The following is a 55,929-nucleotide window of genomic DNA, read 5'->3' as shown; positions in this document are numbered from 1 at the left end:
GCGCGGCGACGTCGTGCAGGTCGCCGTCTGCGAGGGTCTGGCCGACGATGTGGTTGGCGCGGAACGGCTCTTGAGGCGGAAGGTGCCGGCGGTGGCATCGCGAGGAGCGGTTGTAGGGCGGGACGCTGTCCCAGTCCGGTTCGGTGTCGCCGGGTGGGCAGTGGTTGATGTCTCCGCCGATCAGGCCCATTCCGCCGTACCGGTAGACGCGGCCAAGCATGACCTGCGCTTCCTGCGCGGCCGCGTGCGCCGAGTACGGGGTGAGGTGGGCGGTGATGACGGTGAGCGGCGTCTTGACCTTCGGGTCGGCGAGGAGGTCCAGGACGGCGACGCCGAACCCGTGGAGGGTCTGGTCGGCGTACTTGGTCTCCCAATGGCGCCACCTGATGGTGTCGGTGCGGTGCATCAGCACGGTGTGCGCGCCCGACCGGGACGGGGCGACGTGGGCGCGCATGTCCAGGTCCCGTTCGGCGGCGGCCTGCAGGCGTGGGTCGGCCATCCAGCCGTGCGCCTCCTGGGCGAGAAGGATGTCGGGTCGGACCTTGCGGACGATCTCCGCTTCCTGAGGCCACCGGTCGTCCGGGCGCCCGTCGGCGTCCGATCTCCCTGCGTACTGGAGGTTCATGCTCATGAGGGTGAGTTGCACGTATGGGTCTCCTCATCGGGGCCGCCGGCGGCTGGCGGCCGGTGGGCTGACTGGTTGCGGCTCGCCCGGCCGGGCCGGGGATCGGGGCCGTGCGGTGGGGCCGTGTGAACACGGTGATCACGGCACCCGTTGGTTCCCGAGTAGCGCCCGGCCGGGCGAGGTCTTAGGCGCGGTCGGTGAGCCTTTCGAGCGCGGCAGGGGTTCCCGCGGCATCGACACCGCGGCGTCGGCACACCGCTGCATGGGTCATTTGCTGGGATCGGTTTCGTCGGCTCGGCCGTTCGGGGGGCGCAGCCCGGCCAGGATGGGCTGGGGGCGGGTCCGGTAGTGGTCCCAGCCGACCAGGTCCCAGCCCGGCGGGATCAGCGCAGCAGGGCCGGTGACGGCGCACTGGCGGGCGATGCGCGCGAGCTGGTCTGCGGTCAGCTCTCCCAGATCATCCTTGGGCTCGATGCCGTGCTCCCGGCCGTATTCGTCGTGGAAAATGTCGCCTGCGGCGTGGCGGAAGAGCAGGTTGAGGGCGTATGCGGCCGTCCACCGTAAGTACGCCGCCTGGGCGCGAGCGGCCGAGTCCAGATCAGGATCGGCTGGGGCGGGGGCGGCCTGGAAGGGGCAGGGCTGGGGGCGGTGTTCGACCTGGTCGGCCAGTTCGAACACCATGTCCGCCCAGCACAGCAGCAGGCTCGGGCCGTAGTCTCCGGCGCCGCCGTTCACGTGCCGGGTGGTGCCGGTGAACGAGCCCGGGTGCCGGACCCACACCACACTAAATTCGTCATGGCCGCCGGTCTCGGCGACCAGAATCTCATCGACCGGTGCCGCGCCGGGCGCGGGCACCGCGCACGCGTAGGCGAAAACGGTCGACGGCTCGGTCATGGGCCGGGAGAGCAAGGTTCGGGCCTGCTCGCCTGAGAGCTCGCCAGCGGTTCCTTTTGCGATGTCGGTGCCGCACTGGGCGGTGTCGTCGCCCGGTGGCAGGGTGGGCCTGCTGCAGTCGCGTCCGCACTGCGTGTACCCGGACCCCCGGTGCGTCGGTTCGAAGGTCACGGCGTCACCGCCACCACGGAGCCCGCGTAGTTGGCCGGGGCCACGGTCCTCGCTGTGGCCTGGTTGTCGATGTTCAAGTTCTCGGGCCCTTGTCAGATGTCGATCGTCACGCTGACGCGCTTGTGGTCGGACTCGGGGTGGCCGGGGTCGCGGAAGTCGTGGACGCGGTAGCTGCCGGGCACGTAGGCGGCGGCGAGCGGGTCGTTGAGGAGGATGCCGTCGATCGCGAGGGGCTGGCGGCCGGTGGGCCGCTCGATCTGCGTTGGGGTGTAGTCCTCGGCGAGTTCAGCGGCGTGGTGGAAGCCGACGCCGCCCTCCCGCTTGCCCGTGTCGGGGTTCAACCATCCGACCAGGGCATCCAGGGCGCGGGTGTCGTAGTTGTGCGGGCCGGCCTGCCGGGTGCCGCCTTGGAATTGGACCTTGCGGTTGATCTGGCGCGAGTTGTAGGTGCCGGGTTTGTTCAGGTCCGTGGGCTCGAAGTGGGGGCCGCTGGGGACGGTGTTCCAGTCGCCCAGCAGCGCGCACGGGATAGCCGGGTCGGCGAACCGGTCGAACCGCCGGTTGTCGGCGAGCCGGGTGTCGCCGGAGTAGATGTCGCCATGCCACGGCACAAGCCGGATCGGGTCGTCGCGGCCGGGGAGGGTGAAGACAAGCAGGTTGCGGTTGCGGGCCGCGAAGCCGGGCAGCCGGTGGTAGTAGAAGCGTCGGACGACGACCTTGGTCGGGTCAACGAAGATCATCGGGGCGAACGGGCCCCACTCGCGGGGCAGCGAGCACGGGAGCGGCATGTAGCCGGGTCCGCCCGCAGCGCGGATGGCGGCGGCCGCTTCCCACGCGCCTTCCATCCCGTGCAGTTCGTAGTCGTCGGCCTCGCCCATCACGAAAATGTCGGGGAAGTCTCCGTCGTGCAGCATCCCCGTGACCCGGCTGTAGTCGTAGGGGCCGCCGTCGCCGGAGTAGGCCGAGTACCCGGCCTCGGTCTTGCCACCGTGCTCGATGTTGGCGTAGCTGAGGCGCAGTTCGGTCATCGCGTAAGTTGCTCCTGTCTGGGTTGCGCCCATACGGGCTGTTGCGGGCCGGTGGGCGAGTCGGGCGGCGTGAAAGTGACGGAGTCGATCCGGTGTCTGGTCACGGGTGAGTCCCTAGGAACGAAGTGCCTGGAGGATGAGGCGGGTGAGTTCGGCTGGTGATGGCGTCGAGCGGGACGGTTTGGCTGCGGGCGGCCCAGTGGTGGACGAGGTTGTTCACCGCGCCGTTGACGGCGATCATCGTGAGCCGGTAGTCGCGGTCGATCGCATCGCCGCGCCGGACGGCGTCGCGGGCCATCGCCAGCAATGCGTTCTCCCACTGGCCGGGTCGGCTCGGCTGGTGCTGCCCCCCTGCGCTCGCTGCTCTGGTCTCGACGAACAAGATGCGGGCCCAGCGCAGGTCGCTGGCGGTGACGGTGACGAAAGCGCGGACAGCACGCTGCACCCGGACCGCCAGGTCGGCGTCCGCGGGTTCGGCGTAGGCGGCGGCGAGGGCCTGCACGGCGCGCTCGGTGATGCCGGTGTGCAGTACGGTCAGCAGTTCCTCGCGTCCGGAGAACTCCTCGTAGAAGGTGCGGGTCGATACCCTCGCCGTCGCGCATAGCCGGTCGATGGGCGTCGCCGCGTAGCCGCGCGTCCCGAACAGCTCCAGCCCGGCGGCCAGCAGACGCTCCCGCCGCTCGGCGCGGCGTTCCTCAGCCGACCGGCCCGCGTAGCTGCGACCGCGGGGCGCGGGAGTTCGGCCGTTCATCGAAGTCCTTGAGTCAGGGGCAATCCGGGTGTGCCCGGTTGGCCTGGGGTGCCGGTGGGCGATGTCCGGGGCGGGGTCGACCGGCCGCTGCCCGGTTTAGCCGGGGGCAGGCAGTTCTTGGCCGTCGCCTCCAGTTGCCCGCGCAGCGTGTTACGGGGCACCCCCAACGCCATGGCCAGACACGCCAACGATTCGCCGGCCTCAAAACGGTGGCGCAACTCCTCCAGCGAGATCGGCAACGCCACCTCGTTCGACCTCGGCGGCCCTCCGACCCGCCGCAGCCTGGTTCCCGCCTCCAGCAGCCGGAGCTTCACCGTTCCGACCGACACCCCCAGCTCGTCCGCCAGGTCGTACAGCGACTCGCCCACCTCATACCGCCGCCGCAGCACCTCTGAGGGCACCGGCAGAACCATCCGCTGCCCGCACGGGTCCTCACGCGACCGCAGCCGGTACTTCACCGCGTTATGCGACACATCCAGCGCCCGCGCCAGCCCCAAGATCGACTCGCCCGCCTCGTACCACTCCCGCAGTTCCTCCAGCGAGATCGGGAACTGCTCCCAGTGCGGGGCGCCCGGAGGCCGCCGGTTGATCCGCTCGTGCCGCATCCACCGGTACACCTGGCGCGGCGTCAGCCCCATCCTCTGCGCGATCGAGGGAACCGATTCACCGGAGTTGTAGCGCTCCCGCAGTACCTGGACCGACATCTCGAGCTCAGGCGCCAGGGTGCCTGAGCGGCGCTGCGGCAGCTGCGCGGCGAAACCCAACTGACTCGGGGAGCTGTGTGCCAGCGGGACGGTTGATGTCGTGTCGGCCATTCCTGAGTTTCCCTGTCGAGTGAGTTAGGTGGAGCGTTTGGGGGGCTGGAGGTGGGGCCTCCCCGCCCTGTACCGGGCGGGGAGGACCGGTCGGGGGCCGGGTTATGCGGCGTTCTCGTTGGCGGTTGCGGGTGGGGGCAGCGCGGTCAGGTGCGCGAGGCGTTCAGACCACTGGCCTCGGTTGATGTCCAGGGCGGTTTCGGCGAGGCGGTGGAGTTGGATTTCGGCGGTGCCGGCGGGCGCGTCGACGTGGATGGCGTCCCGGTAATAGCGCCCGACCGGGCGGTCGGTGCGCAGTCCGGCTCCGCCGTGGATCCGTACCGCGTCGCGGGTGGCGTCCAAGGCCGCCTCGACGGTGTAGTACTTGGCGTTGATGAGTTCGTTGTCGCAGGCCAGCCCGTGGTCGAGCATGTGGACGGCCTGGTAGGCGAGCGTGCGGGCGGTCCGCAGCCGGTGTTCGAGCCGCCCGATCCGCTGGCCGATCACCGGATGGTGGGCCAGCGGCTCGCCGTAGCGGTGGCGTTCCTTGGTGAAGGGGACGGTCGCATCAGCGGTGGCCTGCAGGATCCCGAGGGCGACCGCGGTGAGGTTGGGACGGCCGTACAAGATGCTGGAGCTGTAGGCGACGTCCAGGCCCTCGCCCTCGTCGCCGAGACGGTTGCCAGCAGGGACTCGGACGTTGTCGAAGACCAGGTCGCCGAAGCTGAACCCGTGCAGGCCCCACGTGGACTGGTAGGGGACACATCGGACACCCGGCCTGTCGGCCTCCACCAGGAACGCCGACAGTCTCTCGGACGGCCGGGTGCCGGCGTCGCCGGTGCGGGCTACGACACCGTGCACGTGCCCGATGTGAGAGTTGCCGACATACACTTTGTGGCCGTTGAGGATGTAGTGGTCGCCATCGCGGCGGGCGGTGGCCTGCATCCCGGCCACGTGACCGCCCGACTCGGCCTCGGTGACCGCGATGGTCGGCAGGCACTCGCCGGTGGCGATCTGCGGCAGCCACTCCTGCTTCTGCTCCTCGGTGCCGTAGTGGATGATCATCGAGGCGCCGAGCTGGGAGGCTTGAAGCATCGCGCCCATCGCGGCGCTCACCCGGCTGATTTCCTCGATCGCGATGGTCTTGGTGAGGTGACCGGCGCCGATCCCGCCGTACTTGCGGGGGATGGTCAGGCCGAGCCAGCCCTGGGCGACGATCCAGCTCGATACCTCGGTGTCGATGTGGGCGGAGGTTTCCATCTGGCTCACGTAGGGAGTGACCTCGCTGGCGGCGAAGTCGCGGACGTCCTCGCGGAAGCTGCGGTGGTCGTCGGTCTCGAACACAGACATCCCCTCTTCCTCCTGGTGCTGCCTGGCGCTGCTGCCGGTGGTCGGTCCGGCAGACATCCATCACCCCGATGCGGCCGCTATCCGGCGGCCGGGTTGATCTGCTTGCCGCTGGGCCGTTCGGTGCTGGTCTGCTCGTCGCCGGACGGGCCGGGTTGAGTGAGGGCGGTGCGCTGCTTGATGAGCCCCATCAGATGTGCGCCGCGTTCCTTGATCAGGGTGAGGGAGGTGTTCTCGGTCGCTTCGGGCATCCGCTCGTTGCCGATGACGCAGAGCGTGCCGAACACGACACCGCTGTCCTGGTCGATCAGCGGGGTTCCGGCGTAGGTGCGGATGCCGATCGCGTCCACGACGTGGTTGCCGGCGAACCGGGGCGCGGAGAGCACGTCCGACAGGACCAGGGCGCGGCCCCGGTCAGCGACGCCCGGGCAGAAGCCGTGGTCGCGCCGCATGGTGCGGCCCACCGGCCGTTTGCCGGGCGGGTTGTGCAGCCCGGCGAACACCTGCTCCTCGCTGATCAGGTTGACCATCGCGTAGAGGCCCTCGGCGACCTCGCCGAGCTCGGCGGCGAACCTGGCCGCCAGGTCGGCGGCGAACGCGTCGAACTCGGCGTCCTGGACCAGCCCGGCGAGCCCGAGACCGGTCAGCAGACCGGCCCGCCGCCGGACCGTGGCGTCCTGCGCCGCGCGGCCGGGCACGTGCAACCCGAGGTAGGTGTCATAGCTCACGGGATGCTCCCTGGATCGACGTTCACGGGTGGGCCGCCCGGCGGTCGACCGGCAGGCCCGGCGGCGCTGGCGGGGTGGATGTGAGAGCGGTCAGGGCGTAGCGGACCAGGGTTTTCAGCACGGTGAGAGTCGAGCTGAAGTCACGGGCGTCGCAGTCCACCACGGGAACCCGCAGCGGCAGCTCCAGCGCCTGGCGGACCTGACCGGCGGAGTAGCGGTCGGCGCCGTCGAACTGGTTCACCGCCACCACGAACGGCACGCTGCGTTCCTCGAAGTAGTCGATCGAGGGGAAGCTGTCGGCCAGGCGGCGGGTGTCGGCCAGCACCACCGCCCCGACCGCGCCCCGGGTCAGGTCGTCCCACAGGAACCGGAACCGCTCCTGCCCCGGCGTACCGAACAGGTAGAGCATCAGGGGGGCCGGGACGGTGAGGGTGCGGCGGCCGTGGTCCAGCGACACCGTGGTGGTCGCCTTGCCGTGCACGCCGTCCAGGGAGTCGATCGGCTCCCCGGCCGCCGTCAACAGCTCCTCGGTGGTCAGCGGCTCGATCTCGCTGATCGAGCCGATCAGCGTGGTCTTCCCGGCACCGAAGCCTCCGGCAACAACGATTTTGATGGACGGGAAGGCGGGCGCGGCCGGTCCGGGGCTCGTGGTTGGCGGCGCGGTCATTTGACGTCCAGGGCGTTGAGGCCGGCGAGCACGTCCTCGAGCAGGTGGCGGCTGCGGGTGTTGATTTCGGCGTGGGGCTGGGCGGCCAGCGCACCGTGGTCGATCAGGTCCGAAATGATGATCTTGGTGATCAGGGCGGGCTGCTGGAGCGTGGCCGCGATCTCGGCGAGTGTGCGTTGCTGTCCGTGGCACAGCCGCAAGGCTTGGGCGGCCTCTGGCTGCAGCGTGTCGGCGGGCACGGTCTGGTGGGTGGCGGTCAGCACGGTGTCGAGGTCCATGCCGTGGTTGGGGCGGGTGCGGTTTCCGGTGACCATGTAGGGCCGCAGGACCTCTGGAGCCTCTTGAGTGATCCATGCCCCGCTCTGCGGCTCACCCCTCATCGCCGGCCTTGGCGTCGTTGGTGCCGTCGGCCGTGCTGGTGCGGGTTGTGGCGCCCAGGTGCCTGGCCACGCTGGTGATCAGCTTGGTCATCTCGCTGCCGACCATGCGGGTGTCGGCGTCGGGGGCGGCCAGCACGGTCAGCAGGGTTCCCGCGACGCTCGTGTCGGTCGCCTCGCTCTGCCGGGTGTTCATCACGAACAGGTTCTTGCGCGCCAGTTGGACCATCAGGAGCTGGACGTTGCCGCCCGGCGGGTCGGTGATCTTTCCCGCGGTCTTGCCTGAGGAGTGCAGGGTCGTCGCGACCGCGGCGAGATGGGCGGACTGGGCTTCGGACAGTCCGGCGGAGGCCAGCGGCATCCCGTCCAGCGTGCCCAGCACTGAGGCAGTGGTGCCGGGCACCTCCTGCAGGTAGTTGACCAGCAGCCACCCCAGATCGCCGGTTCCGCCGTGCGGCTCGGTGGGGGTGATGGAGGGGACAGGGCTCGTCATCGTCGTCTCTTCTCTTCTGGGCTGGCATCAGCGGCACGGCACGGCACGGCACGGCACGCGCCTCGGCCGAGTCGGGAGCAGGTCAGTTCGTCGATGCTTGGGGACGTGGTTCCGGGGACGGGGCGGGAAGCGCATCGCTCCCGTTCTGGTCGGCGGCATGGTCGGTCGCGCGGTCTGCTGGCGGGGTGGCGTCCGGGGCGTGGGCGCCTTGCAGGAACGCGGCCACCGGCCCGACATCGGCGCCGGTGGCGGTGCTATTGCTGCTGGTAGCGGGGCTGTTGGTGACGTCCGGCCCGCTCACCGTGCGGTGTGCTCCGGGCCGGCGGGGGAGCGGAGGTAGGCTCCCGTCCCCGGGTTCGGGCCCCGGTTCCGTCTCCGGCGCTGACGTGGTCCTGGCCTCGGAGTGCGGGTCGCCACGCCGCCGGGGAAGGGGCGCCTCAGCAGGCTCTATCGTGTCGCTGGGCTTGGCAGGCTCGGTGTGGGGTGAGGGCGTCCGGGAAGGGCGCACCAGCTCGGCAACCGGTTCGAGGGCGCCCGTGATCACCTGTGTGGGGGGCTGCGGGGCGGACATGAACGGCAGCCGCGGTTTCAGCAACAGCGTTTCCGGCAACTCCACCACGGCCCGCGTCCCTCCTCCGGGGTTCGGGTGCAACCTCACCTGGACCCCGTGCCGCTCGGCGAGCCGAGCCACCACCAGCAGCCCGATCGGCCCGGTGATGATCTGCTCCCGCAGCTCGACCGAGTCTGGATCGGCCAGCACCCGGTTCAACGTCGCCCGCTGGTCCGGCGGCATCGGCAGTCCCCGGTCGGCGATCTCGATGCGCAGCCCCGCCGACGGCGGATCGCCCGGGGTCACGGTCACCACCACATCGGCGGGTGAGAGCTGGGTCGCGTTCTCGATCAGCTCGGCCAGCAGCAGGGTGATCTCCGGCGCGGCATCCCTGGGCAGATCCACCTCGATCCCCGGCGGCGGAATCCGCACCCGGGGGAAGAGCTCGACCTGCGAGGCCGCCTGCCGCAGCACCGTCGACAACTGCAGCGGCTCCGGTAGCTGCCGTGCCCTGGCCCCACCGAGCACCGCGATCCGCTCCAGGCCCCGCAGCGCCCGCATCGCCAGATGATCGATCCCGTACAAGCGGCGCAACAACGCTGGGTCCTCCACGCCTCGCTGCAACTCATCCAGCACCATCAACTGCCGGTACACCAGCTTGTGCAACGGCTGCCCGATGCGGTCGAGCACCTGCCGCACGCCCGCCTCACCGTCCGCGTGGCGGCGGCGCACGTCCGCCTCGATCGCCGCGGCGACCATGGTCGCTGTGTCGTCGTAGGCTGCGGCCGGGCTGAACGGCTGAAACCAGCAGGCCCCGGTGTGCTCGTGCCCCGAGTAGAGCCGCGGCCAATGCCAGAGCAACTCGCCGGGATCGTGGGGGCCCGGCAGCAGCACCACCAGCCGGCCCGCGTACGGGTGGAGGTCCACGCGCTGCGCGGAGACCGCCATCGCCCCCGCCGGGCTCCCCGTGTGCGGTTTGCCTGAGGCACTCAGGCCCCGGGCAGTGAGGCGATCGACCAGCTCGCGTGCGTGGTCGCGGGCCTGCCCGGACGGTTCATCGACGCCGGGCCGAACCAGCGCCTGAGACGGATGAGTCGTCATGGCAGCACCCCAACGCCGCACCACAGGTCCACCTGGGTGGGGACCAGCCACGGGCCGGGAACCGGACGCCACGCCGGCGCCCAGACCAGCCCCGGCGGGATCATCGCCATCCCGGTGAAGAGCGCCTCCAGGCCGGCGGGGCTGCGGACGCACGGCGGGCCAGGACTGGCGTCGGCGCACATGCTGCCGAGCACGGCCAGGCCGTGGTCGTGCTCGGCGGTCAGGTGACAGAACGCGATGAAACTGCCCGCCGGAAGGGCAGCCCGGAAGGCGGACACGGCCGCGGCGGCCTGGGGATCGCCAAGGGTGTCCAGGCTGTTGATCAACAGCACCGCGACCGGACGGTACAGGTCCAGGGTTTCGGCGGCGCCGTTCAGCACCGCGCGTGGATCATTCAGGCCCGCCTGCACGTATCCGCAGACGCCGGTGAGCTCGCTGGCGAACATGGCCTCGGCGTGGGTCATTACCAGCTCGTCGGCGTCGGCGTAGACCACGCGGGTGTGCGGGGTGATCGACTGGGCGATGGCGTGCGGTTCGTCGTGCAGCGGCATGTCGACGCCGGCGACCAGGAACTGGTCGATGCCGTACTCACCGGCCAGGGCACGCACCACCCGGTCGCGGAACGCAAGCCGGTGCCGGGCGATCGAGGTGATCTGCGGGAAATGCTCCTCGACCTCGTCGCCGAGAGCACGGTCGGCGAGGTAGTAGTCCTTCCCGCCGACCCACATCGTCCACAGCCGCGGCATTGCAGGGCGGTCGGGGTCGTAGGTGATCAGGTCACGCTCGGCGGCACGCCAGTCGAACGCCGTCTCGCCGCCGGTCACCGGCCACCCCCCGGCGTGTCGGCCTGTTCCTGAAGGTGGCCAGGGAGCATGACGGTCATCCCGAGGACGCGAACCGTGTCGTACAGCGGCCCCGCATACGTGCCGTCCGGCGACCAGCGCTGGACGTCGACCAGGCCGGGTGGGGTAACGATGTCCCAGCCGTCGGCCAGCGCCCGGATCTCCTCTTCGGTCCGGAAGTAGATCGGGCTGATGGCCTTCTCGTCATACGCCTTGGTCATTCCGGCGACGCGCCGCCCGCTGGTCTGGGTTGAGGTCACGTGCGAGACCACCACGACGCTGCCGAGAGCCAACCGTTCCCGAAGGCCCGCCATCACCGCGGCCGCATCGGGCACGAAGTGCAACACGGCCGCCAGGATCACGACCAGCGGCTTGGCCGTGTCGATGAGGCCAACCGCATCGGGGTGCTTGAAGACGCTGTCGAGGTCGGTGACGTCGCCGCGCAGCACCCTGCCGTAGCCGCGCCGGAGCGCTCGCGCGTGCGCCAATACGACCTCGTCGTTGTCGAAGGCCAGCACTGTGGCGCCTGGGTCGACCGAAAGGACGCAGTTTTCCACCGACGGGAGCGGGAGATCGTTGACGATGCCGACTCCGATATCGACAACCTGGCGGATCTGGTGCTCGGCGACGGCCCATACCGCGGCGCGGCCGGCGAACCGGAAGTTCTCCCGCGCGGCCTCCGGCACATCGGGGGCCAACCGGATGACCGCCTGCGCGGTCTCCTCGTCGACGCTCGACCAGTCCTTGCCGCGCAGGTAGTAGTTGTAGACGCGGGCCAGGCTTGCCTTGTCGTAGTCGAGTCCGGGACCGGTCATGACACCGCCGCCATCAGCTTGGCGCGCAGCCCAGCAGCCGTGTTGGCGTCCAAGTCGACGTCCTTGACGTCGGGCCGCGACTTACGCCGGTCCGGGGCGAAGAAGGCCCACCAGCGATCCTCGCTGGAGTGGACGATGTTCCAGTCCGGGAAATCCCGCTTCTGCTCGGCTTTGGCAGCGTCCACGGGCGGGCTAGTAGATGCGGGCATGACGAGGTCCCTACATGGAGGACGAGGGTTGACAGGGATGGCAGCGAGAGCCAGCTGCAGGGGGCTGCTGCGAACGTGTCGAAGCGTGTGACGCTGGAGCGGACGTGCACGCAGAACGGCGACCCTCACGTCTGCGTGCACGTCCACCAGACGCCGACCAATCGCCAGGAAGGCCGACGTTCCAATGCCGTTCCGCGAGTGAGGCGGGGGCGACACCGGTATGGGGCGGGCGCCGTTCATGACGGTCCAGCCGGGTTGGACAAGATCGAGTGGAGAGCCGCGGGGGACTCCGCGCGATCGCCATGGCTCGGTGAAGGGCTTTGCTAGGTCGCGTATTTGATTGCCCGCCTGTGGCGACAGGCAGCGGCAGCGTAATGCGATGTGGTTGTGGCCTCATGAGGCTTCACCCGTGCAGGCGCACCGCTCCAGCACACTTGCCAGTGCCTTCTCAAGCCGCGCCCGTGTCTGGCATGGCCAGGTCTGGTGGTCATGGGCGCAGCGAGGAGGTGCACCGAGAAAAGGAGTCGGACGAGGCGTGTGTATCCGCAGTGTCTCGATGTTGCCGTCCAGCAGGACCAGCGTGACGTCAACGAGCACCCCGTTAAGCGGGCAATAGGGGCGAAGGCTGGCGATGTTCCGGTGCTCGGCGGAAGGGGAGCGGAGAGCGCAGGCGGGAGCGTCCTCGGACCCTGAGGTAAGGCTCACCAACTGGATTCGTAGCGAGCGCAGGGCTTCCGCCAGCATGTCTTGCTGCGGGATAGCGTAGCCAGGCTCGGACACCATGGGGCCGGATCTCCTGTGGCTGGAGGACGGGGTGCTGTGCGACCAGCCTGATCAACTCCGGCGCGGTTGTGGAGAGCATTGGGACCGCATCGGATAGGCATTTGCGGCCAAGTCGGGCAGAGGTCGGCGACCTCACCGCATTCACACCGCATTCGCAGACCCTTAGTGAGTAAAGGCGTGCCAACCGCAGGCGGATGACGGATAATGGGGGACGCCCTGTCGGGCGCCCACAAACCCGTTCGTTCACTTCCTTCACGACGAGGCGGCAATGGCCGAGCCGACGTATCTCAGGCACGCACTCATCGCCGCGCGGAACGATCAGGGCTGGACCCAGGCTGTAGCTGCTGACCGGGTCGGTGTGGCTGAGTCAACGTGGCAGCGCTGGGAACATGGCGAAGTCTCGCCCCGCCTACCGCAGATGGTTCGTGTCGCTGAAGCGTTCAAGGTCAGCCTTGAACGGGCCAGATCCTGGTTTGCGCGTGGCGCGCAGGCCGAGGAGACGCCGGGAACCACCGACATCACCCGGCCGATGCCAGAATCGGTTGACGCGCTTCAGGGAGACCTTCTCGTTCCATGGTTGGGGGCGCGGCTCGCCTGCTCCTCGCTTGCGGATACCGTGGAGGTAGCCAGCGAACTGTGGAGGTGGGACGTGGATCCCTCTCGCCGCGCCCTTCTCTCCAGCCTTCCATTTGTACCCACGGCACTGCGCGAATGGGTGGCCTCGATCACTCTGGACCCCGGCGCAGACAGCCGCGGGCATGCCGGAACCTCCCGGACGGTCGGTATCGAAGACGTTCATCGCATGCACGATGCGATCGATGCGTTTGTCGACATGGACCACCGATACGGAGGCAAGCTGACCCGCCCGGCGATCGTGCACTTCCTCGACACCGAAGCGGCACCGTTGCTCAACGGCCGTTACACCGACGAAGTGGGTAGTCAGCTGATGTCGGCCGCCGCTGCCATGACCACCCTGGCCGGCTGGTCCGCCTACGATCTGGCTGAGCATGGTCTTGCCCAGTCCCACTATGGCCAGGCTCTGGCGCTGGCCAAGGCCGCAGATGACCCGTTGACCTTGGCGTGGGTGCTGGCCACCGCGAGCCAACAAGCCATCGATCTCCAGCAACCGGAACTCGCCGTTCGGCTGGCGCGTGCCGCTCAACTGGCCAGTCAGGAGGTCGCCTGTCCACCCCGTGTCCGCGCGGTTCTTCTGTTGCGCGAGGCTCGTGCATCTGCTGTGGAGATCGAACTAGCGGAGACTCCCGACCGCCACACGATCTCGCGCGTGGAACGACTGCTGGGGGCTGCCGAAGACGCCTTCATGGACATCACCCCTGATGACGACGATCCGCGATGGGCGCACGACCTCGACCATGCCGAGCTGCTGGCCGAAGCCGGATGCGTGTGGCGAATGATTGGCTACTACCAGCGCGCGGCCGACAACGCGCAGGTGGCGTTGAACGAGTTCGACAGCACCTTCGTGCGGTCTCGGCAGTTCAATGTGATCCACCGTGGCCAGGCTCTTCTGGAGCTAGGCGAGCTGGACGCGGCGCTGACCATCACCCAGCAGGCGCTTCCGCTATCCATCAACCAGCGCTCGACCAGATCGGTAGATTTGGTGCGGTCGTTCAACAATCAACTCAACGCCTACGCCAGCGAACCGGCCGTCATGGAATGGCGCGATCAACTACGCGCTGCCCTGCCGAGCGCGGCCTGAACCTCCACCCTAGCCTGACACCCGCTCCCGTCGGCGCCCTACGTGGCACCATCGCTATCATGATTCAGCCGCCACTGGCTGCCGCCTGCCAGGCCGTCGGCCTTGATCAGACCGAGGCCCGTCTGCTGCATGCACGCGCCAACCACACTTACCATCTACCGCGCGAATTGGTCGTGGTGCGTCTACGTCGCACCCGTAATTCGGAAGAATGGATCCGGCGGCTCACCACTGCGGTTCAGGTAACCGCCTGGCTGGCGGCCCGAGGCTTCCCCACGGTCGAGCCCTGGCCAGCAGCCAGCCCTGCAGTCACCATCGACGGGTGGACAGCCACCTTCTGGCGCTATGTGCCAACCGAAACCGCCCTCGCTCCTGCGAACTCAACGGATCTGGCCGAACTACTCCGCGATCTTCACAGCCAGCCGGAACCGCCCGTACAGCTTGCGTCCACCAATCCGCTCGGCGCCCTGCTCGCCGACCTTGACCACGCCGGCGAAGCCCTGACCCAGGCCCAACACTCATGGCTAAAAGCCCGCGCCACCACTCTCAACGAACAGTACCCCCACACTCCCATGCCGCTTGGGCATGGAATGATCCATGGCGACGCCCACACCGGCAATCTGTTTCCGACCAGCCGTCGATACCTGCTCGGAGACTGGGATTCGGTCAGCTACGGTCCCCGAGCTCAGGACCTAGTTCCAACCCTCGACGGAGTGCACCACTTCGGACAGCCGCAGTCCGACTGGGACCGCCTGTGCACCGTCTACGGTGTCGAAACCGGGATCGAAAACCACCCAGGCATGCGACTGCTGTGCGCCGCCCGTGAACTGCGCTCACTCGCGGCCTACATCCGCTCAGCCCCAGGTCGGCCCGACATCCATTCCGAACTGACCAAACGTCTTCAGACTCTCATGGACGGCACTCCAGCCCGATGGCAGCCCATATGATCAATGCGGGTCGGCATCTCCTGTTCGCTCAGCCCGTCGGAGACCGAGACGTACTTCCGCGTGTTCGCATCAGGCGACACGAGAGGCAGCTATTTCGTCGCCGTAAAGACGACCGAAGCAGGCAGGCTATTGGCTCAGCGGGGCCTGCCGTTGTCCGCGCCACCTTCGCATAGAACGGCTTGACCGCGATCTGGTCCAGGCCAGGCTCACGACGTGGGATCCGGGGTGTTCGATGCCGCCGGTGCCCGCGACCTCTCCGCATGCCCCTGAGCGGGAGGAGGCCCCATGAGCCAGCGCGGTCGTTCAGCGGTTCGGAGATCATCCCGGCGTTACGGAAGGTCGTCGAGGATGGTGTGCAGGGGCCCGGTACAGGTCCGACATAACCGGCGGAAACTCAGGCGGGAGGGGCGCCGGCTACAGGCCATTGGCTCCTGCGCCCGTAGGGTTCAGAGCCATCTGCCGAGTAGCAAAACGTCAGTTCTGCCCTCTCTGTCAGACTGCTGAATCTGCTCCCGAAAGTCAGATCGGGATCCGCTGGGCCGCCTGAGCCCTCGCACGGTGGCTCTGTGCGCGCCGAGTTCCTTGACCAGGGCGGCGGGACCGACGGCCATCAGCGGGCTGATCGCTGAGGCGTGGCGGGCCGCCATCCAGATCCGAGGATCGCGGTGCTCGGGGGTGGAGAACATCTGGGTGCTGAGACCGCGGATAGTGAACGGCGCGTCGTTGAGGTATCGGGCTCCGCCGGTTCCGCACAGGTAGGTGGTCGCGCCGGCCGCGCAGGTCAGGTCGGCCAAGCGTTCGGACCGGCCGGTGCGGGTGGGCAGGTCGCTGCTGCGCCGGATCGCCCCGGTCCAGCCGAGCATGCTGAGCAGCCTCGTGGTCGAGGTCTGGCTAATTTCGGCGAGCCGGTCGGTGATGTCGAAGGCGTCCAGGACCTCCTGCAACGGGTCGATGAAATCGGCCCAGTGTGCGCTGCGCCGGTAGTACTGCTGCAGGAGCAGTGCGACCTTCCGCCGGGCCCGGGACGGGTCGTTGATCAGTACGTCACCGATGAGAGTGCTGCGTCCGCCGGGCAGGTGGATGGGCACTGTCAGCCATTGGTGGGCGTCGTTGTCGCCGGGGGCTGCGAGGCGGCAACGGTGCTGGTAGTCGCGGCGGGCGAATTGCACGTCGTCCAGGACCACCCAGACGTCGGCGGTGAACAGCTTGGCCAGGGTGGACAGCCGGGGGAAGAAGTTTGGCTGGTGGATCGCGCAGAGCAGTTCGCCGGCCACCGTGATCAGCTCGTCAGCAGGCGGCTATCGAATCCTGCATCGAGCAGACGCCGGTAGGCGGCCTCCACGTTGGCAGGGACGTCCTGGGCGATGGCGAAGCCGGCGGCCGGATATTCGATGACGCGTTGCAGGTCACCGACGAGCATGTCGATGACCAGCTTCTCGTCACCGATCGACTTTAGGTAGTCGTCGAAGGTCAACGGCTCGGACGCGCACACCGCCTCCGCTTCCGGCCAGAACTTACCGGCGGTCGCGAACGCCCGCCGTTCCATATACGGCTTGGAGATCAACATCACCGACTCCACTTGCACTCCGGCGTCGGTGAGGGCTTGGCGGGAGAAGCTGATGTTCTGGCCGGTGTTACCGGCCCGGGGTTCGATGATGATCGCGGGTAGGGGAACACCGAGCTGCATGGCGTGCTCGGCGAAGTGAACGGCCTCACCGCGGGGGAACCGTGCCTTGGTGGTGGGGCTGTTGCCGCCGGAGAACACCAGGACCGGGAACAGGCCGGCGTGAAAGAGTTGCGCGGCGAACGCCGCCACCCCAAGGTCGTGGCTGCCCAGGCCGATGGCTGCCGAGCAAGGGCGGGCTTGGTGGTGCATCTGGTGGTAGTCCCAGATGGTCATGGCGTCGGCCCGCTGATCGTCAGTGGCGGCGCGCTGGTGCTGGTCGGTCACGAAGTCCCCTCGAAGTTTGGTGCGTGCTGGTCGGCTGGGCGTGGTGTTTTAGATGGTTGGTCCGTCGGTGCTCTCGAAGCCCTGGCGGATGCTCCGGATGGCGCGCAGTTGATGGCTCAGCCCGCTGGCCAGGGCCAACTGGGCAGTCTGGCTGAGCAGAGCCAGCCCATGCTCGCAGGTGCCCTCGTCGGTCAGCAGGATGTGGGCATGGGCGGTGGAGAGCCGTACGCGCTGCATGGGGGTGTCGTCGGCGCCGCTGGTCTGCGCGATGTCGATGAAGTGCAGGGCCTGGTCGAGGTTTCCGGCGCCCCGGGGGGAACCTCAGTGCGACTGCGGCAGCAGTTCGAGGGCGTGATCTGGCGGTTTCGCTCGGGAGCGCAGTGGCGGGAGATGCCGTCCGAGTTCGGCGCGTGGTCGACGGTGCACAACCGTTTCCGGCGGTGGCGGGACGCCGGTGTGTTCGAGGCTCTGCTGGAGGGGCTGATAGCCGAGGCCGCGAAGCGGGGCGTGGTGGATCTGTCGCTGGTCAGCGTCGACTCCACCACCGCCCGGGCCCACCACGACGCCGCTGGGATGCACCTTGGTCCCGGCGTGCTCGATGCCCTGGAGAAGGCCGACGAGGAAGAGAAGACCAGGTCAAAGGGGGCGGCAGTGAGGAACGAAACGGGCAGGACGGCGAAGCCGATCCCGGACGGGAGGAGCGACGGCGCGTGAGGCGCCGACGCAAGCTCCGGCTGAAGGCCGCTCTTTTGGGGCATTCGAGGGGCGGGCAGACCAGCAAGGTTCATTTGGCCGCCGACCGGAAGTGCCGTCCGCTGGCGTTCGTCCTGAGCGCGGGCCAGGCCGCCGACAGTCCGCAGTTCATCCCCGTCCTGGCCAAGGTGCGGGTCCGCGGTCCGGTCGGCCGTCCCCGCACCCGACCCGACGCGGTCGCCGGGGACAAGGCCTACTCCTCCCGCGGCAACCGCGTCCACCTGCGCAGACGCGGCATCAAGGCGGTCATCCCGGAGAAGAAGGACCAGGCCGCCAACCGGAAGAAGAAGGGCCCCCGCGGTGGGCGGCCCGTCAGTCACGACGCCGAGCTCTACAAGGAGAGGAATACCGTCGAGCGCCTGATCAACAAGCTCAAGTCCTGGCGCGGCATCGCCACCCGCTACGACAAGACCCCAGGCAGCTACCTCGCCGGTCTCCATCTCCGTGCCTCGATGATCTGGATCAAGGATCTCACCCGGGCCGCTCAATGATCACGACTCGGCTGTTACTCCGCCGGTGACCAGGGAGCGGAGCGCAAGTGCGCGACGCTGTGCCGGGCGCGGCCCTCCGGCGGTCCGCCGGCCGCCTTGCCCACCGCGACCATGGAGACGATCACCCAGCCCGGGTTCGGGTCCAGCTCCTTGGTGAGCCCTTCCAGGTCGAAGGCCCGGAATTGGTGCGCGGCCAGCCCCATGGCCTGGGCCTGAACAGTCATGTGGGCGATGGCCTGGCCGAGGTCGTAGTCCGCAAACTCGGAGTAGAGCAGCTGCGTGTCATCGACATGCCGGCGCGTCAGCGTGACGACGAGCAGGCCCGCGTCCGTCGCCCAGCGGGCCGAGCTCGGCGCAAGGTGAGGGAGCACCCGGTCGTGCTCCGGCTCACCGGGCCTGCCGTTGAAGAAGCCCCACGGCTGGGAGTTCCCCGCCGACGGCGCCCACCGCGCGGCTTCCAGCAGCAGCCCGAGGGCGTGGTCGTCGACAACCGCAGACGGATCGAACCGGTAAGGGCTGAAACGCCCGGCAAGCAGCGGGTGTATGCCGCTGGGCGGCTCCTGAGGATGGTGCATGTTCCGCTGCAACCGGCGACCGCGAGTGCGCATTCCGGCCGGTGCGAGCGCGGGCACCGCCCACGCCAGACGACTTACCGGAACGAAGATCCACGCGCGGGGAAACCCGCAGATTGATCACGACCCGATACGCGCCCTAGGCGGGGCTATATTCGCTCGCCCCGTCACCGAGACAGGCTTACCGTTTTGTTGCATGAGCGAGGAGAGCGACGATCAGGAGTTCCTGGGCAAGCTGGTGAGACTTGCCCAGCGGCAGTCCGAGCGACACCGGGCCCTGGAAGCACGGCCGCAGGCGTCGGATGTCCAGCCGGGCAGCCCGCTGGCTGGCGATGAGGCCAAGTCGCATCCCTACCAGGTGGGGCATGGCGCCTGGCACGCGTTGACGGTGGCTCAGGACCACCTGCTGTGTCTGCACTCCTCTCTGCACGGTGAACCTGGACGAGTCCTTATCCACACCCATGCACAGTTCACGCTGATCCGCGCTGGGCTGGAGAACGCCGCGCGTGCGGTGTGGCTGCTCCACTCCAAGGACAGGGCCACCCGTGTCACCCGGCGGCTGGCGATGCAGCGCAACGAGATCCGCGCCTCCTACAAGATGCGCGAGCTGGTCGGTGATCCGGGTCGGCGCACCAAGCAGCAGGCGTTGGAAGAGCTCAACACCTTGCTGGCCGCGGTGCTGGGGGTCACTGACGCCGAGGCCGAGCAGGTGCTGAAGCACACCCCGGTCTCCTACAAGGACATGGTCCGTGATGCCGCGCCTGTGGCCGGGGTCCCAGCCGATGCCGCCGAACTGATTTGGAGCGCCGGCAGCGCCATCGCACACGGAGACACCCACGGCACCTTGAGCGTGCTGGACAAAGAGGTGTCGGCCGGCCGGTCGGCCAAGGGACATGGCGTTGCGATGGCCCGCGTCACTGGATCGGTGAGCGGCCTGTACTGGTCCATGCTGGTCGCCACGTTGCTCCTGGACACCGGCTACGACCTCTACACCCAGCGTGCCAGGTCGCCCTTCGGCCGATAGCCGGTGCAGACCCCGCTCCGCAGGTAGGCGGTGCGGCGCGGTCGAGGTCAGCGGCCACGGCGGCGGGGTCGGCGTCGAGAGTGACTTGGGCGGAGTTGTGTTCGCCGAGGCGGACGAAGCGGCAGAAAGATGGGCCGCGCTCTCCCGGCGTGCGCCAGGTCCTTGCTGTGGATGTCGGTGCAGAAACCGCAGCCGTTGATCTGGCTTGCGCGCAGCAGCACCAGGTCGATCGTGGTCTTGGATAGCAGACCGCTGTTGATCACGGCCATGCCCGCGTGTTAAGCCCTTCATGGCCTTGCTGGCATCGGCACGGCCGAGAAGCCTGCGGCCTGCCACATCCCCGAACGCGAATCATCTACTTGCCTTACATGGCGGACCGGCCTCCAGGCCACTGACCTGACTATTTCAATCAACTACCCCAGATAACGATGGTGATGCGGGGCACGCTGAGGATTGTGTGCTGGCTCAGTCGCCCGGTCGGTCGAGCCTCAGGATCGATGCTCAAGTGGTCCGGGTGTCGGCGCCGATATCCGGCATGCCGTCAAGTGCATCGACGCCATACACCGCCAGCCGCAGGTCATCATCGATGTCCAGCAGGACGCCGCTCGGGTCGGGGCGAATGCAGAGGGCGCGGTAGATCAGTGCGTGGCGACACGACGTCTACAGGTCGCCGCTGCGCCACGCCTCGGCCTCGGCGTCGATCTGCTCGATATCGGCCGGTGGGATGTGGATTGAGGCGACCCAGGTGTGGATGAGGTCGGCGCATTGGGCGACGGTGTCGTCGTTGACCTGGCCGTGGACGTGGAAGTAGGTGATGAGCGGACCGGCGGCAGGCTGGTCGGCGTCGCAGCCGGGGCACAGCACGACCTGGGTGGTTCCGCGGACGAGATGTCCGTCGGGGCGTTCGATGTTGTGGGGGACGCGTGCGGCCAGCAGGCCGTCCCCGCCGCAGCGCGGGCATGCTGGGGCATGCGCGGCGGACATCACGTGGATCGGTCTGTGGTCTCGTTCGGTTTCGCGGTCGTCTGGTGCGGTCATTGGATCGCGCTGGCGCCGAAGAGGCTCTTGACGTCTCCGAAGAACGCCGATCCGGGCTTCACCTGGAAGAACTCCAGGTTGTACAGCTTGCCGCGGCCGCCGGGCATCATGCAGGCCAGGTGCACCGGAGCATCACCTGGGTGTGCCTTGAGGATGCGTTTGAGCTCCAGCACAGTCTCAGTGTTGAGTCTTTCGGTTGGGACGCTGATGACGATGGGCGGTTCTTTGCCGGTCGCGGCCGACACGTCCAGGACCTGCATTTCCTGGGCGTTGATGGACACGCTGCCGTCACGTTCGTTGATCTTCCCCAGGACGCTGATCACCACGTCCGGGGCCAGCGCCGCGGAGTACAGCTGGTAGGAGGAGGGGAAGAACAGCACTTCGATGGTGCCGTCGAGGTCTTCGAGTTTGACGATCGCCCAGGTGTTGCCCTGCTTGGTGACTTTTCGGTCCAGCCCCGAGACCAGTCCGGCCAGGCGGATCATCCCTTGGCGGCCGCCGGCGCTGATCTCGGCGGTGGTGGCGTCGCGGTTGCGTTCCAGGATGCGTTCGGCGCCGTCCAGGGGGTGGCTGGAGACGTACAGGCCGAGCATCTCCCGCTCGAACGTCAACAGGGTGGACTTGTCCCATTCATCGCCTTCGGGGACGGTGACCGCCAGCGGAGACGCGCCGCCGGCATCGTCGTCCAGTCCGCCGAACAACGAGTCCTGGCCGTGCGCGGCGTTCTTCTTCTCGCTGATCACCGAGTCGACGGCTGGCTCGTGGACCATCATCAGCGCCTTGCGGTCATGGCCGAGGGAGTCGAACGCTCCGGCTTTGATCAGCGATTCGATGGCGCGCTTGTTGCAGACCGGCATGGGGACCTTGGTCAGGAAATCGGTGAAGTCGGTGTAGGCGCCTTGCTCCTTGCGGGAGGTGACGATGCCGTCAACAACGTTGTCGCCGACATTGCGGATGGCGCCCAGCCCGAAGCGGATGTCGTCGCCGACGGCGGCGAACATCGCCACCGACTCGTTGACGTCCGGAGGCAGCACCTTCACCTTCATGCGGCGGCATTCACCCAGGTAGACGGCCATCTTGTCTTTGTTGTCGCCGACGGAGGTGAGCAGTGCCGCCATGTATTCGGCGGGGTAGTTGGCTTTGAGGTAGGCGGTCCAGTACGACACCATCCCGTACCCGGCGGTGTGGGACTTGTTGAATCCGTACTGGGAGAAGGGGACCAGGACGTCCCAGACGGCCGTGGCGGCCGGGGCCGAGTAGCCCTTGTCTGCCATGCCTTGGGAGAAGATGGCCCACTGCTTGTCCATCTCCTCTTTCTTCTTCTTGCCCATCGCGCGGCGCAGGATGTCGGCGCCGCCCAGGGTGTAACCGGCGAGCTGCTGGGCGATCGCCATGACCTGCTCCTGGTACACCACCAGGTGGTAGGTGTTGCCCAGGATCGGCTCCAGGGCGTCTTTGAGTTCGGGGTGGATCGGGGTGATGTCCTGCTGCCCGGCTTTGCGGAGCGCGTAGTTGGTGTGGGCGTTGGCGCCCATCGGTCCGGGACGGCCGAGTGCGAGGACGGCGGAGACGTCCTCGAATCGGGTGGGGGCCATCAGCTTGGTCAGGTCCCGCATCATGCTGGAGTCGAGCTGGAAGACCCCGAGCGTCCAGCCGGCTTGCAGCAGTTTGTAGGTCTTGGTGTCGTCCATCGGGATCTCGGTGAGGTTCACCTCGATACCGCGGTTGGCTTTGACGTTGTCGATGGCGTCGCCGAGGATCGTCAGGTTCCGCAGGCCGAGGAAGTCCATCTTCAACGCGCCCAGCTCTTCGCAGGAGGGGCCGTCGAACCCGGTGATGCGAGCGCCGTCGTCAGGCCGCTTTTGGATCGGCATCACGTCGATCAGCGGTTCGGACGACAGGATGACCCCGGCGGCGTGCACGCCGGTGCCGCGGGTGAGGCCCTCGATGCCGACGCCGGTGTCGATGACGCGTTTGACGTCGACGTCGTCGCTGTAGAGCTGCCGTAGTTCGGTCGCCTCGGCGTGCCGGGGGTGGTTGTCGTCGAAGATCGCCGCGAGGGGGATTTCTTTGCCGGCGGCGGCGGGCGGGAACGCTTTGGTGATGCGGTCGCCGAGCGCGAACGGCAGGCCGTGGATGCGGCAGGCGTCCTTGACCGCGGCCTTGGACTTGATGGACATGTAGGTGATGATCAGGGAGACGTTGTCCTCGCCGTAACGGTCGGTGACGTAGCGGATCATCTGGTCGCGTTGCCGGTCGTCGAAGTCCAGGTCGACGTCGGGCATGGAGACGCGTTCGGGGTTGAGGAACCGTTCGAAGATCAGGCCGTGCTCGATTGGGTCCAGGTCGGTGATGCCGGTGACGTAGGAGACCATCGACCCGGTCGCCGATCCTCGGCCCGGGCCGAGCCAGATCCCGTTCTCGCGGGCGTAGTTGCAGATGTCGGCAACGACCAGGAAGTAGCCGGGGAATCCCATCTCATCGATCACCGAAAGCTCGTACTCGATGCGTTCGGTGACTTCGGCGGGGACCGGTTCGCCGTAGCGTTTCACGGCGCCGCGGGCGGCTTCCTTGCGCAGCCAGGACGATTCGGTCTCCCCGTCGGGGATGGGGAACTTGGCGGACAGGTCCCGGCGGGCGAACACCTCGTCGTAGTCGGTGACCATCTCGGCGACCAGCAGGGTGTTGCGGCACCCTTCCAGCCAGGCGTCGGAGGAGTCGACGGCCCGCATCTCATCGGCGGTCTTGAGGTAGTAGCCCGACCCGCCGAACCGGAACCGGTTCGGGTCGGTGATCAGAGCCTGGGTTCCCACGCACAGCAGCGCGTCGTGCGCCTCGGACTGGTCCTGGGTGACGTAGTGGGAGTCGTTGGTGACCAGCGGCGGCAGCGCCAGCCGCTTGCTGATCTCCAGCAGGCCGTCGCGGACTCGCCGTTCCAGCGGCAGACCGTGGTCCATCAGTTCCAGGAAGTAGTTCTCCTTGCCGAAGATCTCCTGGTACTTGGCCGCGGCGGCGAGCGCCTCGTCGAACTGGCCGAGCCGCAGCCGGGTCTGCACCGCACCCGAGGGGCAGCCGGTGGTGGCGATGATGCCCTTGCCGTGCTCGGCGAACAGTTCGTCGTCCATCCGTGGCCACTTGCGGAAGTGGCCCTCCAGGGAGGCGAGCGAGGAGAGCTTGAACAGGTTCCGCAGCCCCTCGGCGTCACGGGCCCACATCGTCTTGTGCAGGTAGGCCCCGGACGCTGAGACGTCACCGCCCTCGCCGGTCTCCTCGTTGGTCTTCTTCTGGTGCGGTTCGCCCCACAGGATCGGCTTTTTGACGAACCGGGACTCTGGGGCAACGTAGGCTTCGATCCCCAAGATGGGCCGGACGTCGCTCTTTTTGGCGGCTTTCCAGAACTCGTACGCGCCGAACATGTTGCCGTGGTCGCTCATCGCCACCGCCGGCATCCCGAGTTCGGCGGCCTTGGCCACCAGCGGAGAGATCTTCGCCGCGCCGTCCAGCATCGAGTACTCGGTGTGAACATGCAGGTGAACGTAGGAGTCTGAGCTGTTCGCCAACGTGGAGTGCCCTTTCGTCGCGGGGCCGGCCGAACGGGGACGGGACCGGTGGTGGAAGACGACCCCCTGAGCCTACGGCGACGGCTGGGCCCGGTGGGACAGGCACGAGCACATCAGCATGATGAGGTTGCGTGAGTCGGTGGACACGGCCATCGCGGGTTGGGTTCTGCCCAGCCAAGCGGACCCGGCCAGCGAACCGGTGACCGGTTCGCTGGCCGGGCGTGTGAGTTTCAGCACCGCCGTCTGGGGCTCTGCTCGGTGTTCTCGCCAGCCCGACGGCGCCGCACTACGCGGCCCCGCAGGTACCCGAAGGAGTTCAGGCGGTTGCGGGCAGCGGCGCCTTGGCGTTGTGCCGGAGGGGGTAGTTGTCCTGCATCCCTTTGTCGCACGGCGTCTCCGGGACGATCAGCCCGGCGTCGGTGGCGGCCAGAAGCTGGTCGACCTCCCCGTCGTCCAGGCCGTAGCTGAGGCCCGGGGCCTCCAGCCGCAGGCTGATCGCGGCCTTCTCCGGGAGCGTCATGGGCATCTTTCTTCCTCTCGGCGCCGGGCATGCCCGGCGCGGTGGGGTTCGCCGGCGGGTTGCCCAACGGATGAGGCGACCGCGACCAGGACGTACTGGCCGTGTTCGAGAGGTGCGACGGAGGAAGTGAGCCAGTCCGGGACGGCGACGTGCGCCCCCAGCCGTTCACCGGGCAGCGCGCGACGCCGCGCGGCTGGGCATGGGGCCATTGGCCGGTGGCGGGTAGCAGGGCCTCCACGATGTGTACGGCGGTCTCCCACCCGCCGCGTCCTGGGCAGCCGGCGCGGGTTTCCCAACGGCTGACCGACGGTTGAGCGCCCCATGGGCGGGCTGCGGGCAGCATGTTGGTGTGGGTACTCCGATGTACACAACGGACTTCATCCCGGGCGATCAACACAAGGTGCAGGCGGAGCAGATCCGGGTCGGCAGTCCAGGCACAAGCCCCGAGACCGCTCTTGAGAACCTGGCTACTGCGGTGCAGGACCTGCATCCCGATGCGGTGGTAGGGGTGGGTTTCACCGCGATCCCCCAGGCGACCAGCCACGGAAGGGGCGTGGTGACCGAGGTCGCCTTTGTCGCTTACGGAACCTGCGTTCGTTACGAGCCCACGCAAGGGTGACTGAGCACGCCCCTGCCGTCCATCGGGCGCGGGCCTGATCCGCCGCATCTCGTGTACCCCATGTACCCGGTCGCTGTACCCCGCGGCTGTACCCCTGCACCGAGCGCACGCCGGCGTGCGACGACCACGGCGCGGGCGCCAACGACGAGACGACCACGAAGACGGGCCGAGACCGCGTCGAGAACGACCGGCCGTTATCGGCGGGGTCAGGCGGGGAGCGAGTCGCGGACGCGGACGTGACGGTCGATGCCGGTCCGGGTCAGTGAGTCGGCCAGCCGCTGCTGCGGCCGCAGCAGCAGCAACTCGCCGCCGGCGGAAGCGGCGCGCTTCCACAGCCGGACGAAGGAGTTGAGCCCTACCGAATCGCAGAAGGACACCTGCGACAGCTCCAGCGCGATCAGCGGCGGCACCTCCTGGGCGATCAACGTGACGACCGGGCCCAGCAGCGCCGGCGCGGTGAACCGGTCCAGCTCCCCGCGCAGCTGCACCGTCTGCCATGCCCCGTCCTGGATCATCTCCATGGCCAGCCGCGGCGCGGCCGGGGCGGCATCCGGCGTCGTCACGTGCACACCCCTCCAATCGGCGGACATCCCGATTATCGCCGTCCCTTGGCCACGTGGGGTGGGCACTGGCAAGGTCGCTGGCACAGTCTCCCTAGCGCGGGGAGTCCGTCGCCACTTCCAGTGGGTTGTTGTGGCTGGTCAGGGCAGTGGAGGGGATACCGGGATCCGTCACAGCGGCGCGGGTGGTGACGGTTTCGCGTGCCCATTCGGCGCGGCGTGCCCGGCGGGCGCGGTAGGCGGCCTGCGGGCACGCCTGGCGGTCGTGTCGTGCGACATCTCGAACGGTCCTCCAGAGATTGCCTCTCAAGGGGGGCGCCTCCCTTTCCGTCCCGCCATCCCACCGCATGGCCCGCCCGGACTCGATATGAAGGCCATATAGCAAGGTCATATATCCGAGTGCTCGCCTTCGGCCGACCCGGGCGGACCTCACCCCGCCCGGCCAGGCCCCGGCCACCCGGCTCGACCTCGAACCGCGCGTGCTGTTCGCTCCCACGATCACCTGATCAGGGTCTTGGGCAGATACGGCGGCGAGCTATGAGCAGAAAGCCGCCCGTTGGGATCGTCGCCCCCTTTACCGTTGAGGCGAGCTTTCGTCCCCTCTTACTCGCAGGAGGCGCGTTCGGTGTTGAGGCCCAAATGCACCCGACGACGCAAGGACGGCCGCCCGTGCCAGCGGGAGGCGGCCGACTGGCCAGGGCAGTGGCAGGGGTACGGACTTCCTGCCCTGGAATGGCCTGACCACGACCGGGCGGTCGCATGCTGGACGCACCTGACCGAGGCCGAGCGCCGGCAATGCCTGCACGACCGGACCGCCCCACAGCCTCTCCTGGAAGCCGCCCGGGCCGAAAGCCGTGCTCAAGTCGAGGCCGAACAAGAACGCAGGATCGCCGAGCGCCGCGCCGCCGGGCTGCCAGACCATCCGCCGCCACCTGAAGAGCCCAGGTGCACCGGCGGACCTTGCATATCGGAACAGCGGGCCTACCCCGGGCAGGACCTCGCTGACAGCGCCTCGGCACGATGTAACACCTGCGGCGCGAATGTCTGCGTATCCTGCGGCCGAACCCCCGTCGACGGTCATTTCACGATCTGCGATGGATGTGCGGAGTCGATCGAGGTCGGCATTGAACTCCTGGAACCTCAAGGGGCTCCTGCCGACTACAACCCACCTCTTGGCTTGCGCCCCGACCTGCGTCGTGACCTTCACCGGCTCGCGGGGCAGATCGTGCGCGCCTCTGGCCTCGACCACCCGACCGTGCAGAAAAGGCTCAACAAGAGCATGGGGGTATGGCGGCGGGACCAGGCCAGTCCCGATCAACTACAGCGCGGGATCGACGCCGCCGAAGCCTGGTTGGGCCAGCTCCAGCAACCGGCGGCCCCGCAACCGCCAAGTCGGCAGGAAGCCGACAGAGTCCGGTTGAAGACGGAACTGACGTCCTGGGCTGCTGAACGAGGCCTCACTCTCGCCGAGGTTGCGGCCCTGGCCTCCGACCAGCAGCCGCCTGCCTACAAACATCCCTGACCTTCAGCAGCTCACCCCTTGAGGCGGTGACCACGGTGCTGGGATCGGTCAGCGCGATCTTGCCCTTGTCTTGATCACAGGAGAAGCCCGGCCGGAGCATCTCTTGGGAGGGCTCCGGCCGGGCCGGTTGATCAGCAGTTCCCTCATGGGCGATGCGGCGGGATCTGCGCGGCCGCTTCACCTCAAGGGATCGGGCGTGTCGGTCAGGCCGTCGCGGGCAGCGGCGCCGTGGCGTCGTGGCGCAGGGCGTAGTTGTCCTGCATTCCCTTGTCGCACGGCGTCTCCGGGACGATCAGCCCGGCGTCGGTGGCGGCCAGGAGCTGGTCGACCTCCCCGTCGTCCAGGCCGTAGCCGAGGCCCGGGGCCTCCAGCCGCAGGCTGGTCGCGGCCTTCTCCGGGAGCGTCATGGGCATCTTCCTTCCTCTCGGTGCCGGGCGGGCCCGGCAGGGTGCGGAGTTCGCCGGTGGGTTACCGGACGGATGCGGCGACCGCGACCAGGACGTACTGGCCGTGTTCGAGGGGGACGACGGAGGAGGTGAGCCAGCCCGGGACGGCGACGTGCGCACCGGCCACGGGCCGGATCATCAGCTGGCGGCCCCAGGGGAGGCCGGGCATCGCGGTCATCTGGGACCCGGCGCGGGGGTCGGCGAAGGCGATGGCGCCGGACTCGGTGTGGGTCGGGGCGGGGCTGGCCGCCAGTACCCACCAGGCGACCAGGTCGGCGGGGTGGCCGGTGGCGGGCACGTCGTGGCCGTGCCGCCAGACCTGCACCTGGATGTCGACGCTGCTGATCGCGGGTGCGAGGTCGGGGCCGTAGGTGTCGGCGAGCGCGTCGAACGATGCCCGGAACTGCGCGGCTGCGGCATCGAGGTCGGTGATGATGTCGCTGGGCGGCAGGGATTCCAGGGCGGGCCCGTCGGCGCCGATCTCGGCGGCCGCGGCCGACAGCAGCGCGGCGGGGTTGAGTTCGATGACGGCGACGGGGGTGCCCCAGTGCTGCCGGACGGTCGAGCCGTTGTCGCCGCAGGGGCGCCGGTCCCGCACAGAACCGGTGCGAGCAGCGGTGCCGGTGGCGGGGGTGTCGGTGGCGGGGGTGGTGAGCGTCATGACATCCGGCTCCAGCGCTCGTGGTAGGCGATGTTCCAGGCGATCGCGATCCGCAGACGCGAGTCCGTCGCGGTCGCCTTCACCGAGTGGGGCTGCCAGCCGGGGAAGGCGACCATCCGGCCGGGGATCGGGGAGTAGCGGACGACGCCGGGGGAGGCCATCCGGCCGACGGCGGCCGGGCGCGGGTCGAGCATCTGCAGATACCCGGCCTCGGTGTCGCTGCTGGGGTCGGCGGCGACGTACAGCACCCCCGACCATGCCGAGTCGTGGTGGGTGTGCGGCCGCAGGGACCCGCCGGACCGGTACACCACGGCCCACGCTTCGGCGTTGACGTCGTGGTCGCCGATTTCGTCGGCGGCGTCGCCCAGCACCGCGCGGGTCATCGCGTTCCCGGCGGCGGCGATCTGGACCTTCAGCCACTCGATCGACGGGTGGTCCCAGGTCAGCATCGTCTGGGACGACTTGATCGCGTCGATCCCGCCGAAGTTCGCGGCCTGGGTGTCGGTCTTCTCCGCCTTCAGAATCATCTCCCGCAGGACCGGGAGGTGCTCGGCGGAGCCGGGGCAGTCGGCCTGATAGACGGGGGTCCTCCACATCTGCATCACCGGCCGTCTGGTGGGGAACGCCGGCGGTCCGGCGGCCGACGAGTGCGCCGGGCGCGAGTGATCGGTCACGGTCACAGCCACAGTCCTTTCTCCTGGTTAGGGGTGTGCGGTCCGGCCCGGTCGTGAGGGTTATCCCGCGCGAGCCGAGCCGGGGTCGGGCAGGTGAGCGGCGATACGGTCGGCGATGTGGTCGGCGAGGAGTCGTCCGGCCGGTGCCAGGTGCCGGGCGGCGTCCAGGCACCCGGCCCCGTAGCCGGTCAGGGTCCGCACCCGGTCGTGGTCTCCGGTCGCCCGGTAGAGGCGGATGAGGGCGGCGGCGACGTGCGCGGCACCCAGCGCCTCGTCCGGGCTTCGACCTGCGGTACCCGACGGCAAGGTGACCACCGGCGCGTCCGGGGTCTCCAGCCGCCACATCTCCTGGATCAGGTACAGCCACTGGTGAGCGAGCTCGTGCACGAGCTGCTCGCGGAGCTCGGCGTCGGTACCGAACGCGGCGTCGGCCAGGAGCACATGCTGCGGCCAAGCCCGCGACGACGCCGAGATCGCGCCCCGGTCGGGGAACAACCGCGCGTACCGGACGGGCAGCCGCAGCAGCGGCCCCCAAGCGGGGACCAGTCCTTCAAGTTCGGTGAGGCGGCTGGTGATCGCGGCGCGGCGGGACGGGGTGAGCGGCCGGGCGGGCATCGGAGGTGAGTTCCGCAGCGCGTAGACGGCGGAAGGCGTCAGCCAACCCTGCGGAGGAACGTCCCCCCGGGCCCCGCTCTGCTGCTGGGCCTGGGTGTGGCGGACGGCGGCGGCACCGGCGAGCAGCCACCTGTACCGGAATCCGTCGTCCAGGAACGGGAGCCCGTCCAGCAGCCGAAGCGGGTCGGCGAGGTCCTTGCGGGTCAACGCCGGTGCGGCGGAGGCGGAAGCCATCACAGGGGTTCCTTTCAGCGGGCGGTCGGCTCAGGAACGGGAGCGGGTGCGGGTGCGGGGACGGCCCGGACTTCGAGGAGCGGGTGGTCGCGCAGCGGCGTGTCGTCCAGCCCGAAGGCGATCACCGCGGCGCCGGCGCGGCGTCCCGTCTGCAGGCACGGCAGCGGCCACGGCCCGTCCGGCCGCGGCGTGAAGTAGACCGCGGGCGGGTGCGCCAGCTCGGCCAGCAGGCCGGGCCCGCAGTCACGTCCGCCGTAGCTGTCGTAGCTGAAACGGGGGTGGCCGATGTCGAAGTCGTGGACGACCGCGACCGCGCCGCCGGACGGCGCGCGGGTGGCCAGGAGCTCCAGCTCCTGCACTAGCGGCCACTGGGCGCCCCAATGCGCGTCGAGGAAGCACAGCGGACGGGCGTGGCGGCCAGCCACCTCGGCGACCAGCCGGGGAGAGTCGCAGCACTTCACGGTCGCGTTGCCGTGGCGGGCGAGGCGACGTCGGGTGACCGCGACGTGGCGCGGGTCGATGTCACAGGAGTACACCGGCAGGTCCGGGTATCGGGCCGCCAAGTAGTGGGTGGTGTCGCCGACGAAGGAGCCGGTTTCGCAGATCGCGTCGCATCCGAGCATGTCGATCAGCTGGTGCACCAGCAGCGCCAGGTGGATGTCGAATCCGAAGGGTCCTCCGCCGTCCGACAGCCGGAGCTGCCCGACCCGAGGAACCCGGTAGAACACCTCGTAGGTCTGTTGGACGTCCGACTCGGTCACCGCCATCACCGCCTGCTCACCAGAGGTCGCTGCGGTTTCCACACAACGCCCCGCCGCCCGCAGCGGCCAGAGGCCGGCGTGTCTCCCGGTGTCTCTCCTTGCCCGGTGCCGAGTACGCCTTCCGGCACGCAACGGGAACCGGCCTCCCGTGAGGCTGGCCACGCGCCGCCCGCCGCCCGATAGTGGGCAGGGAGGTGTCAACGACGATGCCGAGGCCGCGTACCAAACCGATCACCAACCCGGAGCTGGCCGCCGTGATCCGCCGAACCGGCGCGACCTACGCCGCCTTCGCCCAGCAGGTCAACACCGTCGCCGCCGAAAATGGGTATGTCACCCGGTACAACCGGGGATCCGTCGCGAACTGGCTCACCGGAAAAACCCCGACCCCGCGGGTGATCCCCTTCGTTGTGGAGGCCGCAGCCCGGATACTCGGCGCTCCGCAGCTGGGCTCAGCGGACCTGGGCTGGCCCGATGCCGGGACGGCCCCGCCGAGCCCGTGGGCGGGTGACCCCGCCACCTGGCTTGACCATCTGGGGAGATGCGACATGACCGACCTGGACCGGCGCTCCATCCTCGGCGCCGGAGTGTTCACGCTCACCGCCGCAGCGATACCCGCCGCGGCGATACCCGCCGAGGCGGTGAGCAGCGCAGAAGGGACCACGCCCGCCCGGGCAGGAGCCGCCGACGCGGCCCGCATCAAAGAGATGACCGAGCTGTTCTCGGACATGGACGACCGGTTCGGGGGCGGTCACGCCAGAGCAGCAGTGGCCGCCTACCTTTCACGGCACGTCGTCCCGATGCTGCGCAGCGCCTCCGGCCCGAACCGGGCAGCCCTGTTCGCCGCCGCCGCAGAGATGGCGTATCTCGCCGGATGGATGGCGTCGGACGCCGGAGTCTCCGGGCTCGCGCAGAAGTACTACATCCAATCGGTCCGTCTCGCCGCCGAGTCCGACGACTACCGGCTGAAGGCACGCACGTTTCGCGCCATGGCCCTGCAATGCGTCGAACTCGGGCACCCAGCCCACGGCCGCGACATCGCCGAAGCCGCCGTGCGATCCCTTCCCACCACCGCGCCGCCGAGGCTGCGGTCCTGGTGCACCGCCATGCGCGCCGAAGCCTGCGCGGCCACCGGCGACACCCGCACCGCCCGCGGCCTGCTGAGGATCGCCGAACGCGACCTGGAACGAGCAACCTCATCCCAATCCCCCGACTGGAGCGGCTCCTACTACTCACACGCCGCGCTCCGCCACCAGACCGGAACAACCCTGGCCAGCGCCGGGGACCTCGCCCCGGCCGAAGAACACCTCACGGCCTCCCTGATCGGCCGGCCCGACACCCAACGCCGCTCCCGGGCCCTCATCGGAACCCGGCTCGCTACCTTGCAGGTCCGCCGTGACCAGCCAGACGCCGCCGCACAGACGGTCAAGTCCATTCACGGCGATCTGAAGATGGTGGAGTCCGCTCGCGTCGACCACGAGTTGGACCGTCTACGCGCCGGCTGGAGCACCGCACGAGCCGACCCCACGGTCGGCCAGATGGACCTGGCCGTCGCCAACATCCTTCAGCAACGTCGAAAGCGCGGCAGCGCCTAGCGCGCCTCCCAGCGGCTACAACCGGACCGGATTCAAGAGCTTTCCCCGATGAGTCTGATGGAGACTGCGCGATATCCTCTGACCTGCGGAAACGTTTCTGTGGTGTCTGATGGTGTCGGGAGCCAACGGGGGGAGTCTTGGGGGGGTTGGCTCCCTTGTGTGGCTCCCAGGCTTCCGCAGGGGGAGGGCGGGCCCCGCGCGCTGGTCTAGAGGTATGGGCTGACAGAAGCATCAACCGGAGCAGCCCCGGCCTATCCGGCCCGGGGCTGCTCCGGTCATATGTGGTTCTTTGTGCTCATTTATGGCTGTGTGACCTTGTAGCAACCAGGGCAGTCCTCGATCTGGCTGAAGAACTAGCGATCAACGCTTAGAGTCATATGGGGAGGAGGTGGATGTATGACGCACAACTTCGAAGATCTCTGCTGGGAGGCCCTTGACTGGGTCGGAGCGAACGCCGCCAATTTTGGGGGGTATGTAGATCTCGCTATATTTACTGACGCATATGGAATAGATCCCCAAGGGGCCCGGGGGCTATTTCAATTCGGAATGGAGCGCGGGCTACTCAGTCACAGTTCGCGATCACCTGAAGCCTTGGAAGTCTGCTTGACTTCCACGGGCGCAAACTTGTTGAGGGCTCGACAAGCGAAGCGGGATGACCCGATTTTAAGGGCCGCTGCCGTCCGTCGCGCAATCCTCGAATGGCTATGGCGGCTGAAGAGGGAGGGTGCGAAGCCGCCCCTTATAGATCACTTCCTCGGAACGGATGGATCTCGATTTGAGGGAACCAGCTTTCTGCGTTGGGAAATCGAACGTGCAGTCGCATATCTCCTCAGCAAGGGGTTGATCGAAAAGGTCGGAGAGGTGCGTTACACGGGGATTTTTCCGCAATTCTTGACCACCTGGCAAGGGGACGACTGTGTTGAGCAGTATGGGGGAGATGTGGACAAGTATGAACGGCGCAACGATCAAGCCAGTGGCCCTGTCTTCCATATAGGGAGCAATTCCGGCAACATTGCCGCTAATAGTCGAGACTTCACGATGAGTGCTTCCGTCGTCAACGGCGTTGATCCATCTCAGATCGTGATGTTCGCGCGAGCCCTACGCCAGGCGGCGCCGGTGCTGGGCCTACCCGAGGCTGAGATACAAGAGCTCATGCAGACGGCTGATCGCCTTGAACAGGAAGCTGGCGATGGCGAACCTGACCCAAGCCGAGTCCAGCGATGGGGAAGCGTCGCCATCGGCATTCTGAACTCACCGATAGTCAGTGGTGCCCTGGGCAGTGTTCTGGCGTCCTATGGCGTCACGGTGCTGCCGGGGACGTCGGGAGCGTAGTTGCGACGTCCCCAGGGCTGGGCCTACACGTGGGACCGTATTGGGGCCGGTCAACCGAGTCGACCGCACAGTCGGTTGTCCTCACAAACACTCAGCGAAGCGCGGTCGAGCAGGGCCTGGTCGAGCCCACGTACCGCTGGGGCAGCATGACGGTGTTCGGTCAGGGCACCTTCGCCTATCTCACGATGCGGGAAGCGTTCCGTAGCAACGACGGACGGAGAACCTACGAGCTTGGTGTCTGCTCGTACGGTCCCCAGGGCATGGACCTGGCCGACCGACTCGGCGGCCGGATCCGCGCCCGGGATCGAGACGGCCGGTCACTGACCGACCACCTGGATCAGGGCTCATCCGTCCGGGACGGTCTCGGACGTCGATGGTCATCTCGTCGCGGACAAGGAGCACACGCGCGTCATCGTGCGGACTGCCTGGCCCGTCGGTTGAGCTTGCGACCGGCCGGGTCCAAGGCCGGGGTCTCTTGGTGGTCGGATGCCGAGGCGGGCGGTGAACGTGGCCGAGCCGCGGCCCCGTCTATCCCGTGCCCATCGTGATACCAGGGAAAGCATCATGACACTCGATGCCGCATCCTTGCCCGCTGACCTGCACCGCTGGCTGGCAGACCATCTGCCCGACGTGGCCGCCACCACCGATGCGTCCTGGCCCCGTACCGAGTCGCGAGTGTGGCGCCTGGAGGCCAGCACCACCACGGCCTACGTCAAGATCAGCCCTTCTGCCGACAGCTACACCCGCGAGATGAACGCCTACCAGCATGCGGCTGCCGCCCTCGACCACGACGAGGCCCCCCAACTGATCGCCACCGACCCCGACCTGCGGGCAATCTTGACGGCGGCACTTTCCGGGAGCGTCGTCCGTGATCTGTCCCTCGCCCCGGCGGCGGAAGTCCAGGTGCACCAGCTCGCCGGACGGCTGCTGCGACGCTGGCACGACTACCCAGCCCCCGTCCCCACGCACGCACGCACGAGAGCGCGTCGTGGCCTCCATGGCCGGCCATGCCTTCGAAGCGGCGGCCTGCCTTGACAGCATCGGCGGCCATCTGACCGCCGCCGAGCGGGCCCTGGTGGGTGAAGTAGCCCGGGACCTGCCTGCACTGGCCACGGATCTTCCGCTGGTCTACCTGCACGGCGACTTCTCTCCCCGAAACTGGGTGTGGAGCTCAGAGAAGCAGACCCTCGGGCTGATCGACTTCGAAATGGCCGAACACGCCCTGGCGGTCCAGGACATGGTCTGGCTGTTCGGGGCGGTATGGCCAACCCGCCCCGACCTACGGGACGCCTTCGTCACCGGGTACGGACGCCAGCCGGCCGCAGAAGAGTACCGGGCGCTGCTCCTGATCACGAGCCGTCTCGCCGTCTCCTACCTATCCGCAGGCCTGGCCAACAACGAGCAGGTGCTCATCGACCGCGGCCGCAACGCACTCGGCAACCTCGCACGCGCCCACGCCTAACCACCAAGGTGCCGGCACCTCTCCCGCTCCCGTAGTCAGGGACTTCCGTGCTCCAGCTGCGCTTGATGCCGGGTATCGACCGATCCGACCCCATCCGCCTTGCCGTACAGCGCCTTCATGACGACGCGCAGCCCCGCGTGAGGAACGCTATGACGACCGTACTCATTGTGGTGGCCCATCCCGACGACGCCGAGATCGCGATGGGCATGCGCATGCACTGGTACGCCCGCGCGCCCGAGTCCACGTGCACTGCCTGACCACGGGCACACCCAACCCCCTCTCAAGCACCCAAGTGCGGCGAGAGGAATGCCTGGCTGCGGCAAGCCTGCTGGGGATCGATGAGTACACTTTCTCCTCGATCCCCGACACCCGCTTGGTTGAGCACCGGAGCGCCATCCATACCACTCTGTCGAAGGTCTTCCGCGACACCCGACCAGACGTCGTCTACACCCATTACCCGGACGACCAACACCTCGACCACGTCACCACCGCAGCCGAGGTAACAGCGGTCGCGCTGCGAGAGACCGCCAACCTGCGGTACTTCCGATCGCCCTACAGCACCGGTTTCGAGCCGACGTTCGTCTTCATGGGCACCCCCGAGCTCCTTCGAGTCAAAGAGAAAGCACTCCGGTGCTTCACCTCTCAGCAACAGCTGGATATGGACGTTTTCCAGCGCCTGGCCGAAGTCACGTACCGCCAATTCATCCATCACCGGGTCGTCGCACGCTTCCCGGCGCAGGTCAATTGCGGAGAACTCTTTCAAATCACCCGACATGTGGAGTTCGCTGAGGTGTGATTGACGCGACCGTTCTAAGATCTGTCAGATGAATCCGAGAACGGTAAGAAGGTTTCCTCATGTGGCCTCCCCGGGCTAAATGACGCAGCGTAAGCCTCATGTAACACCATGGCCGATGCCGCCGGAGTGGCCCTCCGTGGCCGCCCACCGGCCGCCCACCACGTGGGTTTAGGCGATGCTTCCTGCGCGACGGGGCGGGCCTGTGGTCATACGTGGGTACGCGCGATCTTGGCCACCTGCCCGCCCTCCCAGAACTCCGCGCCCTCAACCGCTCGCACCGTCTCAGCGTGCGGCAGGCAGTACAGCGAGCGTGGACCACTAAGTCCCCGAAGAAGGCCCATATTGGAATTCGCCGAACCCGAAGCTAGTGCGCAGCCTCGTACTGCTCGATCACGTTGACCGGGATCCGGCCACGGTCGCTGACCTTGATGCCGTGGTTCTTCGCCCACTCGCGGATCTCAGCGGAGCGTTCACGGCTGCTAGCGCCCTTGTGGGATGAAGCCTTTCCGCGCCGAGTCCCCTTGAGCCGGCGACCACTCTCCATGTAAGCGTGCAAGCTGCTCCGGAGTTCGCTCGCGTTCTTCTCGTTCAAGTCGATTTCGTACTCTCTGCCGTCGACGGCGAACGACACGGTCTCGCTGGCCTCGCTGCCGTCGAGGTCGTCTGTCATGGTGACTCGCACCTGCTGGGCCATTTACTTCTCCCTCATGTCAACTTACGAGTACCTTAACCGTAGCCGACTCAGACACACGGGTTGGCCAGGAGAAGCCAAACAAGATTCCGCACCCTACGCAGAAGAGCAGTCTCTGCGTTCCAGCCGGACGTTATGGCGGCCCGGGGCCCTGGACTCCAGGCCCACGAGGAACCAGGTGAATGCTGCCCGCGCCCTCTGACGTTGGCGTCCACCGCCCGGCTGGGTGAAGTACCGTCGTGCGGTATGTCCCGGAACAGCCGGAGGCTTACTGTTGCTTGGCGGTATGACGGTAGGAGACTGAGCCTCCAGAATTTCACTCGACGGGCCGTCGTAGCCGGTGGCGGTCCTACCACTGGACGCCATGCTCTGCGGGATTGCCAGTTGCCGGACCTGGACCGGAATGAGGACTCCGCAGATACGGGGAAGGCATCAGGAGCCATGACCTCTTGCTCGCGGTTTGTCTGGAGGAGCTGGCGCCAACCAATACAGGTGGAACGATCATGAGTCGCCGTTACGACTACTTCGATGATCCGGCTGCACCGCAGGCGAACAGTCTGGTTCCCTCGGTGAACGTCGCGGTTACCAAAGACGCGGGCGAGCTCCTGTTGATCCGCCGCACCGACAACGGCAACTGGGCTCTTCCAGGTGGCGCGATCGACCTCGGCGAGTCCGTCGCCCAGGCCGCCATCCGGGAGACCCGTGAAGAGACCGGGATCGACTGCGAAGTCACTGGCCTGGTGGGGATCTACTCCGACCCTCGCCACGTCATCCACTACACCAGCAACGACGAAGTGCGGCAGGAGTTCTCCATCGTCTTGACCGCCCGGCCGGTCGGCGGCCGCCTGACGCCTAGCGATGAGTCCAGCCAGGTGCAGTGGATCCCCCCGGACGAGGTTCGGGGGCTCACGATGGACAGGTCGATGCGGCTGCGGATCGAGCACATCCTGCGGCCCGGCAGCGGCCCGATCATCACCTGAACACCCTTACCTCCGAACCGATGCAGCCCCGGGATCCGGTCATGCCGCAGACAGCAGCTCGCCGAACACCTCCTGCATCGTCTCCGCACCGCCCCGCACCACCGGCCGCAGCTGATGTTAACGGCACCGTCGGATATCAGAACTGTCCGAATGCCTCGGGTTGAGGGCTGGCGGTAGGGTCGGGGGATGCCCGATCGTCGTTTCGAGCTGATCTGTGAGATCGAGCCTCCTACCCGTCCGGACCTGACGCGGGTGCGGCACCAGATCGGTGTGCTGACCGCCGTGGCCGACTCGTTCTTGATCCCCGACAATCACATCGGCCGGGCGACGGTGTCGAGCGTGGCGGTCGCCCACGAGGTGCGGGCGATGGGTGCCGCTGGGATCGCGTGCTTGAATTCTCGGGACCGTAACCTGCTGGGGTTCCGCCGGGACCTGCTCACAGCCGCCGCATATGGGGTGGACCGGTTCTTGTTCGTCTATGGCGACAAGCCCACCGCGGGTGACCGGACCAGCGAACTGACCGTGCGGACCATGATCGAAGAAGCGCGTGGTGCGGCCGAGGACCCGGCGTTTGAGGCGTGCTCGCCGTTCCGAGTTGGTGTCACCTCGGGGCTGCGTCCTCTTCCCGCCTGGAAGGGCCGGGCCGATTTTGTGTTCGCGCAGGTCAGCTACTCGGTGGAGAACCTGCTGCGGTGGCGCGACAGCGTCGAGGTGGATGCTCCGGTGTATGCCGGGGTGATGGTACTGGCCAGCGCGGGCATGGCTCGCAATCTAGCGGCGAAGATTCCCGATATCGCCATCCCCGACGATCTGGTCACCGCTGTTGAGCGGGATCGTAACGCCGGTGTGGATGCTGCATGCGAGCAGGTCCTGGCCATCCGCGACAGCGGTGCTTTCGACGGTGTGCATCTGGTGCCGGTCAGCAGATACCGGCAGGTTGCCGCTCGCCTCGAACAACATCTGTGATCAAGGGTTCTCCCGTGGGCGTGCGCTGTTTGAGGTTCCCCCCACAGCACGGAGACCGACGGTGAGGTCACTCGTGGGCGTCTGAGGGTAGGTTGAGCCCTTCGAACGTGACGGGGCTGTGCATTCCAATACTGGAATGACGTCTATGGGGATTGTACCAGCATTCGATCCATTCGAAGACTGCGCTGGCCAACTCTTTCCTGGTTTTCCAGGTCCGGATGTCGAGCAACTCCAGTTGCATCGTCCCCCAGAACGACTCCATCATGGAATTGTCGTAGCAGTCACCGACCGTGCCCATCGATCCGAGCAGCCCGGCGTCCCGAAGGCGCTTCCCGAAAGCCCAGGACGTGTATTGGGCGGATTCAACTGGTCGTCGCAACACCTCGTAGCCGGAGGTGGTGCTGGTGGGTTTGGGGAAGCGTCAGGAGGCTGTCCGTTTGTATCGCGGGCAGATTCCCTCGCCGGGGCGGCCGACGGTCGCGTGGCGTGAGGACCGTGTCCGGTTCTGGCGGGCGATCGCGCGGGGGGCGAGTTCGGAGGATGCCGCGACCGAGATCGGTGTGTCGCAGGCGGTGGGGACGCGCTGGTTTCGCCAGGCTGGCGGGGTGGGACCGTGTCTAGCCCCGACGGTGTCGGGCCGTTATCTGTCGTTCGCGGAGCGAGAAGAGATCGCGCTGTTGCGTGCTCAGCAGGTGGGCGTGCGGGAGATCGCGCGGCGCCTGGGGCGTTCGCCGTCGACCATCTCCAGGGAGCTTCGGCGGAACGCGTCCACGCGGACGTACTCGGTGGAGTACCGGGCGTCGGTGGCGCAGTGGCACGCTGAGCGCCGAGCCAGGCGGCCGAAGACGGCGAAGCTTCTGGCCAACGATCAGCTGCGCGACTACGTCCAGGACCGGTTGTCCGGCGCGATCCGCACCCCGGACGGGTTGATCGCTGCGGGGCCATGGGTGCCGGAGTGGAAGGGCCGCAACAAGCCCCGGCGCCAAGACCGATGCTGGGTGAGGGGCTGGAGTCCGCAGCAGATCGCCAACCGGTTGAAGGTCGACTATCCCCAGGACGAGACGATGCGGATCTCTCACGAGGCCATCTATCAGGCCCTGTACATCCAGGGCCGAGGTGCTCTGAAGCGCGAACTGGTCGCCTGCCTGCGCACCGGCCGCGCCCTGAGGGTCCCGCGAGCCCGCTCCAGGCAGCGCGCCAGTGGGCACGTCACCCCCGAGGTGCTGATCAGTCAACGGCCGGCCGAGGTCGAGGACCGCGCCGTTCCAGGCCACTGGGAAGGCGACCTCATCATCGGCACCGGCCGGTCCGCGATCGGCACGCTGGTGGAACGCACGACACGGTTCACCATGCTGCTGCACCTGCCGCGGATGGACGGCCACGGAATCCAGCCGCCGGTGAAGAACGGTCCGGCTCTGGCCGGCCGCGGCGCCGAGGCCGTGAAAGACGCGATCGCCACCACGATCACCACTCTGCCCGAGCACCTGTGCCGCTCGCTGACCTGGGACCGCGGCAAGGAACTGGCCCAGCACGCCCAACTCCGCATCGACACCGGCTTGGCCGTCTACTTCGCCGATCCGCACAGCCCCTGGCAGCGAGGAACGAACGAGAACACAAACGGCCTGCTCCGCCAATACTTCCCCAAAGGCACAGACCTATCGAGATGGGACGAGCAAGAACTCGCAGCCGTTGCTCACGCCCTCAACTCCAGACCCCGCAAGACACTCGGGTGGAAGACACCCGCCGAGGCCCTGAACGAGCATCTACTATCGGTCCAGGAAACCGGTGTTGCGACGACCGGTTGAGCCCAAGTTGCGTTCCGTGGTCGGAATGCAGGATGGTCGAGCGCGGTGGCGGGCTGCGCCGGGTGACGGCCATGGCGAGCGCATTGATGACCAGATCGGTGTCCTGGCGAGCATCGATCGACCAGCCGATGATGCGCCTGGAATAGGCGTCCATCACAGCAGCGCAGTACAGTTTCCCTTCCGTTGTGGGATGTTCGGTTATATCGGTCAACCAGAGCCGGTCGGGGCCGACAACATCGAAGCGGCGCCGGACCAGGTCCTCCTCGGTCGCGGCGTTGACCAGGTTGCGGCGGCCTCGCCGGCGGTAGACGCCCTGCAGGCCGGCCTGGCGCATCAGCCGTTCCACTCGCTTGCGGTTCACCCGCTCGCCCAGCCCGAGCGTCAGTTCGGCGTGCACCCGGGGCGAGCCGTAACTGCCGCGGGATTCGGCGTGGATTTCGCGGATCATTTTGGCGAGTTCCTTGTTGCGCAGTGTGCGTGGTGATTCGGGTCGACCGAGCCAGTCGTAGTATCCCGAGGTGGAGACGTTCAATACTCGGCAGGCCACCGCGACCGGGATCGAGTCGGCGGCGAGTTCACGGACCAGCGAGTAGATTACTTTGGGAGGACGTTCTCGCGGGCGAAGTAGGCGGCGGCCCGCTTGAGGATCTCGTTCTCGGTCTCCAGTTGCCGGTTACGGCGCCGCAGCTCGGCTAGTTCCTTCTTCTCGGCGCTGGTCAGCTGGCCCGACTCGCCGCTTTTATCGTCGTCGGCGTCGGCCTGGTTCACCCAGTTCTGCAGACAAGAACGGCTGATTCCCAGGTCCTTGGCGAGCTGGACGATTGACTTGTCACCCTGGCGCGCCAGTTCGACGGCTCGGCGGCGAAACTCGGGCGGGTGTGGTGAGGGCATGACGGACATCCTTCCTGATGATCAAGGATGACCTCAGGTCAGCAGTCCGTGCTTCGGGGGGAAGCTCACGCACGGTCGTGCAGCCACGCCTCGACATGGTCGGCGGTCAGGTCTCGGACCCGCATGTGCCCCAGCTGCGGCACCACATGGCGGCGGACCAGCCCCCAGTAGGCTCCCATTGTCGAGGGTGCCCGTCCTCGCTTCTCCAGTTGTGTCAGGAAATCCCTGGCCGCACGTTCGACGGTGTAGTTCCGGTCGGCGCTCACCCCACGCTCCAGGTCATCGACGGCCTGCACGAGCTTGCGCATCAAAGCCTTCTCGGACAGTGCTTTCCGCTTCAGCCGGCGCCGCTTCCCGTCAGGCTGGCGCCCTAGCGAGATCGCGCCGGTCCACCCGCAGTCCTCCCGGTAGATCGACGCCCGATACACCCCGACCACACCCGCACCCAGTTCCTCCCCGCTCGTTCTTTGCTCGAAGACCACTTTGGTGTGGAGGAGCCACCGAACTACCCGAAATGCTTTAGACGTCCCTAGACGTCAGGTGGAAGCGGCTACGGTCTGGCGGAGGCGCCTCGTTTTGGGTCCTCGTGAGGGTGGCGGGCCTGCTCACTGACGCCCGCATTGCGAACCCCATGTGGACGCAAGCGCGCGTCAACCGGGTGCGCGGCCTCGATTCAACGCCCGAACCATCCCCACTCGGGAGGGGAGAACCCCTTGCGGTCCTCGCTGTCAACGTCAGGCAACTCCTGAGAACAAACGGTTAAGCAAGTCCTGAGACCGCACATCGACACTCGCCACCGTGGGGCAGGCCCGGACCAGCCCCGCTCGCGCGGGGAGAACGCCGCGATCGAGGCCGACATGGCCGAGCTGACCGGACCACCCCCGCTCGCGCGGGGAGAACGTCGCGGACCTCGGCCAGATGGATCTCCATGCCGGACCACCCCCGCTCGCGCGGGGAGAACCAGACGACCCGCCGGCCCCATTCAGCGGCCCACGGACCACCCCCGCTCACGCGGGGAGAACGCGCCCCACGTCCGGAACGGGAAGTGCAGCCACGGACCACCCCCGCTCGCGCGGGGAGAACGGACCGTCACCCGGGACGGCCGCCACCCGTTACCTTTTTCACGTCCCCACCGATCGCTGGTTGGTGGGGAGCCAGGTCACCCGGCCCGGCATGACTCAAGCCCCCTGTCGCAGGCATGATCCGGGGGGTGTTGTCACCGGCCTGGGTGGCGTCGGTGGACCGCTCATAGGGACAAGGCAACCTTCTGTGACGAAGTCATCGTCTCGCCGTAACGTGGATGCCGGCAGCCGTCGCCAGATCTGTGACCAGGCCGAACAGTACATTGACTCCCCGAGCGAGGTAGGGCATTGGGCCCCGAGTACGCGGTGTTCCTGGGGCTGGACGTCGGCAAGGGCGAGCACCACGCCTGCGCCCTGGACCCGTCCGGCAAGAAGCTGCACGACAAGCCGCTCCCCAACGACGAGCAGCGGCTGCGAGCGTTGTTCGCCCAGCTCAATCGGCGCGGCAGGGTGCTGGTAGTGGTCGACCAGCCCGCCTCGATCGGGGCCCTGCCGGTCGCGGTCGCGCGAGCGGAGGGCTGCCAGGTCGCCTACCTGCCCGGGCTGACCATGCGGCGGCTGGCCGACGTCCACCCCGGCAATGCCAAGACCGACGCCCGCGACGCCTTCGTCATCGCCGACGCCGCCCGCACGCTCCCGCATACGCTGCGGCGGGTCGACTCGGGTGAGGAAACCCTGGCCGAGCTGGAGGTTCTGGTCGGGTTCGACGACGACCTGGCCAGTGAATCCACGCGGTTGGTTACCGGATCCGGGGGCTGCTGGTCACCATCCACCCCGCGCTGGAGAAGGCGATCGGTCCGCGGCTGCACCATCCGGCCGCACTGGAGCTGCTCATCGCCTACGGCGGCCCGGACGGGCTGCGCGCCGCCACCGCCGACCAGCTGCTGGCCACCGTCAAGCCGCTGGCGCCACGCATGGCCGGACGCCTGATCGAGGCGGTCAAGACCGCGCTGGACGCCCAGACCGTCGTCGTTCCCGGCACCGCTGCGGCCGCAACCGTCCTGCCGCACCTCGCCCGCTCTCTGCGATCAGTCCATGACCAGCGCAAACAGGTCGCAGTCCAGGTGGAGGAGATCCTTGATGCACACCCTCTTGCCAAGGTCCTGATCTCGATGCCCGGCCTCGGGATCAGGACAAGCGCACGGATCCTGCTGGAGATCGGCGACATCTCCGCCTTCGCCACCCCCGGGCACCTGGCCGCCTACGCGGGCCTGGCACCCGTCACCCGCCGCTCCGGGTCCTCCATCAAGGGCGAACACCCGCCCAAGGGCGGCAACAAGGCCCTCAAACGGGCCATGTTCCTCTCCGCGTTCGCCTCGCTCTCCGACCCGCTGAGCAGGGCCTATTACGACCGCAAACGGGCCGAGGGCAAGAAACACAACGCCGCCCTCATCTGCCTGGCCCGCCGCCGCAGCGACGTCATCTACGCCATGCTCCGCGACCAACAGCCCTACCAACCCACCCGAAAAATCACGACTCAAGCAGCTCAAGCCGCTTGACGAATCCCATAGGGACACCCCCCGCGGACCACCCCCGCTCGCGCGGGGAGAACCCACAAGATCCGAGTGGGTGTCACGATCGAAGCGGACCACCCCCGCTCGCGCGGGGAGAACGCCGACGGCCTCAACTACCGCACCCCTTCTGCAGGACCACCCCCGCTCGCGCGGGGAGAACGGGGCGTCCCACACGGCGGCGTCGAACGTCCACGGACCACCCCCGCTCGCGCGGGGAGAACATCGGGTCCCGGGTGTAGACGTGGCCGAGGGCCGGACCACCCCCGCTCGCGCGGGGAGAACCCGACGGTCCCGGAGATCGCCGTGCCCGCGGTCGGACCACCCCCGCTCGCGCGGGGAGAACAGAGCGCACCCACCTCGGTCGGCCCCGATGAGCGGACCACCCCCGCTCGCGCGGGGAGAACGGACCGTGGTCACGGACCTCGACACGCAGCGCCGGACCACCCCCGCTCGCGCGGGGAGAACCGCGCATAGTCCTGCGCGTTCATCCGCACGACCGGACCACCCCCGCTCGCGCGGGGAGAACACCGACACGGCCAGGGCGTACCGGCCGTCCGGCGGACCACCCCCGCTCGCGCGGGGAGAACGCCGAGGGCGTGCGCGAACATCGCGCCGAGAACGGACCACCCCCGCTCGCGCGGGGAGAACGACTGGAGCCGCTGGGCCTGCTCCTTGGCCTTCGGACCACCCCCGCTCGCGCGGGGAGAACGACTGGAGCCGCTGGGCCTGCTCCTTGGCCTTCGGACCACCCCCGCTCGCGCGGGGAGAACTCAAAGCCGGCCTCCGCCCTGTACACCGTGACCGGACCACCCCCGCTCGCGCGGGGAGAACCGCACCGCGGTGATGAGTCTGGTCATGGACAACGGACCACCCCCGCTCGCGCGGGGAGAACAGCCGCGCGAATCCAGGGAGCGCCAGTGAACGCGGACCACCCCCGCTCGCGCGGGGAGAACGCCATCGCGTGGACGGTCTCCCAGTCCTCGCGCGGACCATCCCCCGCTCGCGCGGGGAGAACCCCACGGTCCCGCGCCTGCGCGCCCGTCATGGCGGACCACCCCCGCTCGCGCGGGGAGAACTACCACGATGGACGGCCCGGCCACGCGGGACGCGGACCACCCCCGCTCGCGCGGGGAGAACGTGGCCCACACCGCCGGCAGCGGCGGACGGGTCGGACCACCCCCGCTCGCGCGGGGAGAACCGCCGCGCGGTCGCGGGCGGGATGTCCAGCTGCGGACCACCCCCGCTCGCGCGGGGAGAACGCGTCCTGTACGAGCTGCAGAGACTGCGTCGTCGGACCACCCCCGCTCGCGCGGGGAGAACGACCCCTCCCCGAGCGAGACCGCAGGCGAGGACGGACCACCCCCGCTCGCGCGGGGAGAACTCCGCCCGGACCCGCACCCTCGGATACCGGATCGGACCACCCCCGCTCGCGCGGGGAGAACGGTGATGGCCACGTCGGCCAGCTCAGCCTCCACGGACCACCCCCGCTCGCGCGGGGAGAACCCAGGCCTGGCGTGTTCAGCGACCCACGTCGACGGACCACCCCCGCTCGCGCGGGGAGAACGGTGATGGCCACGTCGGCCAGCTCAGCCTCCACGGACCACCCCCGCTCGCGCGGGGAGAACCCAGGCCTGGCGTGTTCAGCGACCCACGTCGACGGACCACCCCCGCTCGCGCGGGGAGAACCCAGGCCTGGCGTGTTCAGCGACCCACGTCGACGGACCACCCCCGCTCGCGCGGGGAGAACCGCACCCTCGGGTACCGGATCTTGCGGTGAGTCGGACCACCCCCGCTCGCGCGGGGAGAATGCGTCCAGCTCCCGCGCCATGTCCCGCGCGAGCGGACCACCCCCGCTCGCGCGGGGAGAACGCACCTCGAGACAGCGGCGGTGCGCCCGGCGACGGACCACCCCCGCTCGCGCGGGGAGAACGGTGTGCAGGCGTTCCAGCCGCTCCGAACGGGCGGACCACCCCCGCTCGCGCGGGGAGAACGACTTGCGGATTTGAATGATCCGGCCCCCCGTCGGACCACCCCCGCTCGCGCGGGGAGAACGCCTCCACGCTGCGCTCCACGCTCACCACCGACGGACCACCCCCGCTCGCGCGGGGAGAACGTGAGCGGCAGGGTGATGTCAGCGGGCCAGTCCGGACCACCCCCGCTCGCGCGGGGAGAACTGCGTCGACGCCTGTTTCTGCTGCTGCAGCGCCGGACCACCCCCGCTCGCGCGGGGAGAACGGAGCGGAATTCCTCAGCATGACCTTGGAAAACGGACCACCCCCGCTCGCGCGGGGAGAACGTGGCGTACCTGGGCCGGATGGATCTCCACGACGGACCACCCCCGCTCGCGCGGGGAGAACCACGTCCTTGCACGGCTGGCCGAGGAGCGAGGCGGACCACCCCCGCTCGCGCGGGGAGAACGACCCCTCCCCGAGCGAGACCGCAGGCGAGGACGGACCACCCCTGCTCGCGCGGGGAGAACTCCGCCCGGACCCGCACCCTCGGATACCGGATCGGACCACCCCCGCTCGCGCGGGGAGAACGCTGATCAGGTCGTTGCTGCCGTAGCCGCCCTCGGACCACCCCCGCTCGCGCGGGGAGAACGCGCTCAGCAGCTTCTCGGCAGCGCGCCACATCGGACCACCCCCGCTCGCGCGGGGAGAACGGAGATGTGGGCGGCCCGGTCATAAAAGGCTGCGGACCACCCCCGCTCGCGCGGGGAGAACGATCGCCAGCATCGACAACGTCCACGGCATGGAGGACCACCCCCGCTCGCGCGGGGAGAACTGCTCCAGTGCACGGAGCGCCTCCAGTGCAGCCGGACCACCCCCGCTCGCGCGGGGAGAACGTCGCCGCCGTGACGGACGCGATCGAGTGGCCCGGACCACCCCCGCTCGCGCGGGGAGAACTCGTCGGCGGCGAACGCGTCGTCGTCGCGGTACGGACCACCCCCGCTCGCGCGGGGAGAACACTTCCTCACCTGCAGCCATAGGGGGTCGTTACCAATTTGAGACACAGTTTCAGGGTGATGGTGATGCCGCATGCGGCTGAGCCTATGCGTCGCGGCGAGTTTTGTCGGTGCTGTGTGGTTCAGTCAGTTCGAACGTTGGGCGGACTGTGCTGGGGGTTCCATGTCCTCGGACGATCAAGGTGAGTGGCTGCCGGGGGTCGATGCTCGTTTATGGGGCAAGCATCAAGGGCTGCCGGCGCCCTACCCGGTGATCTGCCACCTCATTGATACTGCGGCGATTGCTGGGGCCTTGTGGGATGTGTGGGGCGGGGGCCTTCCGGTTCTGCGGGACGGTGGTGGTTCGGGACTGTCCGATGACAGTTTTAGGAGGTTGATCTGCTTTTGGGCCGGACTTCATGACCTCGGAAAGGTCTCACCGTCTTTTCAAGCAGTGGTCGGTGATCTTTACCAAGATCTGCTGGCACAGGCACCGGACTACGGTGAGGCGGGCGATGAGCCTGTGCCCTCACTTCGGCATAACGAGGTGACCCAGTGGGCGCTGGTCGAGATTCTAAGAGAGATGGGCTATCCGGTCGGCGCGGTGGCTCGCCGGGACGTGGGCCACCAGATCGCTCAGCTTCTCGGTGGACATCACGGACGTTTTTGTGCCGCTTTGTCTCGGGCTGAGTTGCGTAATCCTCGGCGGGACGGCGTGGGGGAGGGGCGGTGGGCGCGCCAGCGCCGGGCCCATGCCGAGGTCCTGCGGAGGCTGACCGGGGCGCATGAGGCGCTCGGTGAGCGGCTTCCCGTTCCGGTGGCGGTGGTGGTGACCGGGATTGTGATCGTCGCGGATTGGCTGGCGAGTCAGGAGGAGTTCATCCGGGCCCGGCTGCCGGCTTGGGGCTGGGAGCCGTCGTCGGGGGACCTGCGCGCGCATTGGGACCGTGGGGTGGCCGAAGCGCCGCAGGTGGTGCGGGCGGCAGGACTTGGAAGGGCCCGGTTCGGTGATCGCGCATTCGGTGAGCTCTTTCCGTTTGAGCCCAATGCGTTGCAGTCATCGGTTGCACGGCAGTTGCCCGGCCTGGTCCATGGGCCTGGGCTGTTGCTGGTGACCGCGCCGCCGGGGGATGGCAAGACCGAGGTGGCCTTGTATGGGGCGGGTGTGCTGGCTCGTGCGTGCGGTGCGGGTGGTCTGGGGTTTTGCCTGCCGACCATGGCGACGACCGATGCGATGCATCGGCGGGTGGCCGCGTTTGCCGAGAGGGCGTTGCTGGGGGATGCGGCGCTGACGCGGGTGCACAGCATGGCGTGGCTGTCGGCGGACGCGGCGGGTGAAGCGGCCGCCGCAGCCGTTGATGCCGACGCGGTCGTCACCGATCGTGATGCCTCGGTGGAGGCGGCGCGGTGGCTGCACTCCAGTCGGCGCGGTCTGCTGGCGCCGTTGAGCACCTTCACCATCGACCAGGGGCTGGCCGGTGTGCTGCCGGTGAAGTACAACGTTCTTCGGTTGCTGGCCCTGGCGGGCAAGGTCGTGGTCGTCGATGAGGCCCACTCCTATGACGCCTGGATGCACGCGCTCCTGGTGCGGCTCTTGGAGTGGCTGGGTGCGTTGAAGGCTCCGGTGGTGCTGCTGTCGGCGACACTCACCGGATCGTCCGCGCGGTCATTGGTCGAGGCCTACATGCGGGGGAGCGGTCACCGCACGCCCGAGGACCTGCGGCCTTGCTATCCGGGATGGCTGTTCGCCGATGCGGTCACCGGTGAGGTATGCGAACCACATGCGGTGCCCAGCGAGCGGGAACGCGAGTTGACGTTCGAGGTGGTGCCGGTGCGCCGTGATGGGAACGCCACCCGGTCCGGTCATCGGGCCGCGGTGATCCAGAAGTTGCTGCAGCCGGTCGTGGACAGTGATCTGGGCTGCGTCCTGATCTGCTGCACCACGGTGCGGGAGGCACAAGACACCTATCAGCAACTCGCCCGCTGGTTCGAGATCCTGGCGGACACCGGCGGGCGCCCGCCTGAGCTGCGGCTGCTGCATTCGAGGTTCTGCGCTCGGGACCGCGCCGCCGTCACTGAGGGGTGTGAGGCCGATTTCGGGAAGGACGGGGCCCGTCCGCGCACCGTCCTGGTGTCGACGCAGATCATCGAGCAGTCGCTCGACCTGGACTTCGATCTGCTCATCACCGACCTGGCCCCGATGGCCTTGCTGCTGCAGCGGGCTGGGCGCTGTCAGCGGCACCGCGGTAGGCAGGAGGATCTGCATCATGCACGCCGCCCGGGCTGGATCACTGAGGATCCGCGGATCGTGGTCTTGGATCCGGTGGACGCCGAAGGAGCGTTTGCGGTGCCCACCGAGTGGGGTGACGTCTACGACGAATCGCTGCTGCACCGGACGAGCCGGCTTCTGCGGGAGCGGTCGGGCGCGCCGGTTCAGGTTCCGGGCGCAGTGCAGGAACTGGTGGACGCGGTGTACGCCAATGACTTCGCAAAGGTCATGGAACTGGACGATTCCATCGCGCGAAAGATCACGCATGCGGACAGTGAACGGCAAGCCGCCCACGCGGCGGCGCGGCAGATCGCCGAACTCATCAAGATCGAACCGCCTGATAGTCGGCTCTTGAATGATCTGTGGAAGCTGAGCAATACCAAGGTCGAGGTCGATGCGTCACTGATCACGACCCGGTTGGGGGCGGACTCGGCGCGTCTGGTGTGTGTCTATGAACAGGGACCTGGCTGCTGGAGCCTCGACGAAAACGGGGAGGTTCCTGCTCCCGGCTTGAATGGTGGATCACCGGTCACCATGGCTGAGGCCCGGTTGATCGCCCAGTACATGATCCCCGTGCCGGGCAAATGGGTCGAGGGTGACGTCGACCTGCTGGAGCTTCCCTCGGCTTGGGTCAGCAATTCCGTGCTGGCGGACTGGACGCTACTGCCTATGCGACGCGGTTCCGGTGGCCGATGGTATGGCCGTCTCCGGCCAGGATCGGTCGAGTACCGCCATTCCACTGGAATGGATCTTTCTACCCTTGGCAGTCTTAGCGATGTGGAGGGCTGACGCGTCCGGACTCCCTGCTCTGGCACGCTTCAGGCCCTCTGCCCCCGCCTTCGCGGGGAGTTTCCGGAGCCGCTTTATCCCCTGCCCTTGGCAGTCGGCTCACCCCCGCTGAGCAGGGATCTTGTAACCAAGGAACCGCGTCGACGGCAATCAGCCTTCGAGTGTTTCCAGACAGCCTACGTGAAGCTACTGATCAGTTCCCAGTCGGGACGGGGAGGCGCTGTGGGGCAGCAAGCCAGCTTTGATCTGGCCGCCAGGGACTGGATCGAGGTTCGCTGGGCGGAGCGGGGGGCGCAGCGTCCGCCGAGGGTCGGCCTGCGGGACTTGTTCGTTCATGCTCATGAGATCGAGGCGCTGACAGTCACCCCGGCGCCTGCGCTGTCGGCGATGTATCGGCTGCTCTACGCCATGATGGCGCGGATCACGGGCCTGGACGACCCCGGTGACCACGAGGACGACTGGCTGGATCGCCGCCAGGAGTTCCTAGCCGCGCCGTTGGATCCCGAGGCTGTCGACGCGTACTTCGAGGAGTTTGGCGGCAGGTTCGATCTGTTCGATCCGGAGCGGCCCTTCCTGCAAGATCCTCGCCTGGCCGATCCGCAGGTGTGCCCGAAGAGCGCGGGGGTGAACAAACTGGCGCTGGGGCGCCCGGCCGGGAACAACTCGGTGTGGTTCGGTCACCATTGGGATATCTCGCCCGCGCCGGTCGCGGCGGCTGAGGCGTTCGCGGCGCTGCTCGTCTGGTTGTACTACGGGCCCTCGGGCCGCTGCGGCACCCGCACCCACGGCGACATCACAAAGGCGGACGTGTCCGCGGGACCGCTGCGGTCGAGCTTGTCCTATCACCCCGAGGGCGCCACGGTGCTGGAAACGTTGCTGGCCGGGTTGACGCCCCCGCCGCGGCATCTGTCCCCTGACGACGATCTGTGCCCGTGGGAACTTCCTGGCCTTCCCGACCCGCTTGCCGCGCCCCCAGCATCCGCTCCCTATCCGGGGCCGCGCAGCCGGCTGACCGGCGGGTGGCAGCATGCGCTGCTGCTGGTACCTGACGCCACCGGCGATCACGTTGTTGACGCCTGGATCACCTGGGGGCGGCGGCACAAGCAGCCGTCCACCAACGACGCGTACGTGATTCACCAGATCAGCCAGCAGGGCAACCCGGATGCGCGTCCCGCCGAAGCCGACCGGGCACTGTGGCGTGATCTGGACGGCCTGCTGCAGCTTCCCACCAACAATGCCGTGGAGCCGCGCCGTCCCGAGGTGTTCGACACCGTGGATGACCTGGGGACGTTCAAGGCGCGGGCGTTGGGGTTTCAGCAGGACGGCAAGACCAAAGACATCCAGTTCGTGTCGGCCATCACCCCGCCGCTGCTGTTCCGGGTCCGGGACGACGATCCCCAGGTCGCCCGGCGGATCGGTGACCTTCATGCTTTCGGTGAGCTGTATGGACGGCGTCTGGAGTTCGCGGCCAAACGGGCATGGGCGCTGGCGACCGACACCAAGCCTGCACGGTGTGCGTGGGCTGAGCACGCTGCGGCCGCGTACTGGCCGCAGGCGGAGGAGATCTTCTGGACGCGGATGCGCGCCCAGGATTACACCGAGCCCTGGCGTCCATTCCTTCGAGCCGCCACCGCCGTGTTCGAGCAGGTCACCCAGGAGCACATCCGTGATGCGCGCAGTGCCCGCGCGATCGAACAGGCACGGCTGGAACTGCATGGCGGACGCCGCAAGGCCAAGCACAAGTCCTGAACCCCCACCGGTAACTCTTCTCTGGCAGGACGGTATGACCACGCAAACATCACGGTCGGAGCAATCCACGATTCAGCGGGCCCAAGACTTCGTCGCCGACGTTATGCGGCTGTGCGACGACCCCGGTAAACGTGCCGCACTGCGCAGCGGGCTCGGCCGGCCCCTCGACCGCTGCCACCGCATGCACCAGGTGCTCGCCGCCCGGGTGCCCAAAGGCGGCGACAGCGGCGAACGCGCCCACTACGCCGTCGCCGCCATGATCGCCTCGTTGCCTCCGCACGCCCGAGGCAACACCTCGCCTGCTGAAACCGCCCAGCCCCAAGATGGCCGCGGCGCGGCACCAACCCGCAACTTTGGCAAGTGCCTGGCTGAGGGCGTCGGCCGCGGTGCGCTGCGCGAGTCCGCCGCCGAAGCCCGTCTCAACCTGCTCACCCGGCAAAGCGTCGACGGCGTGCACCGGCATCTGCCCGCCGCCGTCCGGGCCGTGGCCGATCACCCGTCCGCAGTGGACTGGGCGCAGCTACTGGCCGATCTGTACTGGTGGGAGTACCACCGGGACCAGATCACGCGTCGCTGGTTGCAGTCGTTCTACCGGACCAGGTTCCAGGCCGAACGCGACACCGCCGAACAAGCCGATCGCGCCGAGCACGACTCCGCATAGCCCCCTTGCCCCGAACCCGCACGCTGGAGACCACCATGACCACGATTCCCGGACGTTTCCTCGAAATCCACGTCCTGCAGGCCATCCCCTTCGCCAACCTCAACCGCGACGACACCAACGCGATCAAGACCGTGCGATGGGGCGACACCGAACGCACCCGCATCAGCAGCCAGTGCTGGAAGCGCGCCATGCGTCTGCACCTGCAGCAACACCTCGGACAGAAGGCACTGCGCACCCGGCGGCTGCCCGAATACCTCGCCAAGCACCTCCAGCAGAAACACGGATGGCCCGCCGACCTGGCCGAACGCGCGGGCCGTCACACCGCGGCCGCCTCCAGCGTCGGCGCCGAGGCACCGAAAAGAAGGAAGGACGAGGCCGCCGGAGCCAACGGCGCGTCCGACGCCTGGACCACCGCCGCCATGATCTACGTGCCCGCCACCGCCATCACCGAGCTCGCCGACCTGGCCGTCCAGCACCGCGACGCCCTCGAGCAGGCCAAGGACCCCGCCAAGTTCGAACGCAAGCACTCGGTCATCCCCGCCGAAGACGTCGACGCCGTGCTGCGCAGCCGCAACGGCATCATCAGCCTGTTCGGCCGGATGCTCGCCCAGGTCGACGACGCCAAGGTGGACGGCGCCGTCCAGGTCGCCCACGCCTTCACCACCCACGCCACCGACACCGAAATCGACTACTTCAGCGCCGTCGACGACGTCACCGACGCATGGGGCGACACCACCGGCAGCGCCCACATGGGCCAGACCGAACACAGCGCCGGAGTCCTGTATCGCTACATCGTGGTGGACCTGCACGACCTGCACGCCAACCTCGGCCAGGACCTCGCCGACACCCGGGAACTGGCCGCCGGCCTGGCCCGGGCCGCGCTGCTGTCGCTGCCCTACGCAAAGAAGAACTCCACCGCCCCCCACACCATCCCCCATCTGGCACACCTGACCGTCCGCACCGACCGGCCAGTCTCCTACGCCGCAGCGTTCGAACAGCCCGTCCGTGCCGGGCGCTCGGGCGGGCACGGCGACCCGTCGGTCGAGGCGCTCACCAGCTACGCCGCCGCCGTCAACGCACTGCTGGGCACCGACGGGCTGCTTCACAGCGCCCACGCCACGCTGTCGACCGCCGAAACCACCGGCCTGGGCGAACGCGTCCTGTCCTTCGAGGCACTGATCGACAAATCCCTGGACAGCGCACTCCGCGTAAAGGAAACGGTGTGAACGCCGAACCTTCCGCAGGCCTGCTGCTGCACCTGGGCGGCCCGCTCCAATCCTGGGGGGAACGCTCACGCTTCAACCAGCGCGACACCTCCCGGGCACCGACCCGATCCGGCCTGATCGGGCTGATCGCCGCCGCCCTCGGGCGCCGCCGGCACCACCCCATCGACGACCTGACCGCCCTACGCTTCACCATCCGGATCGACCGCCCCGGCACCTTGCTCCGCGACTTCCACACCGTCGGCGGCGGCATGCCGCGCCAGCTCACCGTGATCACCGCGGAGGGCAAGCGCCGCTCCGCCGAAACAGCAACCCTTATATCCGACCGCTACTACCTGCAGGACGCCGCGTTCACCGTCGCCGTCACCGCGTCCGACCCCCAACTGCTGGGCATCTGCGCGCAAGCCCTGCGCACACCGGCCTGGCCGCCCTATCTGGGCCGCCGATCATGCGCGCCCAACCCGCCACTGCTGATCTCAGGCCCTCTCGAGGCGCCGATCAGACACCTGATCGGCCTGCCGCTCGCCCGCCTGGCCCCTGCCGGCGAACAAGACACGTCCGTGGAGTTCCGCGCCGATACCCCCTTCACCGGCCCCACCTGGCCGGGAGGCCCTGACCCCGCTGAACAGGATCAGGTGTACACCCAGACCCAAGACGACCCCATCTCCTTCGACCCCGGCAACCGGCAGTACCGCTCCCGCCCCGTCTACCGACGGCACCTGGACCTGCCCGCCCGGCAGTGCGCCGGCCTTGGCATCGCCTACATCACGAGCCTCACCGCCTACCTGAACGAACACGCCGGGAAGGCCACCCCATGAACACCGAACTGTGGATCACACAAATCGTCCCCAACACCCGCGACCGCACCGTCCTGTCCGACCTGCGCGACGCGACCCGGCTGCACCGCCGGGTCATGTCCCTGTTCCCAGACGGCCTGGGCCCCAGCGCCCGCCAGCAAGCCGCCGCCCTGTTCCGCTTGGAAGAGCAACCCACCGGATTCGCCGTCCTGGTACAGAGCACCCTCAAACCCGCGCTGGACAACCTGCCCACCAGTTACGGCGCCGCCCGCACCAAATCGCTGGCCCCACTGCTGGCCGGCCTGGCCGAAGGCGCCAACATCCACTACCGGATCATCGCCAACGCCACCAGCAAACTCGGCAAGAACACCACCGCCGGCCGCCCCAAGCAGGTCGTCCCCCTGTACGGTGCCGACGCCGACCAATGGTGGCAACGCCAAGCCGACTCCGCCGGACTCCTCCTACGCAGCCTGTACAGCAGCCAACTCACCACCCTCACCGGCCAACGCCCCGGCAACGGCCGCGTCACCCACGCTCGCACCCGATTCGACGGCACCGCCACCGTCACCGACCCCACGGCGCTGACCGAAAGAATCCACACCGGCATCGGACGCGGCAAGTCCTTCGGCTGCGGACTCCTCACCATCGCGCCCGCCCGATGAGCACGACACCACACCGCAACGCCCGCCAACGCCTGGCCGCGCCCACCGCCGCCATGCTTCCCCGCATCGGCGACTCCCTGTCATTCCTCTACATCGACGTCGCACGCATCGTCCAAGACGACACCGGCGTCAAAGCGCTCTTCCAACTCGGCGACGACACCCGCCGCGTCGCCTTACCCACCGCCGCCCTCGGCTGCCTGCTGCTGGGCCCCGGAGTCTCCATCACCACCCGCGCACTCTCAACCCTCGCCCGCCACGGCACCACGGTGGTGTGCACCGGCACCGCAGGAGTGCGCTGCTACACCGCCACCGTCCCCGACTCCCTGCCCACACGCTGGCTGGAAACCCAAGCCCGAGCCTGGGCCGACGACACCCAACGCACCGCCGTCGCCCGCCGCATGTACCTTCACCGATTCGGCGACACCGCACCCAGCGACGCCACCATCGCCCAACTACGCGGACTCGAAGGCCAACGCATGAAGGTCCTCTACCGCATGCTCGCCGAACGCAACGGCGTCCGCCCCTTCAAACGCTCCTACGCCCCCGACGACTGGGACGCCCAAGACCCCGTCAACCGCGCACTGTCAGCCGCGAACACCTGCCTCTACGGCATCACCCACGCCGCGATCAACGCCATCGGCTGCGCCCCCGGCCTCGGCTTCGTCCACACCGGCACCAGCAACTCCTTCGTCTACGACATCGCCGACCTCTACAAGGCCCAACTCACCCTCCCCCTCGCCTTCACACTCCACGACTCCACCGACCCCGACGGCCAAGCCCGCCGCTCATTCCGAGACGGCCTTCGCCTCTTCAAACTGCTGCCACGCATCGTCGCCGACATCCAAACCCTTCTAGAACCCGACGACGGCACCCGACAAGAAGACGCC

General features: G+C 68.2%; 52 protein-coding genes, 2 pseudogenes and 2 CRISPR repeat arrays (2 of these 56 cut by a window edge). Of the genes and pseudogenes, 22 read left to right on the top strand and 32 right to left on the bottom strand.

What is annotated here, in order from left to right; genetic code table 11:
• The 14 genes from ACQPXG_RS38360 to ACQPXG_RS38295 form a co-directional block, all read right to left on the bottom strand.
• On the bottom strand, window positions 1–646 hold the 5' portion of the coding sequence (locus ACQPXG_RS38360) for a hypothetical protein (RefSeq protein WP_433464045.1). It extends 215 nt beyond the left edge of the window; the window shows 646 of its 861 coding nt (coding positions 1–646); its start codon is at window positions 644–646; the stop codon falls past the left edge of the window.
• A 246-nt stretch (window positions 647–892) separates the two neighbouring features.
• A complete protein-coding gene (locus ACQPXG_RS38355; RefSeq protein WP_433464044.1) occupies window positions 893–1,519 on the bottom strand; it encodes a hypothetical protein in 627 nt (208 codons plus the stop codon).
• Window positions 1,520–1,782: 263 nt separating this feature from the next.
• Window positions 1,783–2,718 (bottom strand): hypothetical protein, encoded by a 936-nt coding sequence (locus ACQPXG_RS38350; RefSeq protein WP_433464043.1) that lies wholly within the window; start codon window positions 2,716–2,718, stop codon window positions 1,783–1,785.
• Between the two features lie 100 nt (window positions 2,719–2,818).
• On the bottom strand, window positions 2,819–3,469 hold the full coding sequence (locus ACQPXG_RS38345; protein ID WP_433464042.1) for a TetR/AcrR family transcriptional regulator: 651 nt from the start codon (window positions 3,467–3,469) through the stop codon (window positions 2,819–2,821).
• Window positions 3,466–4,284 (bottom strand): helix-turn-helix domain-containing protein, encoded by an 819-nt coding sequence (locus ACQPXG_RS38340; protein WP_433464041.1) that lies wholly within the window; start codon window positions 4,282–4,284, stop codon window positions 3,466–3,468. Before ACQPXG_RS38340 ends, ACQPXG_RS38345 begins: the two co-directional genes overlap by 4 nt.
• A 102-nt stretch (window positions 4,285–4,386) precedes the next feature.
• A complete protein-coding gene (locus ACQPXG_RS38335; protein ID WP_433464040.1) occupies window positions 4,387–5,613 on the bottom strand; it encodes an acyl-CoA dehydrogenase family protein in 1,227 nt (408 codons plus the stop codon).
• Window positions 5,614–5,690: 77 nt separating this feature from the next.
• Window positions 5,691–6,338: a GAF domain-containing protein gene (locus ACQPXG_RS38330; RefSeq protein ID WP_433464039.1), complete on the bottom strand. Its 648-nt coding sequence runs from the start codon at window positions 6,336–6,338 to the stop codon at window positions 5,691–5,693.
• Window positions 6,339–6,360: 22 nt separating this feature from the next.
• Entirely contained in the window at window positions 6,361–7,005 is a 645-nt protein-coding gene (locus ACQPXG_RS38325; RefSeq protein WP_433464038.1) for a GTP-binding protein, read from the bottom strand.
• Window positions 7,002–7,385 (bottom strand): DUF742 domain-containing protein, encoded by a 384-nt coding sequence (locus tag ACQPXG_RS38320; RefSeq protein WP_433464037.1) that lies wholly within the window; start codon window positions 7,383–7,385, stop codon window positions 7,002–7,004. Before ACQPXG_RS38320 ends, ACQPXG_RS38325 begins: the two co-directional genes overlap by 4 nt.
• The gene (locus ACQPXG_RS38315; RefSeq protein ID WP_433464036.1) at window positions 7,375–7,875 is read right to left on the bottom strand and encodes a roadblock/LC7 domain-containing protein; all 501 of its coding nucleotides are present in this window, start codon (window positions 7,873–7,875) and stop codon (window positions 7,375–7,377) included. Before ACQPXG_RS38315 ends, ACQPXG_RS38320 begins: the two co-directional genes overlap by 11 nt.
• 82 nt (window positions 7,876–7,957) lie before the next feature.
• Entirely contained in the window at window positions 7,958–9,526 is a 1,569-nt protein-coding gene (locus ACQPXG_RS38310; RefSeq protein WP_433464035.1) for an ATP-binding protein, read from the bottom strand.
• On the bottom strand, window positions 9,523–10,350 hold the full coding sequence (locus ACQPXG_RS38305) for an SAM-dependent methyltransferase (protein WP_433464034.1): 828 nt from the start codon (window positions 10,348–10,350) through the stop codon (window positions 9,523–9,525). Before ACQPXG_RS38305 ends, ACQPXG_RS38310 begins: the two co-directional genes overlap by 4 nt.
• Window positions 10,347–11,183 (bottom strand): SAM-dependent methyltransferase, encoded by an 837-nt coding sequence (locus tag ACQPXG_RS38300; RefSeq protein WP_433464033.1) that lies wholly within the window; start codon window positions 11,181–11,183, stop codon window positions 10,347–10,349. The genes ACQPXG_RS38305 and ACQPXG_RS38300 overlap by 4 nt, the downstream gene beginning before the upstream one ends.
• Window positions 11,180–11,368 (bottom strand): hypothetical protein, encoded by a 189-nt coding sequence (locus tag ACQPXG_RS38295; protein ID WP_433464032.1) that lies wholly within the window; start codon window positions 11,366–11,368, stop codon window positions 11,180–11,182. The genes ACQPXG_RS38300 and ACQPXG_RS38295 overlap by 4 nt, the downstream gene beginning before the upstream one ends.
• A gap of 1,075 nt (window positions 11,369–12,443) precedes the next feature.
• Between ACQPXG_RS38295 and ACQPXG_RS38290 the strand changes: the two genes are divergently transcribed.
• Window positions 12,444–13,892: a helix-turn-helix transcriptional regulator gene (locus ACQPXG_RS38290; protein ID WP_433464031.1), complete on the top strand. Its 1,449-nt coding sequence runs from the start codon at window positions 12,444–12,446 to the stop codon at window positions 13,890–13,892.
• A gap of 59 nt (window positions 13,893–13,951) precedes the next feature.
• Complete coding sequence (locus ACQPXG_RS38285) at window positions 13,952–14,836, top strand: phosphotransferase (protein ID WP_433464030.1); 885 nt, start codon at window positions 13,952–13,954, stop codon at window positions 14,834–14,836.
• Window positions 14,837–15,282: 446 nt separating this feature from the next.
• Here the strand turns inward: ACQPXG_RS38285 and ACQPXG_RS38280 are convergent, their stop codons facing one another.
• On the bottom strand, window positions 15,283–16,110 hold the full coding sequence (locus ACQPXG_RS38280) for a WbqC family protein (protein WP_433464029.1): 828 nt from the start codon (window positions 16,108–16,110) through the stop codon (window positions 15,283–15,285).
• A gap of 5 nt (window positions 16,111–16,115) precedes the next feature.
• The gene (locus ACQPXG_RS38275) at window positions 16,116–16,787 is read right to left on the bottom strand and encodes a YdcF family protein (protein ID WP_433464028.1); all 672 of its coding nucleotides are present in this window, start codon (window positions 16,785–16,787) and stop codon (window positions 16,116–16,118) included.
• 321 nt (window positions 16,788–17,108) lie between these two features.
• On the opposite strand from ACQPXG_RS38275, the pseudogene ACQPXG_RS38270 reads away from it, so the two are divergent.
• A pseudogene (locus ACQPXG_RS38270) lies at window positions 17,109–18,031 on the top strand (IS5 family transposase); the annotation flags it as partial.
• Window positions 18,032–18,045: 14 nt separating this feature from the next.
• Here ACQPXG_RS38270 and ACQPXG_RS38265 read toward each other — a convergent pair.
• Window positions 18,046–18,606: a nitroreductase family protein gene (locus ACQPXG_RS38265; RefSeq protein WP_433464027.1), complete on the bottom strand. Its 561-nt coding sequence runs from the start codon at window positions 18,604–18,606 to the stop codon at window positions 18,046–18,048.
• A 193-nt stretch (window positions 18,607–18,799) separates the two neighbouring features.
• On the opposite strand from ACQPXG_RS38265, the gene ACQPXG_RS38260 reads away from it, so the two are divergent.
• A complete protein-coding gene (locus ACQPXG_RS38260; protein WP_433464026.1) occupies window positions 18,800–19,627 on the top strand; it encodes a hypothetical protein in 828 nt (275 codons plus the stop codon).
• Between the two features lie 47 nt (window positions 19,628–19,674).
• Here ACQPXG_RS38260 and ACQPXG_RS38255 read toward each other — a convergent pair whose 3' ends face one another.
• The 4 genes from ACQPXG_RS38255 to ACQPXG_RS38240 all read right to left on the bottom strand — a co-directional run bounded on the left by ACQPXG_RS38255 (window position 19,675) and on the right by ACQPXG_RS38240 (window position 24,751).
• Window positions 19,675–19,896, bottom strand: coding sequence for a carboxymuconolactone decarboxylase family protein (locus ACQPXG_RS38255; RefSeq protein ID WP_433464025.1), 222 nt, complete (start codon window positions 19,894–19,896; stop codon window positions 19,675–19,677).
• A 391-nt stretch (window positions 19,897–20,287) separates the two neighbouring features.
• A complete protein-coding gene (locus tag ACQPXG_RS38250; RefSeq protein WP_433464024.1) occupies window positions 20,288–20,611 on the bottom strand; it encodes a DUF6300 family protein in 324 nt (107 codons plus the stop codon).
• A gap of 50 nt (window positions 20,612–20,661) precedes the next feature.
• A complete protein-coding gene (gene dnaE / locus ACQPXG_RS38245; RefSeq protein WP_433464023.1) occupies window positions 20,662–24,225 on the bottom strand; it encodes a DNA polymerase III subunit alpha in 3,564 nt (1,187 codons plus the stop codon).
• A 316-nt stretch (window positions 24,226–24,541) separates the two neighbouring features.
• Window positions 24,542–24,751: a hypothetical protein gene (locus tag ACQPXG_RS38240; protein ID WP_433464022.1), complete on the bottom strand. Its 210-nt coding sequence runs from the start codon at window positions 24,749–24,751 to the stop codon at window positions 24,542–24,544.
• A gap of 355 nt (window positions 24,752–25,106) precedes the next feature.
• On the opposite strand from ACQPXG_RS38240, the gene ACQPXG_RS38235 reads away from it, so the two are divergent.
• Window positions 25,107–25,364, top strand: coding sequence for a hypothetical protein (locus ACQPXG_RS38235; RefSeq protein ID WP_433464021.1), 258 nt, complete (start codon window positions 25,107–25,109; stop codon window positions 25,362–25,364).
• Window positions 25,365–25,570: 206 nt separating this feature from the next.
• Here the strand turns inward: ACQPXG_RS38235 and ACQPXG_RS38230 are convergent, their stop codons facing one another.
• Window positions 25,571–25,927, bottom strand: coding sequence for an STAS domain-containing protein (locus ACQPXG_RS38230; RefSeq protein WP_433464020.1), 357 nt, complete (start codon window positions 25,925–25,927; stop codon window positions 25,571–25,573).
• A gap of 622 nt (window positions 25,928–26,549) precedes the next feature.
• On the opposite strand from ACQPXG_RS38230, the gene ACQPXG_RS38225 reads away from it, so the two are divergent.
• Window positions 26,550–27,446, top strand: coding sequence for a hypothetical protein (locus ACQPXG_RS38225; protein WP_433464019.1), 897 nt, complete (start codon window positions 26,550–26,552; stop codon window positions 27,444–27,446).
• A 203-nt stretch (window positions 27,447–27,649) separates the two neighbouring features.
• On the opposite strand, the gene ACQPXG_RS38220 is transcribed toward ACQPXG_RS38225, so the two are convergent.
• The 5 genes from ACQPXG_RS38220 to ACQPXG_RS38200 form a co-directional block, all read right to left on the bottom strand.
• Window positions 27,650–27,853 (bottom strand): hypothetical protein, encoded by a 204-nt coding sequence (locus ACQPXG_RS38220; protein ID WP_433464018.1) that lies wholly within the window; start codon window positions 27,851–27,853, stop codon window positions 27,650–27,652.
• Window positions 27,854–27,914: 61 nt separating this feature from the next.
• The gene (locus ACQPXG_RS38215; protein WP_433464017.1) at window positions 27,915–28,553 is read right to left on the bottom strand and encodes a hypothetical protein; all 639 of its coding nucleotides are present in this window, start codon (window positions 28,551–28,553) and stop codon (window positions 27,915–27,917) included.
• Window positions 28,550–29,239 carry a putative 2OG-Fe(II) oxygenase gene (locus ACQPXG_RS38210; protein WP_433464016.1) on the bottom strand — a complete coding sequence of 230 codons (690 nt, stop codon included), beginning with the start codon at window positions 29,237–29,239 and terminating at the stop codon, window positions 28,550–28,552. Before ACQPXG_RS38210 ends, ACQPXG_RS38215 begins: the two co-directional genes overlap by 4 nt.
• Window positions 29,240–29,287: 48 nt before the next feature.
• Window positions 29,288–30,076, bottom strand: coding sequence for an aKG-HExxH-type peptide beta-hydroxylase (locus ACQPXG_RS38205; RefSeq protein WP_433464015.1), 789 nt, complete (start codon window positions 30,074–30,076; stop codon window positions 29,288–29,290).
• 14 nt (window positions 30,077–30,090) lie between these two features.
• Complete coding sequence (locus ACQPXG_RS38200) at window positions 30,091–30,879, bottom strand: hypothetical protein (protein WP_433464014.1); 789 nt, start codon at window positions 30,877–30,879, stop codon at window positions 30,091–30,093.
• A gap of 164 nt (window positions 30,880–31,043) precedes the next feature.
• Here ACQPXG_RS38200 and ACQPXG_RS38195 point away from each other — a divergent pair, with 164 nt between their 5' ends.
• From ACQPXG_RS38195 to ACQPXG_RS38175, 5 genes are all read left to right on the top strand, one after another.
• Complete coding sequence (locus ACQPXG_RS38195) at window positions 31,044–32,429, top strand: hypothetical protein (protein ID WP_433464013.1); 1,386 nt, start codon at window positions 31,044–31,046, stop codon at window positions 32,427–32,429.
• Between the two features lie 396 nt (window positions 32,430–32,825).
• Window positions 32,826–33,761: a hypothetical protein gene (locus ACQPXG_RS38190; RefSeq protein WP_433464012.1), complete on the top strand. Its 936-nt coding sequence runs from the start codon at window positions 32,826–32,828 to the stop codon at window positions 33,759–33,761.
• Between the two features lie 564 nt (window positions 33,762–34,325).
• Window positions 34,326–34,796 carry a hypothetical protein gene (locus tag ACQPXG_RS38185; RefSeq protein ID WP_433464011.1) on the top strand — a complete coding sequence of 157 codons (471 nt, stop codon included), beginning with the start codon at window positions 34,326–34,328 and terminating at the stop codon, window positions 34,794–34,796.
• A complete protein-coding gene (locus tag ACQPXG_RS38180) occupies window positions 34,759–35,223 on the top strand; it encodes an aminoglycoside phosphotransferase family protein (RefSeq protein WP_433470122.1) in 465 nt (154 codons plus the stop codon). Before ACQPXG_RS38185 ends, ACQPXG_RS38180 begins: the two co-directional genes overlap by 38 nt.
• 244 nt (window positions 35,224–35,467) lie before the next feature.
• Window positions 35,468–36,019, top strand: a complete 552-nt coding sequence (locus ACQPXG_RS38175; RefSeq protein ID WP_433464010.1) for a PIG-L deacetylase family protein — start codon at window positions 35,468–35,470, stop codon at window positions 36,017–36,019.
• Window positions 36,020–36,383: 364 nt separating this feature from the next.
• Here the strand turns inward: ACQPXG_RS38175 and ACQPXG_RS38170 are convergent, their stop codons facing one another.
• Window positions 36,384–36,713 carry a histone-like nucleoid-structuring protein Lsr2 gene (locus tag ACQPXG_RS38170; RefSeq protein ID WP_433464009.1) on the bottom strand — a complete coding sequence of 110 codons (330 nt, stop codon included), beginning with the start codon at window positions 36,711–36,713 and terminating at the stop codon, window positions 36,384–36,386.
• A gap of 500 nt (window positions 36,714–37,213) precedes the next feature.
• Between ACQPXG_RS38170 and ACQPXG_RS38165 the strand changes: the two genes are divergently transcribed.
• Entirely contained in the window at window positions 37,214–37,690 is a 477-nt protein-coding gene (locus tag ACQPXG_RS38165; RefSeq protein WP_433470121.1) for an NUDIX domain-containing protein, read from the top strand.
• Between the two features lie 186 nt (window positions 37,691–37,876).
• Window positions 37,877–38,656 carry a methylenetetrahydrofolate reductase gene (locus ACQPXG_RS38160; protein WP_433464008.1) on the top strand — a complete coding sequence of 260 codons (780 nt, stop codon included), beginning with the start codon at window positions 37,877–37,879 and terminating at the stop codon, window positions 38,654–38,656.
• A 67-nt stretch (window positions 38,657–38,723) separates the two neighbouring features.
• On the opposite strand, the gene ACQPXG_RS38155 is transcribed toward ACQPXG_RS38160, so the two are convergent.
• Window positions 38,724–38,954, bottom strand: a complete 231-nt coding sequence (locus ACQPXG_RS38155; protein ID WP_433464007.1) for an integrase core domain-containing protein — start codon at window positions 38,952–38,954, stop codon at window positions 38,724–38,726.
• 106 nt (window positions 38,955–39,060) lie between these two features.
• On the opposite strand from ACQPXG_RS38155, the gene ACQPXG_RS38150 reads away from it, so the two are divergent.
• Window positions 39,061–40,461: an IS30 family transposase gene (locus ACQPXG_RS38150; RefSeq protein WP_433470120.1), complete on the top strand. Its 1,401-nt coding sequence runs from the start codon at window positions 39,061–39,063 to the stop codon at window positions 40,459–40,461.
• On the opposite strand, the gene ACQPXG_RS38145 is transcribed toward ACQPXG_RS38150, so the two are convergent.
• From ACQPXG_RS38145 to ACQPXG_RS38135, 3 genes are all read right to left on the bottom strand, one after another.
• Window positions 40,358–41,047 (bottom strand): IS3 family transposase, encoded by a 690-nt coding sequence (locus ACQPXG_RS38145; RefSeq protein WP_433470119.1) that lies wholly within the window; start codon window positions 41,045–41,047, stop codon window positions 40,358–40,360. The genes ACQPXG_RS38150 and ACQPXG_RS38145 overlap by 104 nt on opposite strands.
• 8 nt (window positions 41,048–41,055) lie before the next feature.
• A complete protein-coding gene (locus tag ACQPXG_RS38140) occupies window positions 41,056–41,352 on the bottom strand; it encodes a transposase (protein WP_433464006.1) in 297 nt (98 codons plus the stop codon).
• A gap of 65 nt (window positions 41,353–41,417) precedes the next feature.
• Window positions 41,418–41,660: a hypothetical protein gene (locus ACQPXG_RS38135; RefSeq protein WP_433464005.1), complete on the bottom strand. Its 243-nt coding sequence runs from the start codon at window positions 41,658–41,660 to the stop codon at window positions 41,418–41,420.
• Between the two features lie 501 nt (window positions 41,661–42,161).
• Window positions 42,162–42,435: direct repeats of the CRISPR family, unit length 30 nt; unit sequence CCGGACCACCCCCGCTCGCGCGGGGAGAAC.
• Between the two features lie 287 nt (window positions 42,436–42,722).
• On the opposite strand from ACQPXG_RS38135, the pseudogene ACQPXG_RS38130 reads away from it, so the two are divergent.
• The 8 genes and pseudogenes from ACQPXG_RS38130 to cas1e all read left to right on the top strand — a co-directional run.
• Window positions 42,723–43,933, top strand: a pseudogene (locus ACQPXG_RS38130) (IS110 family transposase).
• Between the two features lie 24 nt (window positions 43,934–43,957).
• Window positions 43,958–46,915: direct repeats of the CRISPR family, unit length 29 nt; unit sequence CGGACCACCCCCGCTCGCGCGGGGAGAAC.
• 161 nt (window positions 46,916–47,076) lie between these two features.
• Window positions 47,077–49,950, top strand: a complete 2,874-nt coding sequence (cas3, locus tag ACQPXG_RS38125) for a CRISPR-associated helicase Cas3' (RefSeq protein WP_433464004.1) — start codon at window positions 47,077–47,079, stop codon at window positions 49,948–49,950.
• A 222-nt stretch (window positions 49,951–50,172) separates the two neighbouring features.
• Window positions 50,173–51,699: a type I-E CRISPR-associated protein Cse1/CasA gene (casA, locus tag ACQPXG_RS38120; protein WP_433464003.1), complete on the top strand. Its 1,527-nt coding sequence runs from the start codon at window positions 50,173–50,175 to the stop codon at window positions 51,697–51,699.
• Window positions 51,700–51,733: 34 nt separating this feature from the next.
• A complete protein-coding gene (casB, locus tag ACQPXG_RS38115) occupies window positions 51,734–52,360 on the top strand; it encodes a type I-E CRISPR-associated protein Cse2/CasB (RefSeq protein WP_433464002.1) in 627 nt (208 codons plus the stop codon).
• A 35-nt stretch (window positions 52,361–52,395) separates the two neighbouring features.
• Window positions 52,396–53,586, top strand: coding sequence for a type I-E CRISPR-associated protein Cas7/Cse4/CasC (gene cas7e / locus ACQPXG_RS38110; RefSeq protein ID WP_433464001.1), 1,191 nt, complete (start codon window positions 52,396–52,398; stop codon window positions 53,584–53,586).
• The gene (cas5e, locus tag ACQPXG_RS38105; RefSeq protein ID WP_433464000.1) at window positions 53,583–54,401 is read left to right on the top strand and encodes a type I-E CRISPR-associated protein Cas5/CasD; all 819 of its coding nucleotides are present in this window, start codon (window positions 53,583–53,585) and stop codon (window positions 54,399–54,401) included. The genes cas7e and cas5e overlap by 4 nt, the downstream gene beginning before the upstream one ends.
• Window positions 54,398–55,042 carry a type I-E CRISPR-associated protein Cas6/Cse3/CasE gene (gene cas6e, locus ACQPXG_RS38100; RefSeq protein WP_433463999.1) on the top strand — a complete coding sequence of 215 codons (645 nt, stop codon included), beginning with the start codon at window positions 54,398–54,400 and terminating at the stop codon, window positions 55,040–55,042. The genes cas5e and cas6e overlap by 4 nt, the downstream gene beginning before the upstream one ends.
• Window positions 55,039–55,929, top strand: the 5' portion of a protein-coding gene (gene cas1e, locus ACQPXG_RS38095) for a type I-E CRISPR-associated endonuclease Cas1e (protein WP_433463998.1). The gene runs 84 nt beyond the window's last position; 891 of the gene's 975 nt are visible here — the first part of the coding sequence; it begins with the start codon at window positions 55,039–55,041; its stop codon lies off the right edge, out of view. Before cas6e ends, cas1e begins: the two co-directional genes overlap by 4 nt.

It is taken from the genome of Spirillospora sp. CA-128828 (genome assembly GCF_050945415.1).
Classification (GTDB): domain Bacteria; phylum Actinomycetota; class Actinomycetes; order Streptosporangiales; family Streptosporangiaceae; genus Spirillospora.
Note: the sequence above shows the minus strand (reverse complement) of the source record. Positions and strands in the feature narration are given on the sequence as shown.

Excerpts from the sequence above, each read along its gene's own strand:
- ACQPXG_RS38355 (WP_433464044.1), bottom strand. The coding sequence starts at position 1,519 with ATGACCGAGCCGTCGACCGTTTTCGCCTACGCGTGCGCGGTGCCCGCG.
- ACQPXG_RS38350 (WP_433464043.1), bottom strand. The coding sequence starts at position 2,718 with ATGACCGAACTGCGCCTCAGCTACGCCAACATCGAGCACGGTGGCAAG.
- ACQPXG_RS38345 (WP_433464042.1), bottom strand. The coding sequence starts at position 3,469 with ATGAACGGCCGAACTCCCGCGCCCCGCGGTCGCAGCTACGCGGGCCGG.
- ACQPXG_RS38340 (WP_433464041.1), bottom strand. The coding sequence starts at position 4,284 with ATGGCCGACACGACATCAACCGTCCCGCTGGCACACAGCTCCCCGAGT.
- ACQPXG_RS38335 (WP_433464040.1), bottom strand. The coding sequence starts at position 5,613 with ATGTCTGTGTTCGAGACCGACGACCACCGCAGCTTCCGCGAGGACGTC.
- ACQPXG_RS38325 (WP_433464038.1), bottom strand. The coding sequence starts at position 7,005 with ATGACCGCGCCGCCAACCACGAGCCCCGGACCGGCCGCGCCCGCCTTC.
- ACQPXG_RS38320 (WP_433464037.1), bottom strand. The coding sequence starts at position 7,385 with ATGAGGGGTGAGCCGCAGAGCGGGGCATGGATCACTCAAGAGGCTCCA.
- ACQPXG_RS38315 (WP_433464036.1), bottom strand. The coding sequence starts at position 7,875 with ATGACGAGCCCTGTCCCCTCCATCACCCCCACCGAGCCGCACGGCGGA.
- ACQPXG_RS38310 (WP_433464035.1), bottom strand. The coding sequence starts at position 9,526 with ATGACGACTCATCCGTCTCAGGCGCTGGTTCGGCCCGGCGTCGATGAA.
- ACQPXG_RS38300 (WP_433464033.1), bottom strand. The coding sequence starts at position 11,183 with ATGACCGGTCCCGGACTCGACTACGACAAGGCAAGCCTGGCCCGCGTC.
- ACQPXG_RS38290 (WP_433464031.1), top strand. The coding sequence starts at position 12,444 with ATGGCCGAGCCGACGTATCTCAGGCACGCACTCATCGCCGCGCGGAAC.
- ACQPXG_RS38285 (WP_433464030.1), top strand. The coding sequence starts at position 13,952 with ATGATTCAGCCGCCACTGGCTGCCGCCTGCCAGGCCGTCGGCCTTGAT.
- ACQPXG_RS38265 (WP_433464027.1), bottom strand. The coding sequence starts at position 18,606 with ATGCACCATCCTCAGGAGCCGCCCAGCGGCATACACCCGCTGCTTGCC.
- ACQPXG_RS38260 (WP_433464026.1), top strand. The coding sequence starts at position 18,800 with ATGAGCGAGGAGAGCGACGATCAGGAGTTCCTGGGCAAGCTGGTGAGA.
- ACQPXG_RS38255 (WP_433464025.1), bottom strand. The coding sequence starts at position 19,896 with ATGGCCGTGATCAACAGCGGTCTGCTATCCAAGACCACGATCGACCTG.
- ACQPXG_RS38250 (WP_433464024.1), bottom strand. The coding sequence starts at position 20,611 with ATGTCCGCCGCGCATGCCCCAGCATGCCCGCGCTGCGGCGGGGACGGC.
- ACQPXG_RS38240 (WP_433464022.1), bottom strand. The coding sequence starts at position 24,751 with ATGCCCATGACGCTCCCGGAGAAGGCCGCGATCAGCCTGCGGCTGGAG.
- ACQPXG_RS38235 (WP_433464021.1), top strand. The coding sequence starts at position 25,107 with ATGTACACAACGGACTTCATCCCGGGCGATCAACACAAGGTGCAGGCG.
- ACQPXG_RS38220 (WP_433464018.1), bottom strand. The coding sequence starts at position 27,853 with ATGACGCTCCCGGAGAAGGCCGCGACCAGCCTGCGGCTGGAGGCCCCG.
- ACQPXG_RS38215 (WP_433464017.1), bottom strand. The coding sequence starts at position 28,553 with ATGACGCTCACCACCCCCGCCACCGACACCCCCGCCACCGGCACCGCT.
- ACQPXG_RS38205 (WP_433464015.1), bottom strand. The coding sequence starts at position 30,076 with ATGGCTTCCGCCTCCGCCGCACCGGCGTTGACCCGCAAGGACCTCGCC.
- ACQPXG_RS38195 (WP_433464013.1), top strand. The coding sequence starts at position 31,044 with ATGCCGAGGCCGCGTACCAAACCGATCACCAACCCGGAGCTGGCCGCC.
- ACQPXG_RS38190 (WP_433464012.1), top strand. The coding sequence starts at position 32,826 with ATGACGCACAACTTCGAAGATCTCTGCTGGGAGGCCCTTGACTGGGTC.
- ACQPXG_RS38185 (WP_433464011.1), top strand. The coding sequence starts at position 34,326 with ATGACACTCGATGCCGCATCCTTGCCCGCTGACCTGCACCGCTGGCTG.
- ACQPXG_RS38180 (WP_433470122.1), top strand. The coding sequence starts at position 34,759 with ATGGCCGGCCATGCCTTCGAAGCGGCGGCCTGCCTTGACAGCATCGGC.
- ACQPXG_RS38170 (WP_433464009.1), bottom strand. The coding sequence starts at position 36,713 with ATGGCCCAGCAGGTGCGAGTCACCATGACAGACGACCTCGACGGCAGC.
- ACQPXG_RS38165 (WP_433470121.1), top strand. The coding sequence starts at position 37,214 with ATGAGTCGCCGTTACGACTACTTCGATGATCCGGCTGCACCGCAGGCG.
- ACQPXG_RS38160 (WP_433464008.1), top strand. The coding sequence starts at position 37,877 with ATGCCCGATCGTCGTTTCGAGCTGATCTGTGAGATCGAGCCTCCTACC.
- ACQPXG_RS38155 (WP_433464007.1), bottom strand. The coding sequence starts at position 38,954 with ATGGGCACGGTCGGTGACTGCTACGACAATTCCATGATGGAGTCGTTC.
- ACQPXG_RS38140 (WP_433464006.1), bottom strand. The coding sequence starts at position 41,352 with ATGCCCTCACCACACCCGCCCGAGTTTCGCCGCCGAGCCGTCGAACTG.
- ACQPXG_RS38135 (WP_433464005.1), bottom strand. The coding sequence starts at position 41,660 with ATGCGCAAGCTCGTGCAGGCCGTCGATGACCTGGAGCGTGGGGTGAGC.
- cas3 (WP_433464004.1), top strand. The coding sequence starts at position 47,077 with ATGTCCTCGGACGATCAAGGTGAGTGGCTGCCGGGGGTCGATGCTCGT.
- casB (WP_433464002.1), top strand. The coding sequence starts at position 51,734 with ATGACCACGCAAACATCACGGTCGGAGCAATCCACGATTCAGCGGGCC.
- cas7e (WP_433464001.1), top strand. The coding sequence starts at position 52,396 with ATGACCACGATTCCCGGACGTTTCCTCGAAATCCACGTCCTGCAGGCC.
- cas6e (WP_433463999.1), top strand. The coding sequence starts at position 54,398 with ATGAACACCGAACTGTGGATCACACAAATCGTCCCCAACACCCGCGAC.